Consider the following 50,122-nt stretch of genomic DNA (forward strand, 5'->3'; position numbering starts at 1 on the left):
TGTAATAGCTGTCTGAACGCAGCATGATCTTACCCGGCACGGCAATCACGCGCTGCCACTGGCGGCAGTCCAGCGTATCGCCCTCTTCCGTCACCACCAGCGTGGCAATCGCTTCGGGACTCACCAGGCTGCTCTGCGGTCCTTTCGACTGCCAGTATCCCGCCAGGTTCGCCGGGACAGGATGCTTGATCACGTCCTGATAGTTATCGACCTGAACGCACCCGGTCAGTGCCAGCAGCGCGCCAGCAATTGCTATTTTTTTCATCATCTTTCCTGCATTCGAAGAAAAAAATATTGTGGCATTAAAGCGCTGTGGCTGCCAGCGAAGATCGAGGGGGCTTAAACATAAGAAAGACAGGCTTACTGAAATCTGACAGAACCCCGTTTAAACGCGGTTCTGTATGACAGCATGTTGAAAATTAATACAGACTCGATATAAACGCGCTTACAGGTTCTGGTAACAGATCCTGTGGGTGATCGCCACCGAAGGTAGCCCACTTGCTTTTGCCATTGATAATTGTTGATGCAACACGACTATTGGATTCACTATTATATACAGTGATTTTCACTTCAATCTTGTCTGGAATGCCGGACCACTCAGTTGCACGATCTTCCCAGTGCAATATCTGTGGGACCACATAATAACCGCGGCTAATTGTATGGCGGCTTTTGAGACAGGCAAGATCATCACAGTCGGCAAAAACTGTCACATTATCTGAATGTCGCAAAAATGCAGCTTTTGCAGCGTCTGCCGTAGCTTTGCCAGACCCCGAATAAGTGTGTGTTTCATATACACCGTCAGTTGGCTGAGAGATCACAACTGGGGAATCTTTTAACAGGGGCTCCGTACGCTCCTGAATATTATTTGTGCTGTATTTAGCGGAACAACCTGCCAGTAAAATTGCAGAACAAAACAGAAACAAACTTTTCACTTTTCTATCCCTGTAAAATAAAGGAGTTACATTTTATCAGGCCAGTCCAGGTGAAACATATGTTTGCATCATGAAGACGTGACAAAACTGGTGAAATGCGTCGAAGGGGTACAGTTCTGGAAGGCGAAATTGAACATACGAGACGCCTATCCAGAACGAAATGTAATTAGCTTTGCCCCGCCCATGTCCCATAACATGTTTGGGAGCAACTATTAACTATAAATTTCATCAAGTTAGATTGCTTAAACCTGCATCCCCATCACTTCCTGGTACGCCGACACCAACTTGTTACGCACCTGGATCCCCATCTGCAGGGAAACCGAGGCTTTTTGCAAATCGGCCATCACATCGTTCAGCGCCACGCCCGGCTCGCCGAGGGTGAACTTCTCCGCCTGCGTGCGCGCAGCGGTCTGGGTATTGCTGATACGGTCAAGAGCGGCGTGCAGTTGCCCTGCAAAGCTGATGCTCGGCTGTTGGTCTGCCACATTCTGATTACGGGCCGTCATCGCCGTTGCCTGCAACTGACTGATTACCCCTTCAATGCCCTGTATAGCCATGACTCTCCCCTGGATGGTTTTTTACGCGGTCAAGACTAACAGCTTGTCAATAAGATAATGGCGGTAAATAGCGTTAAAAAACCAGGTTATTTGACGCATAGAAAATCCGGAATCGTCAAATAATGGCAGGGCCATCAATATGGAACTTTTGTCGTGTTTGCCGACCCGGGAGTCAGTTTTGTTTCTCTACACGAATAACGTAAACCACCAGGATTTAAGAGGTGCGCAATGAGTGCAACAGCATCGACAGCGCCACAAAATAAATCACTCGAGTGGATGAACCGCCTTCGCGCGAATCCTAAAATCCCGTTGATCGTGGCAGGCGCTGCCGCAATTGCGATCCTTGTAGCGATGGTTTTATGGGCGAAAAGCCCTGATTACCGCACGCTCTACAGCAACCTTTCCGATCAGGATGGCGGCGCCATCGTCACCCAGCTTACCCAGATGAACATCCCCTATCGCTTTGCCGATAACGGCGGTGCGCTTGAGGTACCGGCAGATAAGGTGCACGAGCTGCGTCTGCGTCTGGCACAGCAGGGGCTGCCAAAGGGCGGCGCGGTCGGTTTTGAACTGCTGGACCAGGAAAAGTTCGGTATCAGCCAGTTCAGCGAGCAGGTGAACTACCAGCGCGCGCTGGAAGGTGAGCTGGCCCGCACCATTGAAACGTTAGGCCCGGTGAAGAGTGCCCGCGTGCACCTGGCGATGCCTAAACCTTCTTTATTTGTTCGTGAACAGAAATCCCCTTCGGCTTCCGTTACCGTAAACCTCGAACCCGGCCGCGCGCTGGACGAAGGGCAAATCAGCGCGGTAACGCATCTCGTCTCCAGCGCCGTCGCAGGGCTGCCGCCGGGTAACGTCACGCTGGTGGACCAAAGCGGACACCTGCTGACCCAGTCCAATACAGCCGGTCGTGATCTGAACGACGCGCAGCTGAAATACGCCGCCGACGTTGAAAACCGTCTCCAGCGCCGCATCGAAGCGATCCTCGGCCCGGTGGTGGGGAACAGTAACGTGCACGCGCAGGTAACCGCGCAGATTGACTTCTCTAATAAAGAGCAAACCGAAGAGCAATACAGCCCGAACGGCGATGCGGCTCAGGCGGTGATGCGTTCGCGCCAGATCAATTCGAACGAGCAGGTCGGCGGCGCATACCCTGGCGGCGTGCCGGGCGCGCTCTCTAACCAGCCTGCTCCGGCTAACGCGGCACCGATTTCTACGCCACCGGCCAATCAGCAGAACGGTCAGCAAAATAATCAGCAGACCACTTCAACGACTAATAACGCCGGTCCGCGCACCAGCAGCCGTAACGAAACCACGAACTACGAAGTGGACCGGACCATTCGCCACACTAAGCTGAACGTGGGTGATATTCAGCGTCTCTCCGTTGCGGTAGTGGTGAACTACAAAACCCTGCCGGATGGCAAACCGTTGCCGTTGACTGCCGAGCAGATGAAGCAGATTGAAAACCTGACCCGCGAAGCGATGGGCTACTCCGAGAAGCGCGGCGATACCCTCAACGTGGTCAACTCACCGTTCAACTCGGTTGAAGAGACCGGCGGTGAACTGCCGTTCTGGCAACAGCAGGCATTTATCGACCAGCTGATGTCCGCCGGACGCTGGCTGCTGGTGCTGATTGTCGCGTGGCTGCTGTGGCGTAAGGGCGTTCGTCCGCAGCTCCAGCGTCGTGCTGAAGCCGAAAAAGCGGCTCGCGAACAGATGAGCGCACGTCAGGAAGTGGAAGAAGCGGTTGAAGTACGCCTCAGTAAAGATGAACAGATGCAGCAGCGCCGCGCGAACCAGCGCATGGGTGCCGAGGTGATGAGCCAGCGCATTCGCGAAATGTCAGATAACGATCCGCGCGTCGTGGCGCTGGTCATCCGCCAGTGGATGGGTAACGAACATGAGTAATACGCTTACGGGCACCGATAAAAGCGTCATCCTGCTGATGACCATTGGCGAAGACCGCGCGGCAGAGGTGTTCAAGCACCTCTCCCAGCGCGAAGTGCAAATTCTCAGCGCAGCCATGGCCAACGTGCGTCAGATCTCCAACAAGCAACTGACCGACGTGCTGTCGGAATTTGAGCAGGAAGCCGAACAGTTTGCAGCGCTTAACGTCAACGCCAACGACTACCTGCGTTCCGTGCTGGTTAAAGCGCTGGGCGAAGAGCGTGCCGCCAGCCTGCTGGAAGATATTCTGGAAACGCGCGATACCGCCAGCGGGATCGAAACGCTCAACTTTATGGAGCCGCAGAGTGCCGCCGACCTTATTCGCGACGAGCACCCGCAAATTATCGCCACCATCCTGGTTCACCTCAAACGTGGACAGGCGGCGGATATTCTGGCCCTGTTCGAAGAGCGCCTGCGTCACGACGTGATGCTGCGTATTGCGACCTTCGGCGGCGTCCAGCCGGCTGCGCTGGCGGAGCTGACCGAAGTGCTGAACAACCTGCTCGACGGCCAGAACCTCAAGCGCAGCAAAATGGGCGGCGTGAGAACGGCGGCGGAAATCATCAACCTGATGAAAACGCAGCAGGAAGAGGCGGTCATTACGGCGGTTCGCGAATTCGACGGCGAACTGGCGCAGAAAATTATCGACGAGATGTTCCTGTTCGAAAACCTGGTCGAAGTGGACGATCGCAGCATCCAGCGCCTGCTCCAGGAAGTGGACTCCGAGTCGCTGCTTATCGCCCTCAAAGGTGCCGAGCAGCCGCTGCGCGAGAAGTTCCTGCGCAATATGTCTCAGCGTGCGGCAGATATCCTGCGCGACGACCTTGCCAACCGCGGCCCGGTGCGTCTGTCTCAGGTGGAAAACGAACAGAAAGCCATCCTGCTTATTGTTCGTCGTCTGGCGGAAACCGGCGAGATGGTAATTGGCAGCGGAGACGACACCTATGTCTGATGAGCTGTCGTGGAAGCGCTGGACGCCGGACGATCTGGCCCCTCCCCTTGCCGAATTCACGCCCGCGGTGGTCTCGCCCGCAGAGCCCGATGCGGACGTCGAACAGCCCGAGCTGAGCGAAGAGGAGCAGCAGGCACAAATGCTGGCTCAGCTGCAAATGCAGGCGCACGAGCAGGGCTATAACGCTGGTCTGAATGAAGGCCGCCAGAAGGGGCACGATCTCGGATACCAGGAAGGCCTGGCGAAAGGGTTAGAGCACGGCATCGATCAGGCGCGCCAGCAGCAGGCGCCGATCCATGCCCGCATGCAGCAACTGGTCAGCGAATTTCAACACACGCTGGACGCGCTGGACAGCGTGATTGCCTCGCGTCTGATGCAGATGGCGCTGGAGGCGGCGCGTCAGGTTATCGGCCAGACGCCGGTGGTGGATAACACCGCGCTGATCAAACAAATTCAGGGGCTACTTCAGCAGGAGCCGCTGTTCAGCGGCAAACCGCAGCTGCGCGTCCACCCGGACGATCTGCAGCGCGTGGAAGAGAGCCTGGGCGCAACGCTTAGCCTGCATGGCTGGCGTCTGCGCGGCGACCCGTCCTTGCACCACGGCGGCTGCAAAGTCTCTGCCGACGAAGGCGACCTGGATGCCAGCGTCGCCACACGCTGGCAGGAACTGTGTCGCCTGGCGGCACCGGGAGTCGTCTGATGACCGCACGCCTCACCCGCTGGCTCACCACGCTCGACAACTTTGAGACGAAGATGGCGCAACTGCCATCTGTTCGTCGTTATGGGCGACTGACGCGCGCCACCGGTCTGGTGCTGGAGGCGACCGGCCTGCAGCTTCCGCTGGGCGCGACCTGCGTCATTGAGCGTCAGGATGGTCTGGAAACACGTGAAGTTGAAAGCGAAGTGGTCGGGTTTAACGGCCAGCGCCTGTTCCTGATGCCGCTTGAAGAGGTGGAAGGCATTCTACCCGGCGCGCGCGTCTACGCGAAAAACATCAGCGGCGACGGGCTGCAAAGCGGGAAACAGCTGCCGCTTGGCCCTGCCCTGCTCGGCCGCGTGCTGGACGGCAGCGGGAAACCGCTGGATGGTCTGCCCGCGCCGGACACCACCGAAACCGGCGCGCTGATTACCCAGCCGTTCAACCCCCTGCAGCGTACCCCTATCGAACATGTACTGGATACCGGCGTGCGTCCGATCAACGCCCTGCTCACCGTGGGGCGCGGGCAGCGTATGGGCCTGTTCGCCGGTTCTGGCGTGGGGAAATCCGTCCTGCTCGGCATGATGGCGCGCTATACCCAGGCGGACGTGATCGTTGTGGGCCTGATCGGCGAGCGTGGTCGCGAAGTAAAAGACTTTATCGAAAATATTCTGGGTGCGGAAGGCCGCGCCCGCTCGGTGGTTATCGCCGCCCCGGCGGACGTGTCGCCACTGCTGCGTATGCAGGGTGCCGCCTACGCCACCCGTATCGCCGAAGATTTTCGTGACCGCGGCAAGCACGTACTGCTGATCATGGATTCCCTGACCCGTTACGCGATGGCGCAGCGTGAAATCGCGCTGGCCATCGGCGAGCCGCCGGCCACCAAAGGCTATCCGCCTTCGGTATTCGCTAAACTCCCTGCGCTGGTAGAGCGTGCGGGGAACGGCATCAGCGGCGGTGGCTCCATCACCGCGTTCTATACGGTGCTGACCGAGGGCGATGACCAGCAGGATCCGATTGCCGACTCCGCGCGCGCGATCCTTGACGGCCATATCGTGCTGTCGCGTCGTTTGGCCGAGGCCGGACACTACCCGGCGATTGATATTGAAGCGTCCATCAGCCGTGCGATGACGGCATTGATTACCGAGAAGCACTACGCCCGCGTGCGTAACTTCAAACAACTGCTTTCCAGCTTCCAGCGCAACCGCGATCTGGTCAGCGTGGGGGCGTACGCCAAAGGCAGCGACCCGATGCTCGATAAGGCGATTAGCCTGTGGCCGCAGCTGGAGGCGTTTTTACAACAGGGCATTTTTGAGCGTGCCGACTGGGAAGATTCAATCCAGGCACTGGAGCTGATTTTCCCGCAGGTGTAACACAGGTGGAGGGCGAAGGTCATGGCGCAAAACAGCGCGTTATCAACGCTGAAAGATCTGGCTGAAAAAGAAGTTGATGATGCCGCATTGCAGCTTGGCGCAATGCGACGCGGGTGCCAGCAGGCTGAAGAGCAGTTGAAGATGTTAATCGACTATCAGCATGAATATCGCACCAACCTCAATACCGATATGACACAGGGCATTGGCAGCCAGCGCTGGATTAACTATCAGCAGTTTATCCAGACTCTGGAGAAGGCGATAGAACAGCACCGCCAGCAGCTAAACCAGTGGACCCAGAAAGTCGATACCGCGCTGAATTTCTGGCGCGAGAAAAAACAGCGGCTGCAGGCCTGGCAAACCTTACAGGACCGGCAGATTGCAGCCTCGACCCTGGCGGAAAACCGCCTGGATCAGAAGAAAATGGATGAGTTTGCCCAGCGCGCATCAATGAGGAAACCGGAATGATCACACTGCAACAACTGCTGATGAGCGACAGCGACCTGTCAGGCGGGATGCAATCAGGGAAAGGCACCGACGGTGCACAGGACTTTCTCTCCCTGCTGGCGGGCGCCCTGACGGACGCAACGGGCAAGGGCACCGATGCGCCGCTCACCCTGGCGGACCTGAAAGCCGCCGGCAGCAAGCTGTCGAAAGTCGCACAGGAAGCCAAAGGCGATACCGCCCTGCAGGCCAAAATTGCCGATCTGCTCTCGCGCCAAACCGCGTTGAATGGCGATGAAACGTCGCCCGTCACGTCGATTGATACCCTGGTTACCGGGCTGGTTCCGCTGTCTAAGGGTGATGCGCTGAAGACGCTCAATGCGGCCAACGGTAAAGATGACGGTAAAGCAGATCTGAGTGAAGAAGAGCTGGCAGGGTTAAGCGCGCTGATGGCGATGCTGCCGCACCAGCAAACTGCCGCCTCTCGTGCGGCAGGCAGCGATGGCGTTTCCGCCACCCAGGCGCTGAGTTCAGCAACGCTTTCACAAAACGGAGCGGGACAACCGTCCCTGAACGCGCCTGCGGGAAGCCATGATAAAGCGCAGCTTTCTGCATCCTATCAAAGCCAGGCGAAGAGCAACGGCCCGGATCTCGCCGCCAACGCGCCTGCCGCACCTGTCGTGGCCGCAGCCGCAGAGAAGCAGGAACTCGCCAGTTCTTCCTCCTCGTCATCGCCGACGGCTACCCTGGCGCCGATTATGTCCAGCCATGCGACAAGCCAGCCTGCCGCCACCGTTGCCACCGCCCCGGTGCTAAGCCAGCCTCTGGGTTCCCACGAATGGCAGCAGTCCCTGAGCCAGCACATCACCCTGTTCACGAAGCAGGGCCAGCAGACGGCGGAGCTGCGCCTGCACCCGGAAGATCTGGGCCAGGTACAAATCTCGCTCAAGCTGGACGATAACCAGGCTCAGCTGCAGATGGTCTCAGCGCACAGCCACGTGCGTGCGGCGCTGGAAGCCGCGCTGCCGGTCCTGCGCACCTCGCTGGCGGAGAACGGCATTCAGCTTTCTCAGAGCAGCGTCAGCAGCGAGAGCTTTGCCGGACAACAGCAGTCGTCATCCCAGCAGCATCATGCTTCACGCTCGGGCCAGCACGGCGGTTTTAATGAAGAGAGCGATGAACTCCTGCCAACCCCTGCCGCCCTGCAATCCGCGGCGCGCGGTAACAGTGCCGTAGACATCTTCGCCTAAACGCCAGAGGTAGCGTGATTATCCCCGTCTTTTCCACGCTTTGACGGCGGCAGGACACGGGATAATCACCTTATTAAGCTGTACCGAAACAGGAAGCTCGTATCAGATGACAGACTCCGCTATCACCAAAAAAAGTAAGCGTTCCATCTGGATCCCGCTGCTGGTGTTGATCACGCTCGCCGCCTGCGCTACCGCGGGCTATAGTTACTGGCGTATGCAGCAGGAACCATCAACCGCTGCGGCCAAAGCCGAACCTGCACCGCCGCCGGCGCCGGTCTTTTTCCCTCTGGACACCTTCACCGTTAACCTCGGTGATGCGGATCGCGTGCTGTATGTCGGTATTACGCTGCGCCTGAAGGACGAAGCGACCCGCGCGCGCCTGAACGATTATCTTCCGGAAGTGCGCAGCCGTCTTCTGCTGCTGTTCTCTCGTCAGGACGCTTCGGCGCTGGCTACCGACGTGGGCAAGCAAAAGCTGGTCGACGCCATCAAACAGACGCTGGCAACTCCGCTGGTAAACGGTCAACCTAAGCAGGAAGTCACTGACGTTCTGTACACAGCCTTCATTCTGCGGTAACGACATGGGCGACAGTATTCTTTCTCAGGCAGAAATCGACGCGCTGCTTAACGGCGACAGCGATAAGAGTGACGATCCGCAACCGGGTCTCACCGGCGACGATAATATTCGTCCTTACGATCCCAATACCCAGCGTCGCGTGGTGCGTGAACGTCTGCAGGCGCTGGAGATCATCAACGAACGTTTTGCACGTCAGTTCCGTATGGGGCTGTTTAACCTGCTGCGTCGTAGCCCGGATATCACGGTCGGTGCGATCCGCATCCAGCCGTATCATGAGTTTGCCCGCAACCTGCCGGTGCCAACCAACCTTAACCTGATTCATCTGAAGCCGCTGCGCGGCACCGGCCTGGTGGTGTTCTCGCCGAGCCTGGTGTTCATTGCGGTGGATAACCTGTTCGGCGGCGACGGGCGTTTCCCGACCAAAGTGGAAGGTCGTGAATTTACCCACACCGAACAGCGCGTCATTAACCGCATGCTGAAGCTGGCGCTGGAATCCTACAGCGACGCGTGGAAAGCGATTAACCCGCTGGAAGTGGAGTACGTCCGTTCTGAGATGCAGGTGAAATTTACCAATATCACCACCTCCCCGAACGATATCGTCGTCAACACCCCGTTCCACGTGGAGATCGGTAACCTGACCGGTGAGTTCAACATCTGCCTGCCGTTCAGCATGATTGAACCGCTGCGCGAGCTGCTGGTTAACCCGCCGCTGGAGAACTCACGTAACGAAGATCAGAACTGGCGTGAAAACCTGGTGCGCCAGGTGCAGCACTCGCAGCTGGAGCTGGTGGCGAACTTTGCCGACATCTCGATGCGGTTATCCCAGATCCTGAAATTACAACCCGGCGACGTTTTGCCGATAGACAAACCCGACCGCATTATTGCCCACGTGGATGGTGTCCCGGTACTTACAAGCCAGTACGGCACGATTAACGGTCAGTATGCGTTACGCGTTGAGCACTTGATCAACCCGATTTTGAATTCGCTGAATGAGGAACAGCCCAAATGAGTGACATGAACAATCCGTCCGATGAAAACAGCGGAGCACTGGACGATCTGTGGGCTGACGCGTTAAACGAGCAAAAAACGACTCCGACGAAAAGCGCGGCGGACGCGGTATTCCAGCAGTTAGGCGGCGGCGACGTCAGCGGCACGCTGCAGGACATCGACCTGATTATGGACATCCCGGTTAAGCTGACCGTTGAACTGGGACGCACCCGGATGACCATTAAAGAGCTGCTGCGTCTGACGCAGGGTTCTGTTGTGGCCCTTGACGGCCTGGCCGGTGAGCCGCTGGATATTCTGATCAACGGCTATCTGATTGCTCAGGGTGAGGTAGTGGTGGTTGCCGATAAATACGGCGTGCGCATCACCGACATCATCACCCCGTCTGAACGCATGCGTCGTCTGAGCCGTTAAGCATGAAAACCCAGGCAACAATATCACAACCGTCTGCCGTTCCCGGCTCCCCGCTGCTCCAGGTGAGCGGGGCGTTGTTCGGTATTATTGCCTTTATTCTTATCGCTGCCTGGCTGGCAAAGCGTTTCGGTGTGGCGGGTAAAATCGCCAGCACCCGCGGCCTGAAGGTCAGCGCCAGCACCACGCTGGGGCCACGTGAACGCGTGGTCATCGTCGATGTAGAAGATGCACGTCTGGTTCTGGGCGTGACCGCCTCCACTATCAACGTATTACATAAACTGCCGCCCGCCCCCGTCACGGTGGACGAGCGCGCACAAGCCCCTGCGGATTTTCAGTCCGTCATGAAGAGTTTGCTTAAGCGTTCCGGGAGATCCTGATGCGCCGTTTGTTATCCCTGACGCTTGCCGGCGTTGGCCTGTTTGCTCCTGCGGTTTATGCGCAGCTGCCCGGTCTGGTCTCCACTCCTCTCGCAGGAGGCGGACAAAGCTGGTCGCTCCCGGTTCAGACGCTGGTCTTCATCACCTCGCTGACCTTTATTCCGGCCATCCTGCTGATGATGACCAGCTTCACTCGCATCATCATTGTTTTTGGTCTGCTGCGAAACGCGCTGGGCACACCGTCCGCGCCGCCGAACCAGGTGCTTCTGGGCCTGGCGCTGTTTTTGACCTTTTTCATCATGTCGCCGGTCATTGATAAGATTTATACCGACGCCTACCAGCCGTTCAGCGAAGATAAAATCTCGATGCAGGAGGCGCTGGAAAAAGGTGCGCAGCCGCTGCGGGAATTTATGCTGCGCCAGACGCGCGAAGCGGATCTGGCACTTTTCGCCCGGCTCGCCAACACCGGCGAGCTGCAGGGACCAGAAGCGGTGCCAATGCGTATTCTGCTCCCCGCCTATGTTACCAGCGAGCTGAAAACCGCGTTTCAGATTGGCTTTACCATCTTTATTCCGTTCCTGATTATCGACCTGGTGATCGCCAGCGTCCTGATGGCGCTCGGGATGATGATGGTGCCGCCCGCCACCATTGCCCTGCCCTTTAAGATCATGCTCTTTGTGCTGGTCGATGGCTGGCAGCTGCTGGTCAGCTCGCTGGCGCAGAGTTTTTACAGTTAAGGAACGGCAATGACACCCGAATCGGTCATGATGATGGGCACGGAAGCGATGAAAATTGCCATTGCCGTTGCCGCACCGCTGCTGCTTGTTGCGCTGGTCACCGGCCTGATTATCAGTATTTTGCAGGCCGCTACGCAGATTAACGAAATGACGCTGTCGTTCATTCCGAAAATCATCGCCGTGTTCGTGGCGATTATCGTGGCCGGACCGTGGATGCTGAACCTGCTGCTGGACTATATGCGCAACCTGTTTACCAATCTGCCGTACATTATCGGCTGACCTGACGATGCTGCACTTCACCAGCGACCAGTGGGTTCAGTGGCTCGGCGTCTATTTCTGGCCGATGTTGCGCATCCTGGCGCTGATCTCCACCGCCCCCATTCTCAGCGAGAAATCGATCCCCAAGCGTGTCAAAGTGGGGCTGGGCATTATCATCACCATTATCGTCGCCCCTTCTCTGCCTCGCGTGGATATTCCGATCTTCTCGGCGACTGCGGTGTGGGTGGCATTGCAGCAGGTACTGATCGGCATTGCCGTGGGCTTTACCATGCAGCTCGCCTTCGCTGCCGTGCGTACGGCCGGGGAGCTGATTGGCCTGCAGATGGGGCTATCGTTCGCCACGTTTGTCGATCCCGGCAGCCATCTCAACATGCCGGTGCTGGCGCGCATCATCGATCTGCTCGCCATGCTGCTGTTTCTGTCGCTTAACGGTCATCTGTGGCTCATCTCCATGCTGGTGGACACCTTCCATACGCTGCCGATTGGTGAGAACCCGGTCAACAGCAATGCCTTCCTCGCGCTGACCCGCGCGGCGGGGCTGATCTTCCTGAACGGCCTGATGCTGGCTCTGCCGATCATCACGCTGCTGCTCACCGTCAACCTGGCATTAGGTTTACTGAACAGAATGGCGCCGCAGCTCTCCGTGTTTGTGATTGGTTTTCCGCTGACATTGACGGTCGGAATTTTATTAATGTCATTACTGATGCCCCTTATCGCCCCCTTCTGTGAACATTTATTCGGCGAGATATTCAATCTGTTAGCGGATATTGTCAGCGAGTTACCCCGTAAATAATAGCCCTCACGGTTGACATTGTCTTTCTGAGGATATTCCTAAAATAAAACGTGAAAAACATCTTCCAGGATATATCTGACGCGGTTTAAATGTTTCTAACCACCTCACAATACTTAATATTTACTTTACTTTAAGAAGATTCCTGGCAAATTATACGTAACTTTACGGGATAGTGAGTCCGCCTGAAAGTCTTTGTCATGCTCACAGGTTTATTATTTTTTTCCATCCCGTATGGCTGTTTTGAGCTCTCAGGCAGATGGTGAATTATCGTTACGCATTGAGTGAGGGTATGCCATGTCAACGATCATTATGGATTTATGCAGCTACACCCGGCTAGGGTTAACCGGGTACCTGGCAAGCAGAGGGGTAAGAAAGAGAGACATCAACGATGCACACACCGTTGAAGAACTCGCAGCCGCTTGTGACGAACTAAAACCAGGCGTGGTGTTTATTAATGAGGACTGTTTCATTCACGATCCAGCCAACAGTCAGCACATTAAGCAAATCATTAATCAGCATCCAAAAACCCTGTTTATTGTTTTTATGGCGATCGCGAATATCCATTTCGATGAGTATTTGTTGGTCCGTAAAAATTTATTGATCAGTTCTAAGTCGATTAAACCTGAGTCACTGGATGACATCCTGGGTGATTATTTGAATAAAGAAGTTAAAAATGTAGGAGCGGTTAACTTACCCACCCTTTCATTAAGCAGGACTGAATCAAGTATGCTGCGAATGTGGATGGCGGGACAAGGAACTATTCAGATCTCTGACCAGATGAATATTAAAGCGAAAACCGTTTCGTCACACAAAGGAAATATTAAAAGGAAAATTAAAACGCATAATAAGCAAGTGATCTATCACGTGGTACGTCTGACCGATAATGTGACGAACGGGATTTTCGTCAACATGCGTTAGTGGCTTAACCCCTCTGCCCCCTACCTTTGATCTCTGGCCTGGCCAGAGATTTTTGCTTCTCACTGCGTTGTCGGGCATGCGCAACGCCACCCGACGCCGTGCTACTCCGCTTTCTCGACGAAAATACCGTCCGGATGCCCCAGTTCGTTAAAAAACCAGATGCCGAGCGGGTAATCCTCCAGTGATACCAGGTACATTGTGCCTTCGCTAAACTCTTCAATTGCCAGTACCACACCCGGGCGGCGCGGCCCGCCGTCCGTTTTAACGGTTACCCGATCGTTGACCTTCATACATTCCTCCTCTGGTTTTGAGCCAGTGTAGAACAAAACGCAAAAACACACATCGCCGCGCGGCGTGAATGGCGTTTTTATGCACAGGCTATACTTAGCCTTGAACACGTTTGTAGGTTGAATGAGGAACCCCGTAATGAAGACCGATAAAGAGTACAGCGACACCATCAAACGCGAGGTCGAGGTGGATGTCGATGCCCTGCTGGCCGCCATCAATGAGATCAGTGAGTCAGAAGTCCGCCGGTCGGACGATAATTCAGACCACGTCATTGTCAACGGAAGGGACTATCACACCTATCGCGAACTGGCGGAGGCCTTCGAGCTCGATATTCATGACTTTAGCGTGTCTGAAGCAAATCGTTAGCACGAAAAAAATCCCGGTCATGGGGATGGCCGGGATCAAAACTTGCTTATGCAAGAAGCACTTGAAAATTCGTTACACCAGGAAATCTGATGTACAAGCAACACTATCCCCAACGATTTTGCATGACAAGCATATATTCTCATGGTGAATATAATATTTTTAACATAATCATTTTGGTTATGAGCAATAACACACGCCGAATGCGGGTTTGGCTGGATCGGTTCTCTGAAACGCGGTTTCACCCGTAGTGATTTTTTAAGAATATTCTTAGTCTGACACACCTTCGTTTTGGGAGTCATTATGCTTTCACTCCAGGGTTCCCTGCTGATTTTTTCCGATCTGGATGGTTCGTTGCTGGATATTCATACCTATGACTGGCAGCCAGCAATGCCGTGGCTGGACAAACTGCAGGATAACCAGGTGCCGGTTATTCTTTGCAGCAGCAAGAGCGCGGCGGAGATGCTGGATATCCAGCAGGATCTCGGTCTGGAAGGGTTACCGTTTATCGCTGAGAATGGCGCGGTTATTCAGCCGGACGTGCGCTGGGAGAGGGAACAACGCCATATCAGAGGCATGACGCACGAGCAGATTCGTCCGCGTATCGAGCACCTCCGCCTGCAGGAGGGATTCAAATTTACCACCTTTGACGACGTGGACGAACGCATCATCAGCGAATGGACGGGACTGACGCGCTACCGTGCGGCGCTTGCACGCAAGCATGAGGCTTCCGTCACGCTCATCTGGCGCGATACCGATGAAGCAATGGCCCGATTTGAAGAGGCACTGGCGCAAAGTGGCCTGAAATGCCTGCAGGGTGCCCGCTTCTGGCATATTCTCGATGCCCGCTGCGGCAAGGACGTGGCGGTTAACTGGCTGACTGAACAATACCGTGAGCGGGAGAATATCGAACCGACCACCCTGGGACTCGGCGACGGCCCGAACGATGCGCCGCTGCTGGACAGCGTGGACTTTGCGGTGGTGATCAAAGGGCTAAACCGCCAGGGCATCACATTACGTGACGATAACCCCGACCGGGTCTATCACACCCAACGGCCCGGACCGGTCGGCTGGCAGGAGGGTCTGGATCACTTTTTGTCCTGATCGTTCCAGACAACCCGGTTACGCCCGCCCTGCTTCGCTTTGTACAACCGGGCGTCCGCAACAGACTGCTGCTGTTCAAAATCGTAGTTTTCTTTTTCCTGCGCGCTGCTAACGCCGAGTGACGCGCTGATGCGCAGGGTCGTGCTCTTCTTCACCAGTATTTCCTTACTGTTGATTCGGCATCGAATACTGTCCGCAATCACTCTTGCCTCCTCAAGACCGATTCCCGGCAGGACGACGCAAAACTCTTCGCCCCCCACGCGACCGGCCACGTCGTTTTTACGCAACGCGCTGGCAATCAGCCCTGCCGTGTGGGAAAGCACCTTATCACCGGCCTGATGGCCGTACTGGTCATTGACGCTTTTAAAATGGTCGAGATCCAACTGAATGACCGAGAACGGCAGCGACTGCTGATGGCACTTCTCCGCCAGAATTTTCGCGCGTTCAAACAGCGCGCCGCGATTATTCAGGCGGGTTAGCGGGTCGTGCCAGGCCTGCCACTGGAGCGAATGCTGCAGCGTATACATATTGCTGACCATCCGGCGGATCACCAGCCATGAAATGAGCAGCATCGCGGTAAAGAGCGCCCACAGCAACGCCAGTACGATACTGATGCTGCCGAAGTCGCCTTGTACTCCTTCCTGCAGAGTATGGACCCGCAAAACCAGGCCATCAAAGTGATCGAGCCGCTGCCAGCTGATGAACCGGCTGCCGAGGCGGATGCCGCCGCCGGTATCGTTCTCGATCGCCTGCGCAATCTGCGCGATTTCGCGTTCATCGAAATGGTTCACCTGGTTATCTGTCTTTTCAGAGGTGGCAATCATATTAAGCCGGGAGTCGTACAGCTGATACTCGCCCTCCGTCCGGTCGTCCGTCGCCTCTGCCAGCAGGCGTTGCATCGTATTCAGCGAAAAGTCCATCGCCACCACGCCATACCAGTAGCGATTGAAATAGATAGGAACGCTGGCGGTGATTATCCGCTCGTCACCGGTCCAGGATGACGGCGTGGAGATAAACCAGCGCACCGCGCGGGCGCGATTGTTACGTTCTGACTGCTGGGTAAACCAGGACTGCGTGACCTGGTGATAATAGCGGGGAATAATATCACTCGCCTCTGTCAGCTCGTCCGTTGAAAGATAAAACCCGGCGCGTGAAACGTAGATAACCCGCGATTCGCTATGCCTGTTCGACGCCGCCAGCCTGAGCAGATAGCCCACCTCAAGCGCGGCCGAAATTTCATTGCTGATGTGCTCAGGATCCCGGTTCAGAAGCGAGGTTTTTTCGACAAACGCGTCCGAGACACCGTTAATGGGAAGGGTTCGTTTTTTATCAACGAAAAGCTGCCAGGTAGGGCGCATGCGGACTGCGTTAAAGTGCGACACCGCATCGTGCATAACATCAAACGCCAGCGGCGTCTGTAGCGCATCGCGCATGCTCTGGCGAAATAACAGCATCTTATCCACACTGTACTGCAGCTGCCTGTCCAGCGAGCTGGCCACGGTTTCCAGGTGGTTGCGCTGGCTGGAGATATACGCCTCTTCGAGGACAACCACTTCACGCCAGGTCAGGAGGGTGGAAAACACCAGAACAACGATAAAACAGAGGTTAACAATCAAACCCGGATTGCTACGCTTATGCAGCCATTGCAGAAAAGATCGTCTTACAACAAAGGTACCGCGCTGCACACACACTCCCTGATTACTGCCTTACACCCGGTATTTCAGGTAAAAACGCCCGGCAAAGCCGGGCGTTATGTGATTAAGCCTGATCGTGCTTGCGCTGGCCGTCACCCGGCTGAAGCTCATCTTCACGAAAGGCTTCCCGCTTAATGCTATAACCGTCATGCCACCGACATTCCACCATTCCGCTGGAATACCCGGTGACAATCATCCGCGGGCCGCCCTTCTTAGGCTTAACTTCATCACTGACCAAAAAGACCATACCTGCCTCCTGTATCAGGGTGAAACTGTTTCAATTTAGACGAGGAATGGTCTTTTTGCACCCTGAGACGGGTAACAATTAGTGCGCTGTGCCGCGCATTTTTTCGATCAGTTTCACCGCCGCCACCACGATAGCGCCAACGATAAAGCCCAGCACCAGATTAAGCAGCGTGGGCAGAATGGCTGCCACCACGCTCCCCTGCGCCGAGGCGAAATGTTCGATGGCATGATGAAGCGGAGCAATGCCGTGGACCACAATGCCGCCGCCCACGAGGAACATCGCCAGGGTACCCACCACGGACAAGCTCTTCATCAGCCACGGTGCCAGCGTCAGTAAGCCTTTGCCGATGCCTTTAGCCACCGCGCTGGATTTCTCCTCCAGCCAGTAGCCGATATCATCCAGCTTCACGATCAGCCCGACCAGGCCGTAAACGCCCACCGTGACCAGAATGGCGATCCCGGAGAGGATCAGCACCTGATTCAAAAGCGGCGCATCGGAGACAATGCCCAGCGTAATGGCGACAATTTCAGCCGACAGAATAAAGTCGGTGCGAATGGCGCCTTTGATTTTATCGCGCTCGACAACTTTCGGATCCTGCGCGGCCAGCGCTTCAAGGCGCTGCTGGCGCATCTCCGGCGTGTCCTTCTGCTTGCGCGAGCTCAAAGAGTGCAGCACCTTCTCAACGCCTTCGAAGCATAAAAATGCCCCGCCAATCATCAGCAGCGGCGTGATGGCCCAGGGAATAAATGCGCTGATCAGCAGCGCCAGCGGCACCAGGATCACCTTATTCAGGAACGAGCCTTTCGCCACGCCCCACACCACGGGCAGTTCACGGTTAGCCCTGACCCCACTCACCTGCTGCGCGTTAAGCGAGAGATCGTCCCCCAGCACGCCTGCGGTTTTCTTCGCCGCCAGTTTCCCCATCATGGAAATATCGTCCAGTAAGGTGGCAATATCATCCAGCAATGTTAATAAGCTACTTCCTGCCAAAATCGTGATCCTTCTTTTTTTGGTAATTAAGTGAATAGTATGGAGCAAAAGCGCAAACGCGGAAACAGGCACCTCGCGTCAACAAAAATTTCACATCACCGACACAACTAAAGGGCTCGCCAGCGCGATAGTTTTCGCGTTTACTATCAGCGACCTTTTTATTTCGTCGTGAGGGATTATGCGTTTCCGGCAATTGCTACCGCTTATTGGGGCACTTTTTTCGCTGTATATCATCTGGGGTTCAACCTACTTTGTCATTCGCATCGGCGTGGAAAGCTGGCCGCCGCTGCTGATGGCGGGCATTCGTTTCCTCTCGGCGGGCGTGTTGCTGCTGGCCTTCCTGCTGCTGCGCGGGCATAAGCTTCCTCCACTTCGCCCGATGCTGAATGCCGCCCTGATCGGCCTGCTGCTGCTGGCGGTGGGGAATGGCTTTGTGACCATTGCCGAGCACCAGAACGTACCGTCTGGGATCGCCGCCGTGGTCGTTGCTACCGTACCGCTGTTTACCCTCTGCTTCAGCCGTCTTTTCGGCATCCGCACCCGCAAGCTGGAGTGGCTGGGGATTGGCATCGGCCTTGCCGGCATTATTCTCCTCAACAGCGGCGGTAACCTGAGCGGGAATCCGTGGGGCGCTGTGATTATCCTTATCGGCTCGATGAGCTGGGCGTTTGGCTCCGTATACGGGTCACGCATCGAACTGCCGAGCGGCATGATGGCGGGGGCAATAGAGATGCTCGCTGCGGGAATAGTGCTGCTGCTGGCCTCCGCACTGACGGGAGAAAAGCTGGCTACCCTGCCGCCGCTGTCGGGCTTCCTGGCGGTAGGCTACCTGGCGTTGTTTGGCTCAATCATCGCCATTAACGCCTACATGTTCCTGATCCGCAACGTTTCTCCGGCGGTCGCCACCAGCTACGCCTACGTTAACCCGGTCGTGGCCGTGCTGCTCGGCACCGGGCTTGGCGGTGAAACGCTCTCTCCGGTTGAGTGGTTAGCTTTGGGGGTGATTGTTTTTGCCGTCGTACTGGTGACCTTAGGCAAATATTTGCTGCCGGCAAAACCTGTTGTTACGCCTTGCGAGGTGGAGAAACCGTAAACGGGTGAATTCCATGGGTGTCGATCTGCGCGGTTTCACCGCCGCCGCAGATCCACTCTTCCAGCCGTTCGCTCAGATCGGCATCGTTCAGCTTTAACCGCCCTCTCAGCGCGCACTCCCAGACGATCAACACTCGCCAGCCCTGCGCGACAAGCGTGGCGAGATCCCGCGCGTCGCGCTCAACGTTCTTGCCAATCTTCCCCAGCCAGAAATCGGTGCGCGTCGCCGGGACTTTAAACAGGTAGCAGTCGTGATGATGCCAGAAACAGCCGTGGGTGAAGATAATGCACTGATACGCGTCGATGACGAAATCCGGGCGGCCCGCAAGCGCGGGATCCTGCACGCGAAAGTCAAAGCCCGCCTGCGTCAGAAGCCCGGCCAGACGCTTTTCAATGGCGGTATCACGCGTGCCGATGGCACGCATGTTTTTGCTGCGCGTGGCCTTATCGTGAACGTCCGTCATTGACGGCCTCACTCTGGCGTAGCGCCACCGCCTGTTTGATGCGCGGAGCCAGCAGTTTTGCCACCGCCGCAAACGCGGGCACCACCACCGAGTTACCAAACTGACGATAGGCCTGGGTGTCCGAAACCGGAATGCGGAAGCGGTAGCCCTGCGGCGTTTCAAAGCCCATCAGACGGGCGCACTCGCGCGGCGTCAGGCGTCGCGGACGGTGACGCTGATTGTGCGGATCGTCGAAATTCTTCTCGCCCAGCGCTTTATCCCAGCCTCTGTCGATCAGGATCTCTGCCCCGTCCTTATAGTAGCGAGCGGACAACGTACGGGCCACGCTGTGCGGATCGTTTGGGTTCACCATGCCAAACCCGAAGCCGTTGCCTTTCGCCTGATGCTTTTTGGCATAGCGATAGAGGTATTTCCACAGGATTGGGGTAAGAATAAATTTCGCGTCGACCACCGGCTCCAGCAGGTCGGCAATCGTGGGACGGCGCTCGGGGTATAAGGAGGGAATATCCCGCAGGGTGAAATCCCCCTTCAGATTGAGATCGCGGCGGAAACCGACCAGCACAATACGCTCGCGATGCTGAGGCAGGAAATGTTTCCCGTCGATAATTTTCGGGTCATCCGCACCCATAGCCTCTGAATCGGCTACGTCATAGCCCAGCTCGTCCAGCGTTTGCATGATAATGCGGAAGGTTTTTCCACCGTCGTGGCTCTTTAAATTTTTGACGTTTTCCAGCACAAAAATCGCCGGACGGCGGGCGTCAATGATACGGGCGACGTCAAAAAACAGCGTTCCCTGCGTATCGCAGGCGAAACCGTGGGCGCGTCCAAGGGCATTCTTTTTGGAGACGCCGGCCAGCGAGAAAGGCTGGCACGGGAAGCCGGCCAGCAGCACGTCATGCGCCGGAATCGTCTGGCGAATGTGCTCCGCGGCTTGTTCATCCGTGACGCCGCTTTTATGGCTCAGGGTAACGTCGCGGATATCGGCGTTGAAATGATGTTCATGCGGATCGCAGTACCAGTTCGCTTTATAGGTGCGTACCGCATGTTTGTTCCACTCGCTGGTAAAAACGCACTGACCGCCGATGGCTTCAAAACCGTGGCGGATCCCCCCGATGCCGGCAAACAGATCGATAAAGCGGAAGGCATAGTCCGGGTGAGCGGCAGACGGACGCGGAAGCAGGTTTTGCAGATAGCGAAACTCGCCTTCGCTCAGGCGACGCCCTGCCCGCTCGCTGGTCAGCAGTCGCTTAAGGATGGCCGGGCTCCAGTGGCTCTCGCCGTGCGCCGCCAGCTGGTTTGCCAGCGTCTTAGCATCATAAATGTCCAGCAGCTGGCGCAGCAATGCCTGCACCGTTGCCGTTGACTTCTCAGCCTGCTCAGGCGCGGGCTCTGTCACTGATCGATTTTCCTGCATTCTTTTAACCGGGCTATAAAGACTGGAAACAGATTACCACAGTTCACTTGTGCAAACTGCGACGGAAGCGGTGTTGAATCTGGCTATCCAGCCCGATGCAGTCGCCCTGTAATTCGGCACTGAGTTTCGCCATAAACTGAATCAGGAAATCGGCGTTGTGCTGCGCGAGCTCGCGCCCGACGTCCGTTTGCATTGTATCAGGCAAGCGCAGCAGCTTAGTCTGAAAATGGTCGAGAGCGAACGCCCTGTCGTCAAGCGGGCGTGCATCGGCAAACGGATCGTCCGCGTCAAACAGCGGCACCCCCAGCGCGCCTGAGACGGCAAACACGCGCGCCAGGCCGATCGCCCCCAGAGCTTCCAGGCGGTCTGCATCCTGCACTATTTTGGCTTCCATACTCTGCGGCGTAATTCCGGCGCTAAAGCTGTGCGCCTCAATAGCATGTTCTACGGCGGCATAGCTTTCTGACGGGAAATCGGGGAAATCGCGGTACAGAATGTCGCGCGTTCTGCGCGCCGCCAGGCGGGATGACTGCCCGCGTTCAGGATGGTTTTTCGGCAGGCTGACGATGTCATGAAAGTAGCAGGCGGTGAGGATCGTTAGCGGGTCGACCTGATGATGAACCATCATTTTCTGCGCCGTCATCCAGACGCGGCGGAAATGTGACACATCGTGCGCAGTGTCGTCGGTCGTGTGATGTTCTTTTAGCCAGGATTCAAAGCGCTGCTGCCACTGTGTGATATCCATCATATTTTCCTGTGATGAAAATGGAGGGGAATTATAACATAGCCAAATTAAATAAATTTAAAAATAGAAATTCGAAATACTTAATAATAATTACCCACAATGCATTCAAACAATTAATTCACATGAAAAATAAAGAGAGCAATAGAAATATTTTGCAATATTTTTACTGATTTAATTACATTTATTTTTGAACCAAAATAACAATCCGTAGAATAGTATCAATCGCGTAATTACGGAGGGTGATTACATATATTCATATTAATTATCTTTAAAGGGAATATATAATGAAAAGAAAAGTTCTGGCAATTCTGGTACCCGCGTTCTTAATGGCTGGCGCAGCACATGCGGCTGAAATGTACAACAAAAATGGCAACAAAGTTGACCTGTACGGCAAAGTAGACGCGCGTCATACCTTCTCTGACAACCCAGGCGACGACGGCGATGAAACCTATGTCCAGATTGGTTTCAAAGGCGAAACGCAGATCACTAACGAGCTGACCGGTTATGGTCAGTGGGAATATAAAACCTACGCTAACGATACCGAAGGCGCCGGTGATAAATCCTTTAACCGTCTGGCATACGCTGGCCTGAAATATGGCGAATACGGTTCATTCGACTACGGCCGTAATTACGGCGTCGTATATGACGTAGAAGCCTGGACCGATATGCTGCCTGTATTTGGCGGTGACTCTTACACCTGGACCGATAACTTTATGAACGGTCGTGCTAACGGTCTGGCAACCTACCGCAATGCCGATTTCTTCGGTCTGGTTGAAGGTCTGAACTTCGCGCTGCAGTATCAGGGTGCGAACGAGGGCCAGTATGCTCAGGAAGACCAGGAAGGCACTAAAAACGGTCATGATGACGTACGCTTCCAGAACGGCGACGGCTATGGCATGTCTACTTCCTATGACTTCTCCGGCGACCTGTCCGGCCTGAGCCTGGGTGCGGCATACTCTTCTTCTGACCGTACCAATGCACAAGAAGCTGCGGGCGTAAATAACGCGCGCTTTGCCAGCGGTAAAACCGCAGAAGCATGGACTCTTGGCGCGAAATATGATGCCAATAACATCTATCTGGCAATGATGTACGCTGAAACCCGCAACATGACTCCATATGGTGATTATGGAATCGCGGATCAGACCCAGAACTTTGAAGCAGTAGCACAGTACCAGTTCGACTTCGGCCTGCGTCCATCCCTGGCATGGGTTTACTCCAAGGGTAAAGACATGACTTACCCAGGCAACGCCAGCAATCCTCAGGGTCAGTCTGGTGACATGGACCTGGTTAACTACATCGACCTGGGTATGACCTACAGCTTTAACAAGAACTTCTCTACCTATGTTGACTACAAAATCAACATGCTGGACAACGATGAACGCTTCTATGAAGCAAACGGTATCTCTACCGATGACATCGTTGGCGTGGGTATGACCTACCAGTTCTAATCGCCATAAATACTAAAGCCCGCATTTGCGGGCTTTTTTCATTTCAAGGCTGAGTTTACGGCGCTTCCTGCAACGCCACGCGAATAAACCCGTTATTCTGCGCCAGCAGCTCATGGGCTTTCCACGCATCCAGGCCCGTCAGCACCATCAATACCGCCGTTTTACAGTTATGGTTACAGCTCTGCAGCGCGACTTTTGCCTGCGCCCGGGTGCATCCCCCCGCCTCCATCACGATGGCGATCTGCCGTTCGGCCCATTTAGTACTGCTTGCCTCAAGATCCACGCGCAGGTTGCTGTAAACGCGTCCGGTGCGAACGGCCAGCCCGGTGGTAATCATTGAGAGGATCATCTTCTGCGCAATCCCCGCTTTGGTATTGATATAGCCAGCAACCACATCAGCCCCCAGTTCCGGGGCAATCACCAGGCTTGCCAACTGTGCCGCTTCACTTTGCGCATCGCTGGTAATGACGGCCACCGGCGCCCCCAGCGACCAGGCATGCCGCATCGCTCCCCAGACCCACGGCGTTTTTCCGCTGACGGTCACCGCCAGCATCATATCGTGTTCAGCAAATTTGATGGCCTGCAGATCAGCGACCCCGCGCTCGTAACTCCCTTCCCCCTCTCCTGCCGTCACGGCAATCACCGGCGTTTTACCCGGCGCATAGTCATCCGCAGCCTGTTGGGCGACGCAGCCTGACGGGCCTGCGCCGACAATCACCAGACGGCCGCCGCGGTTAAGCGTCGCGGCGGCGTTATCCACCACGCGGGCGATCGTTGTTAAACAGGGGGTGATGGCATCAGAAATGCGGGCATCTTCCTGGTGAATAACCTTCAGCATGTCCAGCGTGGACAATCTATCAATGTTCATCGTGCTGGCGTGCCGTCTTTCCTTGACCGAACCGGTATGCGTAATGCTCATAAACAGCCTCCTTATTATGAGTACCCACACACTATAAAGTGTTTTATATGGATGACCTGCGAGTGGGGTCACGAAAAGAAGAGCACATCGACGCTTTTACATGGCTTTAAGAAAAGCCCATCATCAGCGATAATCACCCCCTTTCTTAATCATCGCGGAGTGTTGATGAGCGATTTGCAGCCTTTCCCTCTGACGCGCAAGCGCCCCATGAAACTGAATACGCTGGTCACGTTGATGGTATGCGCGATTATCGCCTCTGTGCTGCTGGTGGTCTTTGCGCTCTACTCCGTGCAAATAACCCGCGCGACCCGCGATGATGTAAAAGATACCGCTCTGGGCATCGCCCGCACGCTGGCCGACAGCCCGGAGATCCAGCGCGGTCTGATGCAGTCCCCGCAGGCAGACATCATTCAGCCCATCGCCAAAGCCGTCACCCAGCGTAACGATCTGCTGCTCACCGTGGTGACCGACATGCGGGGCATTCGTTATTCGCACCCGAACGAAGCGCTCATCGGTCTGCATTTTATTGGCAACGATCTGGAGCCCGCGCTGGAAGGCAAAGAGAATGTCTCGGTTAACCGCGGTGCCCTCGCCGAAGCGCTTCGGGTTTTCACGCCCGTCTATGACAGCCAGCACGATCAGATCGGGGTCGTCGTCGTCGGTATCTCCCTGAAAAAAGTGGAAGACCAGATAGCCCGCGGGCGGCTTAACGCCGTCTGGACCATTTTATTCAGTATTTTTATGAGTTCGATGGCGATTTGGGGGCTGGTGCGGGTACTGAAACGCATCCTTTTCGGGCTTGAACCTTACGAAATTTCCGCCCTGTTCGAGCAGCGCCAGGCGATGCTGCAGTCGCTTCGCGAAGGGGTGCTGGCCGTAGATATTCACGGCCGCGTGACGATGATTAACCACACCGCCAGAGAAATTTTGCTTCTGCCCTCCGGCAAACAGACGGAAAACGCCAGCGCGCCCCTGCTGGCCAGCCTGCGGGAAATTTCAAAGACGGGCATAGCGCGCCAGGATCAGGAGATCAGCTGTAACGGTCGGCTGCTGCTGTGCAACATGGTGCCCGTCAAAAGCCAGGAGCGTGTCATCGGCGCGATAGCCACCTTCCGCGATAAAACGGAAATCAGCCAGCTGATGCAGCGTATTGATGGCATGGTCAGCTACGTCGACGCCCTGCGCAGCCACACGCACGAGTTTATGAACAAACTGCACGTCATCCTCGGCCTGCTGCACATGAAGCGCTACGACAAGCTGGAGGAGTACATTATCCAGACGGCGCACAATTACCAGACGGACATTGGCACGATACAGAGCAAGGTAAAATCCCCGGTCATCGCCGGGTTCCTGCTGGGCAAAATCAACCGGGCGAAAGAGGTGGGCGTCAACCTGACGCTGGCCGACGAGTGTCAGATACCGGATACCGCCAGTGAAGAGCAGGTTGCGGTGCTGATCACCGCGCTGGGTAACTTAATCGAAAACGCGCTCGACGCGATGGAAGGACAGCAGGAAGGCGAGATTGGCCTGCTGCTGCATTATCAGAATGGCTGGCTCAGCTGTGAAGTCAGCGATGACGGCCCCGGCATTGATCCCACTCAGCTGGAGGCTATTTTTACTAAGGGGTTCTCAACAAAAGGTGAAAACCGCGGCGTTGGGCTGTTCCTTGCTCGCCAGCAGATCCAGAACCTGGGCGGCGATATCACCGTCGAGTCGGAGCCTGGCGTATTTACCCAATTTTTTGTTCATATCCCCTGGGATAGCGAGAGGAATATCGCGTGATAAATGTATTAATTGTCGATGATGACGCCATGGTGGCCGACCTCAACCGTCTGTACGTCAACCGTGTTGAAGGCTTCAGCTGCTGCGGCGTCGCCTCCACGTTCAGCCAGGCCAGGGCCATTATCAATAACCCCAGCCAGCCTGTCGATCTGGTGCTGCTGGACGTCTATATGCAGCAGGATAACGGGCTTGATCTGCTGCCCGATATTCGCGCGTCAGGTCGCCCGATTGATGTGATTATGATCTCCTCGGCCGCCGATGCCGCCACGATCCAGACCTCCATCCATTATGGCGTGGTGGATTATCTGATAAAGCCGTTCCAGTTCCCGCGCTTTGAAGAGGCGCTGAACGGCTGGAAGGCAAAGCACAGCCTGATGGGCTCGCACCAATATTACGAGCAGGCGGACGTCGACCGGCTGATCCACGGCGGCGCGCCGGAACTGGCGGACAGTAAAAAATTGCCGAAAGGGTTAACGCCGCAAACGCTGCGCACGATTTGCCAGTGGATTGACGCTCACCCGGAGACGGAGTTTTCTACCGATGACCTGGCAAACGCAGTCAATATCTCCCGCGTCTCCTGCCGCAAATACCTGATTTGGCTCGCGCAAATCAATATTCTGTTCACCAGCATTCACTACGGCGCTACCGGGCGTCCGGTGTATCGCTACCGCCTGCAGCCGGAGCAAATCGGATTGCTCAAACAGTACTGTCAGTAACGCGATAGCCGTTATCCAGAAGGGTAAAACGGAAGTGGTGCGCTGAAGAGAACACCACTTCTTTTGTTTTGGTCACAAAGATAGCTTCAATATCGGGGCGCGCGCGCAGGGCTGCACAGCCCTTTTCTACCCCCATGCCGTACATCAGGGTGGTCCAGATATCGCCGTCGATGGAGTCTTTTGAAATGATGGTGACGCTCTCCAGCTCGTTGTCCAGCGGATACCCGGTACGCGGGTCGAGAATATGGTGATAGCGCCTGCCGTTCTGCTCGAAGTAGCGCTCGTAGGTGCCCGAGGTCACCACGGAGAGGTTCTCCACCGTCATCGCGCCGATCAGCGCATCACCGGCGAACGGTTTTTTCAGCCCCACGCTCCAGCCGCCCTCTGGCGAACCTAACGTCTGGATGTTTCCGCCGAGGTTGATCAGCCCCAGCTCAGCGCCCTCTTTACGCAGGTAATCCCGCACCCTGTCGGCGATATAGCCTTTGGCGATGGCCCCCAGATCGATCTCCATCCCCGCTTTGGTCAGAAACACGCTGCTCTGCGCCTCATCAAGGATGACATCCTCGGGCCGGGTTATCGCCAACAGGGACGCAATGTCATCAGCAGGCGGAACGCTGTCTCCGCGAAAGCCAATCTTCCAGCGCTTCACCAGCGGGCCGATCGCCAGGTTAAAGGCGCTGTCTTTAAGCAGGCTTGCCGCTTTCGCACAGCGGATCAGTTCAAACACCGGACGACTGACGGCAACCGGATGCAGTCCCGCCGCATGGTTGATGTCCATTACCTGGGAATGCGCCCGGTTAACGGTGAGGAGATCTTCGTACTGTTTGATCAGGCGAAACACGCGGGACGCGAGGGCTTCATCGTGGGAGAAGAGCTTCAGGAGAATGGGCGAGCCCATCAGAACGGCGGAGTAGCTGTAAACACGATGGCTATCAGGCATAGCATGAGTCCTCAGATGTAGCCCCGGCAGGCACCGCGCCGCCGGGGAAACAGGAGCCTTACGTTCTTTTGGAGCGCATCGCCGCCTGATGTCCGGCAAGGGTACCAAAAATAATGATATCTGCCACCGCGTTACCGCCGATACGGTTGCCGCCGTGGATCCCGCCGACCACTTCACCCGCCGCGAATGCCCCCGGCAGCACGTTGTGGTTGCTGTCCAGCACGCAGGTTTCGGTGTTGATGGTCACGCCGCCCATGGTGTGGTGCACGCCCGGCGCAATCTGAATGGCGTAGAACGGCCCTTCGTTGATGGGCGCACGCAGCGCGGTGGTGCGACCAAAATCATCGTCGTGCTGTTTTTCAACAAAGCCGTTGTAGCGCTCCAGCGTTGCCAGGAACTGGTGATAATCCATACCCAGCGCTTCCGCCAGGGCTTTCGGCGAGCTGGCGCTGGTCACGAAGCCTTTTGCGATGTACTCATCTGCGGCTTTGTTTTTAGCACGAACATGCTCGTCAAAGACGATGTACGCGTATTTTTCCGGTAGCGCGATGATTGACGCCGAGACTTTATCGCGGGTCGACATTTCGTTGTAGAAGCGGTTGCCCTGCTGATTGACCAGAATCGCCCCGCCTCCGCGGATGGATTCGGAAATCAGGTACGAGGTTTTCTGCTCGACGGTTGGGTGGATCTGAATTTCGCCCATATCCACGGTGCCCGCCCCGATGCGCTCCAGCAGCGCGATACCGCCGCCGGTCGCCCCTTTGTGGTTAGTCGTGACGAATCCTGCCAGATCCGGGCGGTATTTCACCACCATCTGGCTGTTGGCGCTGAAGCCGCCGGTTGCCACGATCACGCTTTTGGCTGCCACAGTAACGGTTTCGTTCTCTTCGGTAGTCAGACGCACGCCGGTCACTTCACCGTTTTCGAAGATAATGTCGCTGACGGAGGTATCCAGCATCACCTCGATGTTGCGCTTGTTGACGTTACGCACCAGGCCGCTGATCAGATACCCCCCCACCGCAGAACCGTCTTTCGGACGGTGCGTACGGTCAATGCTCATCCCGCCGGTGGTGGTGATGTCGTTCAGCATAATGCCGCGCGTTGCCAGCCACTCAATTGCTTCCGGCGCATTCTCGACAAAGCGACGCAGCAGTTCCGGGTTGTTCTTGTTGCCGCCGCCTTTCAGGCTTTCCTGATAGAACAGCTCTTTGCTGTCCTGAATGCCCTTCACGCGCTGGAAGCGGGTTTCTGCGGCGTTCATACCGGCAGAGGCTTTAATCGTATTCCCGCCAATGGTTGGCATTTTCTCGACGATCAGCACGCTCGCACCTTCGTCGTGGGCCTGAATCGCCGCCGCCAGACCGGCGCCGCCGCTGCCGACCACCACTACGTCCACGCTTTTGGTCTCGTTCGGATCAGCGCCCTCTTCCGCCGCCAGCGCCTTGCTGGATTTCAGCATCGCTTTCGAGACGGCTTTCTTCACCGCTTCACTCTGGCTGGTTGCGCCGGTGATGGCATCCACGTGCGGGGTATTGGCATCCAGAATACGGGAGCGGATCTCTTCGAAGCTGGTGACAAACTCGACGTTTTCGCTCGGGCCGGAGGCCAGCTCAATGTCGGCAATGCGGTCGGTTTCGAGGCTGACGTTAATCACCAGTTCGTTCACGTCGTCCTGCACTTTCTCAATGAAGGTGCCGGGTTTGAATTTGGATTCGCCCATGCTCATGTCGCGGATCATCGCTTCCACCAGCGAGAAGCGCCACAGCGGCTCAGGGATGCTCAGTTCTTCGCGTTTGGTGCTGTCCATAAACAGCTCCAGGTTTTCACCGGCCTCAATGCGGTCTGTCCAGTCCGGGTAGGCAATAGTGGCGCGGCCAACGGCAATCAGGTCGTAACCGTGTTCCAGCGCTTCATTCACGTCTGAAGCATTTACCACGCCGCCCACGCCCATCACCGGAACCTGTGCCAGCGTTTCAGAACGCATCGCGCAGTATTTTTCGATAAGCGGCGTCGGATCCTGGGTGTCGACAATGGACGGACGCAGGGTGGCGCCCACGGAGAAGTGCAGATAGTCCACGCCGCGCGCCGCCAGTTTCTCCAGCAGGTACATGGTGTCGTCAAAACGAATGCCGGGGACTTCCATCTCTTCAGGTGAGAATCGATAGCCAATGATGAAGGCATCATCGGCGTACTGGCGCACCATTTTGTGGGTAATGTCCAGCACCGCCAGCGGGAACTTCGCGCGGTTATCGCGGCTGCCGCCCCACTCATCGTCGCGCTGGTTTGAATTTGGGGAGTAGAACTGCTGAATAAGATAGGTGTTTGCCCCGTGGATTTCTACGCCGTCGAAACCGGCCTGAATCGCGCGGCGCACGGCTTCGCCAAACTTGCCGATCATGCCTTCCACTTCTTCCGTGGTCAGGGCGACCGGCGTCGCGGCACCGTCACGCGGCGCGGCAATGGCGCTTGGGCCAACAGGCGTGCGGCCACCGATCAGTTTCGGGTCAACCATGCGGCCGCCGTGGTAGATCTGCAGCAGGGCTTTAGAGCCTTTAGATTTAATGGCCTCAGCGATTTTCGCCAGCCCGGCAATTTTCTCGTCGTTATCAATCCCGATTGCGCCCGGGAAGGCGAGACCGAGATCGTCGACAAAGCAGCACTCCACGATGATGGTACCAATGCTGCCGGAACGGGCCCGATAGTACTCCACCAGCTCGCTGGTAACGGTGCCGTCATAGTAGCCGGTACAGGTGGTCATCGGGGCCATTAACAAACGGTTTTTCAGTTCGGTGCCATTCGGTAATGTGAAGGGGCTAAGAATGCGTTCGTTAGTGCTCATAATAGAAACTCCAAACTTTTAAAAATTGAGAATTCGTTATCGGATTGATTTTTTATTTCGTCGTTTTTTGCCGATGTCATGATATTAATATAATGATTTTTTTAGTTTCTAAAGCTATTACGTTAGTTAAAAAACTATTTAATCCCTGCGATAACACGAATAATACATTGGTGTTAGCGATTGTCATTCAGGCATTCACAATATTTTAAAATTCGTTAAATAAAGAATGGTAAAACCATTTCACCAAAAATCAAAAACATCGAAATAAATCAACCAGATAACTTGAACTTAAAATTTAGACTGTTACAAAAATGATAAAATAAACCCGAAAAAAAGATAATAACCACATACGCCAGAGTGGTTATTAATAAAAGCATAAAAATAACACTGCAATTCTGTTTTTTTGATCTCGATCAATAGTTATGGCATTCAAAAGCGCAATATAAAAACATCATCATTTTTTAATTTAACGCAGACAAAAAAGCGTTAAATCGCTATTACTGAAAATACAAAAACGCACCTTTAATAACTAAAAAAAGAAAAGAAACTTAAGAAAGCAATTTTGACTTTTCAGTGCGACCGAATTTTTGACAACTTAAGACGTGAAACTATGAATACAAAAACTGCTGTAACGCCCCCGGTGGCGAACCAGGCATCAAATGGAAAAGCAAAACGACTGCTGATGATGGCATTGCCCGTCATCGTCGCCGTACTGCTGCTGTTTGTTCCCGTTCCTGAAGGCTTGCCGCCTTACGCATGGCATTACTTCGCCATCTTTGTCGGCGTGATCGTCGGGTTGATCTTCGAACCGCTGCCGGGCGCGGTGATTGGCCTGACAGGCGTCGTCGCCATTGCCCTGTGCAGCCAGTGGGTGTTGTTCAGCCCCGATCAGCTGGCTGACCCGAAATTCAAGCTGGCGGGCGCCTCCTTTAAGTGGGCGGTGAGCGGGTTTGGTAACTCCACCGTCTGGCTGATTTTCGGCGCCTTTATGTTCGCCGCAGGCTACGATAAAACCCGCTTCGGCCGCCGCCTGGCGCTGATTCTGGTGAAATATCTGGGTCGTCGCAGCCTGACGCTCGGCTACGCCATTACGTTTGCGGACCTGCTGCTGGCGCCGTTCACCCCGTCCAACACTGCGCGAAGCGGCGGGACCATCTACCCGATCATCGCTAACCTGCCGCCGCTGTACGGCTCAAAACCCAACGACCCAAGCGCGCGCAAAATCGGTTCGTATCTGATGTGGGTGGCAATCACCGCGGCCTGTATCACCAGTTCAATGTTCCTCTCCGCCCTTGCACCGAACCTGCTGGCACTGGCGCTGGTGAAAAGCACGGTCGGGATTGATATCTCCTGGGGCACCTGGTTCCTCGCCTTCCTGCCGTTGGGTATCCTGCTGATCCTGACCATGCCGCTGCTGGCCTACTGGTTCTACCCGCCAGAAGTGAAAGTGAACAATGAAGTGCCGCTGTGGGCGACCCGTGAGCTGGAAAAACTGGGCAAGCTGTCCCGCAATGAAATCCTGCTGCTGGTGTTCGTGTGCTGTGCGCTGCTGATGTGGATCTTCGCTGCCGCGTGGATCGAGCCTGCGATGGCAGCCCTGCTTATCGTCGGCCTGATGCTGTGGACCGGCGTGCTGGAGTGGAACGATATCACCGGTAACAAAGCCGCATGGAACACCTTCGTCTGGTTCGCCACCCTGGTGGCGCTGGCGGATGGCCTCTCTTCCACCGGCTTTATCAGCTGGCTGGGTAAAGAAGGCGGTCTGTTAATGAGCGGTATCTCGCCGGGCGTGGCGACAATCGTCCTGCTGCTGGCGTTCTACCTGCTGCACTATCTGTTTGCCAGCACCACCGCGCACACTACCGCGCTGCTGCCCGCGATGCTGACCATCGCCTCCACCATTCCGGGCATGAATATGGAAGTGTTCGTTCTGCTGATGGTGACCTCGCTGGGCGTGATGGGGATCATCACCCCGTACGGTACTGGCCCAAGCCCGATTTACTACGGTAGCGGCTACCTGCCAACCAAAGACTACTGGCGCCTCGGCACCATCTTCGGCGCCATCTTCCTGGCGGCCCTGCTGCTGATTGGCTATCCGTGGATGTCCATGATGTTCTGATTCCTGACCGCCGGACTTCTCCTCCGGCGGTTTTATTTTTATGGAGCAAGCTATGTCAAACAAACCGTTTTTTTATCAAAACCCCTTCCCTCTCGCGCACGATGACACCGAATACTATCTGCTGACCAAAGAGCACGTTTCCGTTGCCGAATTCGACGGTCAGGAAGTCCTGAAAGTCGAGCCGGAAGCCCTGACCCTGCTGGCGCAGCAGGCCTTCCACGATGCTGCGTTTATGCTGCGCCCTTCCCACCAGAAGCAGGTCGCCGCCATTCTTAACGACCCGGAAGCCAGCCAGAACGATAAGTACGTTGCCCTGCAGTTCCTGCGCAACTCCGAAATCGCGGCCAAAGGCGTGCTGCCAACCTGTCAGGATACCGGCACGGCAATCATTATGGGTAAGAAAGGCCAGCGCGTCTGGACCGGCGGCGGTGACGAAGCGGCGCTGAGCCAGGGCGTATATAACACCTATATTGAAGACAACCTGCGCTACTCGCAGAATGCGGCGCTGGATATGTATAAAGAGGTGAATACCGGCACCAACCTGCCCGCGCAGATTGACCTCTACAGCGTCGACGGCGACGAGTATAAATTCCTGTGCATGGCGAAAGGCGGCGGCTCTGCCAACAAAACCTACCTCTATCAGGAAACCAAAGCGCTGATCGCTCCGGCGAAGCTGAAAAATTACCTGGTTGAGAAGATGCGCACCCTGGGCACTGCGGCCTGCCCGCCATACCACATTGCGTTTGTGATTGGCGGTACCTCAGCGGAAAGCACACTGAAAACCGTCAAGCTCGCTTCCACCCGCTACTACGACGCGCTGCCAACCGAAGGCAACGAGTACGGCCAGGCGTTCCGCGACGTCCGGCTCGAACAGGAACTGCTCCAGGAAGCCCAGAACCTCGGCCTCGGCGCGCAGTTTGGCGGTAAATACTTCGCCCACGATATCCGCGTGATCCGCCTGCCGCGCCACGGCGCCTCCTGTCCGATCGGCATGGGCGTCTCCTGCTCAGCAGACCGCAACATCAAAGCGAAGATCAACCGGGACGGGATCTGGATTGAGAAGCTGGAACACAACCCGGGCCAGTATATTCCTGAATCACTGCGCCAGCAGGGTGAAGGCGATGTGGTAAGCATCAACCTGAACATGCCGATGAACGAGATCCTGGCGCAGCTTTCCGCGCACCCGGTCTCTACCCGTCTCTCCCTGAACGGTACCATCATCGTGGCGCGCGATATCGCCCACGCGAAGCTGAAAGAGCTGCTCGACAACGGTGAAGAACTGCCGCAGTACGTCAAAGATCATCCGATTTACTACGCGGGCCCGGCCAAAACGCCGGAAGGTTACGCGTCTGGCTCACTCGGCCCGACCACGGCGGGACGTATGGACTCGTATGTCGACCTGCTGCAATCCCACGGTGCGAGCATGATCATGCTGGCAAAAGGCAACCGCAGCCAGCAGGTCACCGACGCCTGCCATAAGCACGGCGGCTTCTACCTCGGCAGCATTGGCGGCCCGGCGGCGGTGCTGGCGCAAAACAGCATTAAGAGCCTGGAGTGCGTGGCGTATCCGGAGCTGGGTATGGAAGCCATCTGGAAAATCGAAGTGGAGAATTTCCCGGCGTTTATCCTGGTGGATGACAAGGGCAATGATTTCTTCCAGCAGATCCAGAACAAACAGTGCCAGGGCTGTTCACAGCGCTGAGATTTTCCATAACGCCAGCAGCAGCGACAGCGAATCGTTGATTAACTCGCGCTGACGCTGCCCTGTATGGAGAATAGTTTTTCTATTCTCCATACACGCCATACAAACGCTTTTTCTTCATTTTAGCCAGCCCGCTACATTTATGGTGGCTGACGCGTTTTGGCGTGATGCGATATCTGTCAGCTAAAGCACCTTTCACGCATCAGAAATCGACGCGCAGACCCACATTCCCCACTAACGGCGACTCCGCATGCTCGCTCTTTGCGTAGCCCGCCTCCATCCAGACCCGTGTTGACGGGGTCAGCATCACGCTGACGCCACCGGAAAGCTTACCGCCGGTTCCGGTGAAATCGTTGGTAAAATCAACCGTCTCGTTGATTCGCGTACCGCCGTTTTTCACCAGCGCCTGGCTCAGGGCTGCCGTTGCGTAAGGCGCGACTTTCACATCCCCCGCGTCCAGACGGGTACTAAACCGCATACCAGCTTCCGCCTGAAGGGAACGTCCGTCCCCCGTTTCAGCGGTCATGCCATTGTTCAGACTGACGCTCTCGGACGGCGTTAACCAGCCGTTCAGGCCCGCAAACGGTGTCAGCCGCGTGGTATCATTTACGGCAATATGACGACCGGCTTCCACGCCCAGACCGTAGCCCCAGCTGTTCCAGTCTGCCCGAGCGGTTCCACCGTCACTCATCCTGGCGCTCAGTTTATTGCTAAAACGGGTAATTTGCGCCGAACCGCGGGTATACCAGCCGTTATCTGACGTCAGGGAGGCGTACAGACCGCCGCCGTAGCCGGTCACCCGGCTTTGGCCGCCGCGCGCATGTTTCACCTGACCGGTTGACTGGCTCAGATACCCCCCGGTGCTCAGACTGCCTGCGTCGAGCTCAGTGACCTTATCGCCGCCCAGCATCAGGCCATTCTGTTCAAGCCGATAGGCGGAGTCCCACGCGCCGTCCACATCGCTGCGGCTGTGCAGCGCCGTGCCCCACATACCGGATTGCGGCGCCAGAGTTGTGTCGTCAAGGCGCGAACGCAGGACGTTCAGTTCTTCCTCATGCATAAACTGCGGCGCGGAGGCCATAGCGAGCATCGCGTCGGTGGAGGCAGAGGTTGAGCCCGCCTGAACCAGCTCCCAGTTATTGCCGTTACGCACCAGCTGCTGCTGCCAGGCTCCTACGTCAAGGCGACCACCATTCAGGGCAAATTCAGCATCACCGCCGCCGGTGCGCACCAGCGCGAGCGCCTCGCGGTTCGCCGCTTCACGCCCCGTCGCCGCCAGGTGCAGGGTGTACTTCCCGTTCGCGGTGCCGGAAATATCCAGCAGATCGCTTTTACCGTTCAGCAGGTCGGCGTTCATCATGACGTTACCGTTGCCGGACAACGTGCCGAGCGTCAGCGTGCGGTACTCCTCGCCCTCAGCCGGTGCGAATTTTACTGTTCCTCCCGCCATGGTGAGTGCTTTGATATCGGAGCTGGCGGTCATTTCAAAGAGCGAGGTATCGTCCAGCACCAAGCGATTAACGTTGACCATTTTGCCCGAAAGCGTACTGCCCTCAGTAAGGCTCACGTCCACATTTCCGGTTCCCTGCGCCAGGATATCACCCGCTGCGTAGCTGCCCTCCAGCAAAAGGGCAACCGCTCCAGACCCTCTGTTCTCTAACAGCACACCTGTAGCCGAACCTGCGCGGCTCCCCGCACTCAGGTTGATGTCTTTCTTAAAACCGCCTGTGATATCGAATGTGGCGCCTTCTGTGGACCATATGCTGCTATTGATAAGAGCCAGGGAGGAATTTTGTATTCCAGAAAACTTCACTCCCTCCGCTTTACCCACTATTACACTGCCATTAAAAGTCGCTTTCCCACCACCAATGAAATGTCCATTTCCCCTATAACCACCGGTATTGTCAAAATGGCCATTGGTGACAATAAGCTCACCTTCGGCAGTAGAAAACTCATAAGCATGTACATTTATTGCCCTGATCATTCCGGCGCTTTGTGTTGCTATAAGACCATTGACTACGCTATTTTTAATATCAACCTCACCCCCTGAGGTATACAAAGCGCCGTTAACAATACTATTATTAATGATTCCAGACGTGTTTTCATTAAAAAAAACTTGCCCATTAGCGATGGAATTATCATCCATCTTCAGTGAACCATCCCATACATTAATATACTTCGTCGTTGCACCAACGACCGTCAGCTCAGCACCTTTCAGGACGGCATAGGCTTCATCGGCAGGAGAGCGACCATCAATTATTGTGTCTTTAGTAATGTCAGTAATTGCGTAGACGCTACTGCTTGAACCAAGCGTGGCGATGAGAATGGCGTTTCTTAAAAAAGAATATTTGAATAACGATTTCATTTAATGCCTTATAATAAGTTGAATAATGAGATTTTTTCTTCTCAAAACTTATATCGGTAGAAAGGCAATTCACATAAATTTAAGGTCGCCCCCGGCGACCTTTTATATTCAGAAATAAAACGTAAACTGCGCGACACCGCCTATAGTCCGGGTTCGCCCGGCCATGGCCGTTAGATCAAACTGCATTGACTCCCCGGCGGAGAGCCCTACCCCACCCGTTACAATACGGTGGTCGTTACCTCGCATATCCACGCGATACCCCGCCCGTAGCTGCATCCAGTCGGTGGCTCGAATTTCACCACCAAACGCCGCATACTGGTTTTTATCCGCGTACTGGAAATCACTCACCGGGGTCAGATCGATATCGGTGCTCAGGGTCACGCGTTCAGTCTTCCACGCTGCCCCTGCCGTAACCTGAGGACGAATGACAAACGCTGGCTGGTAGCCGTTTATTTCCCGCGTTTTTACTTTATTTTCGAACAGGTTTTGTGCGGAGAGCGCCACCATCCACTCTGGCGTTAACGCGGCAAAAAAACCGGCATCAATATTGGCGCTCATGGTCTGGTGCTGCCAGTTTCCGTCACGTAGATCGGAAGTGTCATAATTATTGATAGCGACGTTATAATTCCAGGTTTCAATGCGCTGGATCTTCGGCGTGATCCCCACCCCGATCTGGGTGTCGCCAATCGAAAATGGATGAGCGACGGAAACACCGTATTCCGTCACCAGTGCCGCCATGCCTTCCGCGCGGGACGTCAGTTTATCAAGATCGTCTTTGCCCGGAATGATGGTGCCATTCGCTACACCTTCCAGATATTCCAGATCAGACTGGCTGACCAACGCGCGCGCATGGCTTTTTGCCCAGCTGTTGACGGAAAGCGCAATCGGAAGGGAATCATCCGGCACCGCCAGCACCATACCCAAACCCAGGTTCGCGTTTGCCTTTTCGCCCGCAAGCCCGGAAACGAGGTCCGCCAGCTTGCCCGCCGCCTCCGCCTCGTTACCGCTGCCAAGAGCGTTTTCCAGATTATCCCAGGCCGTGGTGACATCATCGAACCCGTCAATCAGGTTTGCAGAATCACTGGCCTGTGCGCCAATCGACGGCGCAATCAGGCTTGCACGGTCTTCAGCACGAGAGGTGGCGAGCAGGGCCGGGTTGGTTAAAGGGGCCGCACCAAAGTGCGCTGACGCCACGCCAACCCCCCCCATCGCGGTGCTACGGGCATCGAACCCATTTGTCGATGCGAAGGCATAAGGCGTCAACGTAATAGCCCCTGCAGTAAAGAGGTACTGTGTGAGTAATTTATATTTCATAATTTTCGGATAGAATATTGTTGCCAGTGAGAAAGGCTGGAGTAATAACCTGTTTGCTATGGTAGCAATAAGTTCATTATTTCAATTTTGAAATAATGCATCACTAATGCGAGCTCATTGCCGGAATGAAATATTGCCTTCGCACGCTGTCCTGCCAGAATAGGTTTTGCGTTGCATGGAATATTTATCCCCCCTGTTATGGAGAAGAGTCATGCGTTATCTCGCTATTGTGTTCACCTCATTTTTCATGTGCGGCTCTTCACTGGCTGCCTCTGTCACCGCCACCAGCATTCCCGATCTTGCCGATGCCATCAACCAGCGCTTTGAGGTGATGAAAGATGTGGCGGGATACAAACTGGCGAACGGCCTGCCGGTGGAAGATCTGCCCCGGGAAGAAAAAGTGCTCAGGCAAACCCAGCATTTTGCCGACGCGGCAAAATTAGATCCGCTCAGCGTTGAAGGTTTCATTCATGCCCAAATGATGGTCAGCAAGGCTATTCAGTATCGTTACCTGGATCGCTGGCGCATCAAACCTGAGAATAACTGGCAGCCAAAATCCTTGCAGACGGTAAGAGAGCAAATCCTTAAACTTGATAACCGCATTCTCGACCTTATTAGTCAGCAATTGCTGGTGGGTGGCGGCTTTAGCCATCCGCAGACCGAAGCGCTGCGCCAGGAGCTTGACGGCAAGCAGATTTCCGAATGGGAAAAAACAGTGTTAATTGATTATCTTGTGCGAATTAAGCGCCAGTAATAAGGCTACCCTGTAGCCTTATTACTGATACTGTTACCAGCGGATAGCCGTTTATTTCGTTAATTCAGCTTCCGCTGCAAGCAGGTCGGCTCGGGCCTCTTCAAGCTTAGCGCGTTTTTTGGCAATCTTATCCGCACGCCCGGACGCGTTTGCTTCCTGAAGCTCCTGTTCCCGCTCGCTCACCTTTTGCTGTTTTTTAAGAATATCAGCCTCACGCTCTTTTTTAAGCGAGGCATCCGTACAGGTTGCGACAACTTCTGCATAGGCTTTTTTTAAGCCATCAAGGCGATAACTGTTTTCGTGCGTTTCCGCCTGGCGAATTTGCTGTTCGATGTTATACCGTTTTGCCGCACACCCCGTTAATGCGTCATCAGCCAGTGCTGAAAAAGGAATGCTCATCGTCACAATAACGGCCAGAAATGTTCGCTTATTCATTTTTTAATTCTCCACGTATTTAACTTAACTGCTTCAACGTTATTTCGGCGGAGCTAGCATTTTCTGAAATTTTTATTCTGTCACACGGAGGAATTACTGATAAATGACAAAATAGTGTATGTTAATAGTGAAACCTGTTATTAAAAGAAGAGACCTGCACCCATGAAAAAATCGACGCTGCTGACGTTACCGCTCATTGTGATAACCGCCCTGCTGGCAGGCTGCAATACTGACGCGCAAACATCCGCTCCAACGGATCGCACCCCATTAAAAACACAAACCGTGCCTTTGCCGTATCACGTGACGCTCTCAGGCTCGGGTGACGATCGTATGCAGTGTGAAAACTGCGGAAATAGCGGCAAAAAGTTATTCATCAACGGTGGCGAGAAACTCAGCCAATACAACATGATGGTCGACAGCCCGTACTTTGTTTTCCTGTGCAGCAATTCCGCCGACGACTGCCGTAAAGGCAAGTGGATCGCGGTGAATAAGAATCTTGCCGAACCGCAGGTCAGGGCGATTTCTCTTGCCGGCAAGGCGGATGTCAGCGATCTCCGTCCGGCTAACGATGCCAGCAAGACATGGCTGAACGTCACCTATGCGAACGGCGACCAGCATGTCTTTGAATTCGATAACAATAAATAGCCCAGGACAGCAGATTTATCACCCGATCTTCTCTATGGGAGTTTTGTCACTGAAACAAAACGGCATAAGTGCTTGAATAGCGGTCGCGAGAGGGGCCTTATACCTGCGGCAAAAATTCCCTCTGCTCCGTTTTGTTGTTGCCTTCATGCCGGGTTCTTTGGCATGTTAACAGCACATCACCTTCCCATTTTTGTTCAAGTGACGAGTTTGCGAGCAAAGCGATGATTAAGTGGCCCTGGAAAACGAATGAGGCTGGCCGGGATATGGCGCTGCCGTGGGATGACGCGCTGGCGATCCCTGTTCTGGCGAATCTTAAGCCGGATGAGCAATCGAAACTGGTTCAGATGGCGGATCGCTTTTTGCAGCAAAAACGCCTGGTGCCGCTGCAAGGGTTCGAGCTGGATCCGCTGAAAAACGCCCGTATCGCCCTGCTTTTCTGCCTGCCGGTGCTGGCGCTCGGTATTGAATGGCTGGACGGTTTCCACGAAGTGCTGATCTACCCCGCGCCGTTCATTGTCGATGACGAGTGGGAGGACGATATCGGTCTGGTGCACAACCAGCGGGTGGTGCAGTCCGGGCAAAGCTGGCAGCAGGGGCCGATTATCCTCAACTGGCTCGACATTCAGGATTCGTTCGACGCCTCAGGCTTTAATCTGATTATTCATGAGGTGGCGCATAAGCTTGATACCCGCAACGGCGATCGCGCCAGCGGCGTGCCGCTGATCCCGCTTCGTGAAGTGGCAGGATGGGAGCACGACCTGCATGCCGCAATGGATAACATCCAGGATGAGATAGATCTGGTGGGCGAAAGCGCCGCCAGCATTGATGCCTATGCGGCAACCGACCCTGCCGAGTGCTTTGCGGTGCTGTCAGAGTACTTCTTCAGCGCACCCGAGCTTTTCGCCCCCCGCTTCCCGGCGCTGTGGCAGCGCTTCTGCCAGTTTTATCAGCAGGATCCGCTCCAGCGCCTGCGGCAAAATGAGGGCACAGGTGGCCCTGCATCCCGCCACGTGCATTAATGCTTTTCAGCAGGGGTACGCTCAATAAACCGTACCCCGACGCTTAGCGCTAAAAATAGTACTGCCATTCCCCAGGCGGCCATCGTTAAATACTGCTCGCCAAAAAAACGCGTTACAGCGGGCACCAGCAGTGCGCTGACGCCGTAGCCCAGCGTGTGGCTGGTCGCGATAGCACCCGCGCCTTTCCCCGTCGTCAGGCGATCGTTCAGCAGCAGCTGATAGCCCGGCGTTGCCATTGACGCGCCGAGTGACGTGATAGCAATCCCCACGTAGAACAGCGCCAGTTCGGCGACACACATCAATCCAAGCCCTGTCACCATCAGTACCGCCGCGATGCAAAGCAACGTCAGCGGGCTGAAATGCTGCGGGCGGACGACAAGAAACTGCGCCGCGAGCGTCGCCAGCGCGGCCAGGCTCAGCAGCAGCGCCACATGGTGGCTGATATCCCGGGCGTTGCCCTCCAGCAGAGGGCTAAGGTGCGGTGCCAGGCCAAGCTGCATCAGGCTCACCAGCGCCGCCAGCAGCAGCGCCAGCAGCAGAAACGGCAGCATCGAGACCTGTAAACGGGTGGACTGATGCGCCACCGGCGGCAGCGGCGGATCGGCCACCTCACGCAGTACCAGCAGCAGAGCAATAAGAGGCGCAATCGCCATCAGCCAGAGCGGTGCCACCGGATTCACGCTGAGCATCAGTGCCGCCAGCGGCGGGCCCAGCAGACGACCACAGCTGAGGCCGGAGCTGATGGTGGCCAGTGCCGCCATGCGTTTCTCCAGCCCCGCACGCTGAATAGCCCACGTCTGCGCGGCAGGCACCATGCCCGATACCGTCAGGCCATACAGCAGTCGCGAGAGGATCAGCCCCGCCAGTCCCCAGGCGCCCGCCAGCATCCCGGCGGCCATCGCCCAGACCACCAGCGCCATGACGCCAAAGCTGGCGAGATACCCGCTGAGCGAGGCCACCATCACGACCTTACACCCTCTTCGCTCACTCTGACGTCCCCACCACGGGGAGGCGGGTAAAAAGAGCATGGATCCGAACATCAGCAGCCCGGCCCAGACCGAGAGCGACAGCCCGGTCAGGGTCACCAGCTGCGGAAGCATCACCAGCAGGCCATTTTGCCCGACGCCCAATAAACCCGCGCAGAGCGCCAGGGGCCAGTTAGCTTTCGGGGTGATGTTTTCCGTCAACGTTTCAGAATAAGCGCGCATGAGAATGTGAACATAGTGTCAATAAATGTGTGGAAATTATGAAGTTAATGAAAACAAATATTGCAAAAATAGTTGCCACTGTAAACAGAATGAATATCATAACGAGAATTATTATCAGTCATGGAATGAGGTACATCTATGCGTGCTCTGCCCCGCTCTGCCGGTACAGACGTTGCAGCCCAGTGTTTTTTAAACGCCCTGGTGCGCGAAACGAAGGACTGGCGCTATCTCCCCGCTTCCGCAGCGGATGAGCTGGCGCACATTCATATCCCGCTTTCTCCCTCCCAGGCCCTTCAGGTTCCGGTACGCTATTTCTCCCCAACCCAGCATCATCAATACTGTTTCCCGGCAACGCTTATCCAGAGCGATAGCGACAGCGGTGACGCCGTCACTTTCAATCAACTGGTTGATTTAATTCTTGAAAAACCCTCGGTAAAAGGCTCACTGGATGCCGATACGCTGGCGCGTTTTAAACAGCGCGCGCTGGAAAGCCACGCGCACACCTGGCAGGCGATCGATCTGCGCCACAGCTGGGCAAAACTGCGCGACAAGCCGCTGACGTTTGCCGACGCGGAACAGGCGCTGCTGGTGGGCCACGCGTTTCACCCTGCGCCAAAATCCCACGAGCCGTTCAACGAAACCGAAGCGCGTCGCTATCTGCCCGATTTCGCCTCCCGCTTCCCGCTACGCTGGTTTGCCGTTGAGAGCACACTCGTTGCCGGTGACAGCCTGAACGTCTCCCTGCGCGAGCGTCTGCTGCGCTTCGCCGCCCAGAGCGCGCCGGAGCTGCTCGGCCACTTCACCGACACCCGCTGGCTGCTGCCGATGCATCCGTGGCAGGCCGACTATCTGCTGGAGCAGGACTGGTGTCAGCGTCTGGCGGCAAACGGTTCATTACAGGACCTGGGCGAAGCGGGCGCGCAGTGGCTGCCCACCAGCTCGTCACGCTCGCTGTACAGCGAAACCAACAGCGACATGATTAAGTTCTCCCTCAGCGTGCGCCTGACCAACTCCGTGCGCACGCTGTCGGTGAAAGAGGTTAAGCGCGGCATGCGTCTGGCGCGGCTGGCGAAAACGGAACGCTGGCAGGATTTACAGGCACGCTACCCGACCATGCGCGTGATGCAGGAAGACGGCTGGGCGGGACTGCGTGATGAAAGTGGTGTCGTTCAGGAAGAGAGCCTGATGGCCCTGCGCGTTAACCTGCTTTTCGATACCCCTGAAACGCAAACCAACGTGCTGGTGAGCCTGACCCAGGCCGCGCCGGACGGCGGCGACAGCCTGCTGGCCGCAGCGGTGCGCCGTCTGAGCCAGCGTCTGGATTTACCGCTCGCCCAGGCCGCCCGCTGCTGGCTGGACGCCTACTGCGACCGCGTGTTGCTTCCGCTGTTCAGCGCCGAGGCGGACTACGGACTGGTGCTGCTGGCGCACCAGCAAAATATCCTCGTAGAGATGCAGCAGGATTTCCCCGTCGGGCTGATCTACCGCGACTGCCAGGGCAGCGCCTGGACCGAAGGGGCCGACGCGTGGCTGAAAGAGGCGGGCGAAACCGACGTGGAAAACCGCTTCGGTGAGAGCCAGCTGTTGCGCTACTTCCCTTATTACCTGCTGCTGAACTCCACCCTTGCTGTCACCGCCGCCCTCGCCGCCGCCGGTTTCGACAGCGAAGAGAGCCTGATGTCCCGCGTGCGTGACGCGCTGGCCGAACTGCGCACGACGGCGAAGCAGACCCGCTGCCTCGACTACGTGCTCGACAGCCCGACCTGGAACTGCAAAGGCAACTTCTTCTGCTACCTGCACGATCGTAACGAAAACACCATCGTCGATCCGGCGGTGATCTATTTCGATTTTAGCAACCCGTTTTACAAGGAGAAGGCGTGATGGCGAACGCGAATATCGTCCATTCCGGCTACGGCTTTCGCTGCACGGCCACGGAACAAAACCTGCCGCTGACGCTGGGTCTTGACGGCAGTGCGGTCCTTGAGCGTCTGACCGGGATCCCGGACGGCTGGCTGGTGGACGCCCTCGATCAGCTGTTTATTGCCGCGCCCGCGCTGTCCGGCATTACCCTGCCGTGGGCGGCCTGGCAGGATGAACCCCAGGCGCAGGCGCTGTTTCGCCAGGCCCACGGGGATTATCTGGCGCGTGAAACCTTCTGGCAGCTGCCGCTGTGGCTGAAAGGCGAACGCCCGCAGGCCAGCGGCGGGATGCAGTTTGATGAAAGCCGTCAGCTGTATTTCCCGCTGCGCCCTCGCCGCCCGCAGGGCGAGGTGTATCGCCGTTACGATCCGCAGATTAAGCGCACGCTGAGTTTCCGCGTGGCCGACGTGGCGCTGGACGGCGAGCGTTTCACTCAATGGATGAATAACCCGCGCGTGAACGCCTTCTGGGAGATGGCGGGCCCGCAGGCCGAGCAGGAAAACTACCTGCGCCGTCAGCTTGACTCGACCTACTGCTACCCGGTTATCGGCTGCTTCGACGACCAGCCGTTCGGCTATTTTGAACTCTACTGGGCGCCAGAAGACCGCATTGGCCGTCACTACCGCTGGCAGCCGTTTGACCGCGGGCTGCACATGCTGGTGGGTGAAGAAAACTGGCGCGGCGCGCAGTACATCCGCAGCTGGCTGCGCGGCCTGAGCCACTATCTCTATCTCGATGAACCGCGCACCGCGCGCATCGTAGCCGAGCCGCGCTTCGACAACCAGCGCCTGTTCCGCCATCTGTCGTCTGCCGGTTTTGACACGATGAAAGAGTTCGACTTCCCGCATAAGCGCTCGCGCCTCATCATGAGCCAGCGTCACCGCTTCTTCAGCGAGGTGGAACTGTGAACGCGCTCTGGCAGAAAGTGAACCGCGAGATGGTGGCGAAGATCCTCGCCGAGCTGGAATACGAACGCACCCTGCGCGCTGAGCAGGTGTCGGCGGACGGCTGGCGCATCGCCATGGGCAACGAGTCATGGCAGTTTCGCGCCACGCGCGGGATCTGGGGCTGGCTGCATATCGACCCGGACAGCCTGACCACCGCCAGCGGCGCCGCCGTGGAGGCTGAACGCGCGCTGCTGCAGCTGGCGACGGTGCTGGAGATGAGCGACGCGCAAACGGCAGAGCACATGGAAGATCTCTACGCCACGCTGCGCGGGGACATGCAGCTGCTGCAGGCGCGTGAAGCGCTGGACGCAGACGCGCTGATCCACCTCGACCCGGACGAATTACAGTGTCTGATGAGCGGTCACCCGAAGTTTATTTTCAACAAAGGACGCCGCGGCTGGGGTCTGGACGCGCTGCGCCAGTACGCACCGGAATACCGCGGGCGCTTCCGCCTGCACTGGGTCGCCGTCCAGCGTGAACATCTGGTCTGGAGCAGCGATGCCGATTGCGACATCCACACTCTGCTGTCCAGCACCATGGACGATGCCGAGCGCGCCCGGTTCGACGCCCACTGGCAGGCGCTGGGTCTCGACGACAGCTGGCTGCCCGTGCCACTGCACCCGTGGCAGTGGCAGCAGAAGATCGCCATTCATTTCCTGGCGCAGCTGGCGCGCGGTGAGATGGTTGAACTGGGCGAGTTTGGCGATGAGTATCTGGCGCAGCAGTCCCTGCGCACGCTCACCAACGCCAGCCGTCGCGCGCCGTATGACATCAAGCTACCGCTGACTATCTACAATACCTCCTGCTATCGCGGTATTCCGGGCAAGTACATCGCCGCCGGTCCTCTGGCCTCGCGCTGGCTGCAGCAGCAGTTCGCCGCCGACGCCACGCTTGCCCGCTCCGGCGCGCAGGTGTTGGGCGAACCCGCTGCCGGGTATCTGTCGCATCCGGGTTACGCGGCGCTGCCGAAAGCGCCCTACCGCTATCAGGAGATGCTGGGGGTGATCTGGCGCGAGAACCCATCCTGTTATTTAGAAGACGGTGAACAGGCGGTGCTGATGGCAGCGCTGATGGAAACCGATAACGCAGGTCGCCCGCTGATTGACGCGTGGATCAAACGCTCGGGGCTAAGCGCCGAAGCGTGGCTGGAAAAGCTGTTCGAGGCCACGGTGATCCCGTTCTACCACCTGCTCTGCCGCTACGGCGTGGCGCTTATCGCCCACGGCCAGAACGTGACGCTGGTGATGAAGGACTCTGTCCCGCAGCGCATCCTGCTGAAGGATTTCCAGGGCGATATGCGCCTGGTGGATGAGGATTTCCCGCAGGCACAGAGCCTGCCGGAGCAGGTAAAAGCGGTGACGGCGCGCCTGAGCGCGGATTACATCATCCACGACCTGCAAACCGGCAACTTTGTGACGGTGCTGCGCTTTATTTCGCGCCTGACCCTGCAAAGCGGCGTGAGCGAAAACCGCTTCTATCAGATCCTCGCCGGGGTGCTGCACCGCTATATGGCCGCGCACCCTGAGCTTGCAGATCGCTATGCGAAATTCGATCTGTTTAAGCCGCAGATTATTCGCGTGATCCTCAACCCGGTCAAACTGACCTTCTCCGAACACGACGGCGGTAGCCGCATGCTGCCGAACTACGTTACCGATCTTGATAACCCCCTTTTTCTGGCCTCCCGGGAGTCCGCGCAATGAAAACCTATGATTTCATCGGCATTGGTATTGGCCCGTTTAACCTCAGCATCGCCGCTCTGGCCGAGGGGCTGGACGGCTTTAGCTCACTGTTTCTTGAGCGTAAACCGCACTTCTCGTGGCACCCGGGGATGATGGTGCCGGACTGCCACATGCAGACCAGCTTCCTGAAGGATCTGGTCAGCGCCGTGGAGCCGACCAACCGCCACAGCTTTCTGAACTACCTGGTGCAGCGCAAAAAATTCTACCGTTTTCTGACCACCGAGCAGCGCACGGTTTCCCGCGAAGAGTTTGCGGACTACCTGTGCTGGGCGGCGGACAACCTCACCAACCTGGCCTTCAGCCAGCAGGTTCAGCAGGTGAGCTTTGACGAAAAAAGCGGCCTGTTTGAGATGGTGACCCAGCGCGATCGCTTCCAGGCGCGCCACGTCTGTGTGGGGATTGGCAAGCAGATCAACCTGCCTGACTGCGTCACCCTACAGGACGATACCTGCTTCCATGCCAGCGAGATGATGCTTCGCACGCCGGATCTCGCCGGCAAGCGCGTCACCGTTGTCGGCGGCGGCCAGAGCGGTGCCGACCTGTTTTTAAATATCTTCCGTGGTGAATGGGGCCAGCCGCTGAGCCTGAACTGGGTGTCGCGCCGCAATAACTACAACGCGCTGGATGAAGCCGCCTTTGCTAACGAGTATTTCACGCCGGAGTACGTGGACAGCTTCTCCACGCTCGGCGAAGAGGCCCGTCGTCAGATGCTGCACGAGCAGAAGATGACGTCCGACGGCATCACCACCGAGTCCCTGCTGGCGATTTACCGCGCCATGTACCACCGCTTTGAAGTACTGCGTGAAAAACCCTGGGCGCACCTGATGCCGTCCCGCTCGGTGACGGCCCTGACGCGTCAGGAAACCGGACATCGCCTGAGCATTCAGCATCACCTCGACGGCGGCCACGAGCAGCTGGAGAGCGACGTGGTGATTTTCGCCACCGGCTACCGCGCCGTGCAGCCCGCATTCCTCGCGCCGCTGTCTCACCGCCTGCATCTGGATGCGGACGAAGCGTTCTGCATTAACAACGATTTCACCCTCGAATGGGACGGCCCGCAGAGCAACCGCCTGTTTGCCGTGAATGCCGGGATGCACCGTCTCGGCATTGCCGAACCCCAGCTCAGTCTGATGGCCTGGCGCGCGGCGCGAATTCTGAATCGCGCGCACGATGACGAGCCATTTGAACTGGCCACCACCCCTGGCGTTATCCACTGGCGGAGCACCACCAGCCCGGAGAGCAGCCAGGTTTTTAAATCGTTAGCAAAAACCACTGAGTACTGACACACACAATCAGGATCAACATAACAATGAAACGTTCTCATCTTTGGGTTTTAAATCCTTGTTTGCTTGCAATGCTTTCTACCTCTGCGTGGGCGGAAGAACAAAAGGAAGAAAATATCGTGGTCTCCGCCAGCCGTGCGCACCGCAGCGTGGCCGAGATGGCGCAGACCACCTGGGTCATTGAACGGTCTGAGATCGAGCAGCAGGTCCAGGGCGGAAAAGAGATCAAAGAAGTGCTGGCGCAGCTGATTCCGGGCATGGATGTCAGCAGCCAGGGACGTACCAACTACGGCATGAACCTGCGTGGCCGCTCCATGATGGTGATGGTGGACGGCGTTCGTCTGAACTCGTCCCGCAGCGACAGCCGCCAGCTGGACTCTATCGATCCGTTCAACATTGACCGCATCGAAGTCATCTCCGGCGCCACGTCACTCTACGGCGGCGGCAGCACCGGCGGCCTGGTGAACATCGTCACCAAAAAGGGCCAGCCGGAAACCGAAGTTGAGTTCCAGACCGGGGCAAAAAGCGGGTTTAACAGCCATAACGATCACGATGAGAACGTCTCGGCTGCGGTCAGCGGCGGCAACGATAACGCCTCTGGCCGTCTGTCGGTCTCCTATCAGCGCTACGGCGGCTGGTATGACGGTAACGGCGATGAGGTGATCATTGATAACACCCAGACCGGCTTACAGTATTCCGACCGTATTGATGTGATGGGAACAGGCACCCTCAACATCGACGAACATCAGCAGCTGCAGCTCACTACGCAGTACTACAAGAGCGAATCCGACGGCAAGCATGGGCTGTATCTCGGGAAGAACTTCTCGGCGGTAACGGGGGATGCGACCGCGTACAACAAGGATAATCTCGATTCTGACCGCGTGCCGGGCACCGAGCGCCATCTGATTAACCTGCAGTACTCCAATACCGATTTCTGGGGCCAGGACCTGGTCGCGCAGATTTACTACCGTGACGAGAGCCTGACCTACTATCCGTTCCCGACCCTGACCAAAGGCGTGGTAAGCAGCATCGGCGCGTCCCAGCAGAAAACCGATTTCTACGGCGGCAAGCTGACGCTGAACAGCAAGCCGGTTGACGATTTGACGCTGACCTGGGGTGTCGATGCCGACCACGAAACGTTCGATGCTAACCAGCAGTTCTTCGACCTGAGCAAGGCAGCGGCAAGCGGCGGTATGGAGCTGGACAACGCCTACAACGTGGGTCGTTACCCGGGCTACAGCATCACCAACCTCGCCCCGTTCCTGCAGGCGAGCTACGACATTGACGCCATCACCCTGAGCGGCGGCGTGCGTTATCAGTACACCGAAAACAAGGTGGATGATTTTGTCGGTTACGCCCAGCAGCAGGCCATCGCCACCGGGAAAGCCACTTCCGCCGACGCGGTGCCGGGCGGGAAAACCGATTACAACAACTTCCTGTTTAACGCCGGGATCCTCGGTCGTCTGACCGAACAACAGCAGCTGTGGTTTAACTTCTCCCAGGGCTTTGAAATCCCTGACCTGGCGAAGTACTACGGCTCCGGCACCTACCAGCTCAGCAACGGCCACTATCGCCTGCTGAACAGCGTGAACGTCAACGACTCAACGCTGGACGGCATTAAAGTCAATGCTTACGAGCTGGGCTGGCGCTACACCGGTGACAACCTGCGCACGCAGGTCGCGGCGTATTACTCGCTCTCGGATAAAACCATCACCATCAACAAGACGGATATGACCATCAACCTGGAAGACGACAAGCGTCGTATCTACGGGATTGAAGGTCAGGTGGACTATTTCTTCACCGACAGCGACTGGAGCACCGGCGCGAACTTTAACGCCATTAAGTCTGAAACCCGTGAAAACGGGAAGTGGGAGAAGCTGACCGTCGACAGCGCCAGCCCGTCAAAAGCCAGCGCATGGGTCAACTGGGCGCCGGGCGACTGGACCCTGCGCGTACAGAGCACGCAGACCTTTGACGTGTCCGACTCTGACGGCAAGAAGATCGATGGCTATAACACGGTCGACTTCCTGGGTAGCTACGTCCTGCCGGTGGGGAAAGTCAGCTTCAGCGTGGAGAACCTGCTGGACAAAGACTACACCACCGCCTGGGGCCAGCGCGCGCCGGGGCTGTATAGCCCAACCTACGGTGCACCGGGTCTGTACACCTACAAAGGCCGCGGACGTACGTTTGGTCTGAACTACTCCGTACTGTTCTGATGCTGCGCGCCGCCTGCGGGCGGCGCATTTCGTTGTGTAATTTCAACGCAAATTTGCTATAAAATCAGCGATTTGCTGAAATTGTCGGCAAACGAACAAAAAGCGCGTTTTCACCCTTTGACAAGGCGTACCGAGGTCGTTACTATGCGCCTCGTTCAC

General features: G+C 56.3%; 46 protein-coding genes and 1 pseudogene (1 of these 47 only partly in view). 30 read left to right on the forward strand and 17 right to left on the reverse strand.

The features are described 5' to 3' along the window. The 3 genes from yedD to fliE all read right to left on the reverse strand — a co-directional run. Positions 1-265 carry the 5' portion of a lipoprotein YedD gene (yedD, locus tag D5066_RS10975; RefSeq protein ID WP_080329523.1) on the reverse strand. The gene continues 149 nt to the left of window position 1, outside the view, so the window shows 265 of its 414 coding nt (coding positions 1-265); the start codon lies at positions 263-265; the stop codon falls past the left edge of the window. Between the two features lie 154 nt (positions 266-419). Further along, the gene (locus D5066_RS10980; protein ID WP_119915946.1) at positions 420-932 is read right to left on the reverse strand and encodes a DUF4823 domain-containing protein; all 513 of its coding nucleotides are present in this window, start codon (positions 930-932) and stop codon (positions 420-422) included. A gap of 242 nt (positions 933-1,174) precedes the next feature. Next, positions 1,175-1,489 carry a flagellar hook-basal body complex protein FliE gene (gene fliE / locus D5066_RS10985; protein ID WP_080329524.1) on the reverse strand — a complete coding sequence of 105 codons (315 nt, stop codon included), beginning with the start codon at positions 1,487-1,489 and terminating at the stop codon, positions 1,175-1,177. Between the two features lie 228 nt (positions 1,490-1,717). On the opposite strand from fliE, the gene fliF reads away from it, so the two are divergent. The 14 genes and pseudogenes from fliF to rcsA all read left to right on the forward strand — a co-directional run bounded on the left by fliF (position 1,718) and on the right by rcsA (position 13,249). Further along, a complete protein-coding gene (gene fliF / locus D5066_RS10990) occupies positions 1,718-3,397 on the forward strand; it encodes a flagellar basal-body MS-ring/collar protein FliF (RefSeq protein WP_119915947.1) in 1,680 nt (559 codons plus the stop codon). Beyond that, positions 3,390-4,388, forward strand: a complete 999-nt coding sequence (gene fliG, locus D5066_RS10995; protein ID WP_080329526.1) for a flagellar motor switch protein FliG — start codon at positions 3,390-3,392, stop codon at positions 4,386-4,388. The genes fliF and fliG overlap by 8 nt, the downstream gene beginning before the upstream one ends. Beyond that, a complete protein-coding gene (gene fliH, locus D5066_RS11000) occupies positions 4,381-5,088 on the forward strand; it encodes a flagellar assembly protein FliH (protein WP_080329527.1) in 708 nt (235 codons plus the stop codon). Before fliG ends, fliH begins: the two co-directional genes overlap by 8 nt. Beyond that, complete coding sequence (gene fliI / locus D5066_RS11005) at positions 5,088-6,458, forward strand: flagellar protein export ATPase FliI (protein WP_080329528.1); 1,371 nt, start codon at positions 5,088-5,090, stop codon at positions 6,456-6,458. The genes fliH and fliI overlap by 1 nt, the downstream gene beginning before the upstream one ends. Positions 6,459-6,479: 21 nt before the next feature. Continuing rightward, the gene (gene fliJ / locus D5066_RS11010; protein ID WP_006811155.1) at positions 6,480-6,923 is read left to right on the forward strand and encodes a flagellar export protein FliJ; all 444 of its coding nucleotides are present in this window, start codon (positions 6,480-6,482) and stop codon (positions 6,921-6,923) included. Further along, positions 6,920-8,149, forward strand: coding sequence for a flagellar hook length control protein FliK (gene fliK, locus D5066_RS11015; RefSeq protein WP_119915948.1), 1,230 nt, complete (start codon positions 6,920-6,922; stop codon positions 8,147-8,149). Before fliJ ends, fliK begins: the two co-directional genes overlap by 4 nt. Before the next feature lie 106 nt (positions 8,150-8,255). After that, positions 8,256-8,726, forward strand: coding sequence for a flagellar basal body-associated protein FliL (gene fliL, locus D5066_RS11020; RefSeq protein ID WP_021241388.1), 471 nt, complete (start codon positions 8,256-8,258; stop codon positions 8,724-8,726). A 4-nt stretch (positions 8,727-8,730) separates the two neighbouring features. Next, positions 8,731-9,735: a flagellar motor switch protein FliM gene (fliM, locus tag D5066_RS11025; RefSeq protein WP_028013703.1), complete on the forward strand. Its 1,005-nt coding sequence runs from the start codon at positions 8,731-8,733 to the stop codon at positions 9,733-9,735. Next, entirely contained in the window at positions 9,732-10,145 is a 414-nt protein-coding gene (fliN, locus tag D5066_RS11030; RefSeq protein WP_003859592.1) for a flagellar motor switch protein FliN, read from the forward strand. Before fliM ends, fliN begins: the two co-directional genes overlap by 4 nt. Positions 10,146-10,147: 2 nt before the next feature. Continuing rightward, entirely contained in the window at positions 10,148-10,522 is a 375-nt protein-coding gene (gene fliO, locus D5066_RS11035; RefSeq protein ID WP_119915949.1) for a flagellar biosynthetic protein FliO, read from the forward strand. Next, positions 10,522-11,259: a flagellar type III secretion system pore protein FliP gene (gene fliP, locus D5066_RS11040; RefSeq protein ID WP_080329531.1), complete on the forward strand. Its 738-nt coding sequence runs from the start codon at positions 10,522-10,524 to the stop codon at positions 11,257-11,259. Before fliO ends, fliP begins: the two co-directional genes overlap by 1 nt. A 9-nt stretch (positions 11,260-11,268) precedes the next feature. Continuing rightward, positions 11,269-11,538, forward strand: coding sequence for a flagellar biosynthesis protein FliQ (gene fliQ / locus D5066_RS11045; protein ID WP_008500315.1), 270 nt, complete (start codon positions 11,269-11,271; stop codon positions 11,536-11,538). A 7-nt stretch (positions 11,539-11,545) separates the two neighbouring features. Continuing rightward, positions 11,546-12,347, forward strand: a pseudogene (fliR, locus tag D5066_RS11050) (flagellar biosynthetic protein FliR). A gap of 278 nt (positions 12,348-12,625) precedes the next feature. After that, positions 12,626-13,249 (forward strand): transcriptional regulator RcsA, encoded by a 624-nt coding sequence (gene rcsA / locus D5066_RS11055; protein ID WP_013097740.1) that lies wholly within the window; start codon positions 12,626-12,628, stop codon positions 13,247-13,249. A gap of 101 nt (positions 13,250-13,350) precedes the next feature. Here rcsA and dsrB read toward each other — a convergent pair whose 3' ends face one another. Beyond that, entirely contained in the window at positions 13,351-13,539 is a 189-nt protein-coding gene (gene dsrB, locus D5066_RS22970) for a protein DsrB (protein ID WP_013097741.1), read from the reverse strand. Positions 13,540-13,675: 136 nt separating this feature from the next. On the opposite strand from dsrB, the gene yodD reads away from it, so the two are divergent. Continuing rightward, the gene (gene yodD / locus D5066_RS11065; protein WP_080329534.1) at positions 13,676-13,903 is read left to right on the forward strand and encodes a YodD family peroxide/acid resistance protein; all 228 of its coding nucleotides are present in this window, start codon (positions 13,676-13,678) and stop codon (positions 13,901-13,903) included. 300 nt (positions 13,904-14,203) lie between these two features. Then, positions 14,204-15,004 carry a mannosyl-3-phosphoglycerate phosphatase-related protein gene (locus tag D5066_RS11070; RefSeq protein WP_119915951.1) on the forward strand — a complete coding sequence of 267 codons (801 nt, stop codon included), beginning with the start codon at positions 14,204-14,206 and terminating at the stop codon, positions 15,002-15,004. Here the strand turns inward: D5066_RS11070 and dgcQ are convergent. The 3 genes from dgcQ to D5066_RS11085 form a co-directional block, all read right to left on the reverse strand. Next, complete coding sequence (gene dgcQ / locus D5066_RS11075) at positions 14,989-16,689, reverse strand: cellulose biosynthesis regulator diguanylate cyclase DgcQ (RefSeq protein ID WP_119915952.1); 1,701 nt, start codon at positions 16,687-16,689, stop codon at positions 14,989-14,991. The genes D5066_RS11070 and dgcQ overlap by 16 nt on opposite strands. A 73-nt stretch (positions 16,690-16,762) precedes the next feature. Then, positions 16,763-16,945, reverse strand: coding sequence for a YodC family protein (locus D5066_RS11080; RefSeq protein WP_061097751.1), 183 nt, complete (start codon positions 16,943-16,945; stop codon positions 16,763-16,765). A 78-nt stretch (positions 16,946-17,023) separates the two neighbouring features. Next, positions 17,024-17,938, reverse strand: coding sequence for a DUF808 domain-containing protein (locus D5066_RS11085; RefSeq protein WP_176212964.1), 915 nt, complete (start codon positions 17,936-17,938; stop codon positions 17,024-17,026). A gap of 175 nt (positions 17,939-18,113) precedes the next feature. Between D5066_RS11085 and yedA the strand changes: the two genes are divergently transcribed. Next, on the forward strand, positions 18,114-19,028 hold the full coding sequence (gene yedA, locus D5066_RS11090) for a drug/metabolite exporter YedA (protein ID WP_119915953.1): 915 nt from the start codon (positions 18,114-18,116) through the stop codon (positions 19,026-19,028). Here the strand turns inward: yedA and D5066_RS11095 are convergent. The 3 genes from D5066_RS11095 to D5066_RS11105 all read right to left on the reverse strand — a co-directional run bounded on the left by D5066_RS11095 (position 19,000) and on the right by D5066_RS11105 (position 21,650). Beyond that, positions 19,000-19,491, reverse strand: coding sequence for a very short patch repair endonuclease (locus D5066_RS11095; protein ID WP_119915954.1), 492 nt, complete (start codon positions 19,489-19,491; stop codon positions 19,000-19,002). The two genes, yedA and D5066_RS11095, sit on opposite strands and share 29 nt — an antisense overlap. Then, the gene (locus tag D5066_RS11100) at positions 19,472-20,887 is read right to left on the reverse strand and encodes a DNA cytosine methyltransferase (protein WP_119915955.1); all 1,416 of its coding nucleotides are present in this window, start codon (positions 20,885-20,887) and stop codon (positions 19,472-19,474) included. Before D5066_RS11100 ends, D5066_RS11095 begins: the two co-directional genes overlap by 20 nt. A gap of 61 nt (positions 20,888-20,948) precedes the next feature. Continuing rightward, the gene (locus tag D5066_RS11105; protein ID WP_119915956.1) at positions 20,949-21,650 is read right to left on the reverse strand and encodes a phosphohydrolase; all 702 of its coding nucleotides are present in this window, start codon (positions 21,648-21,650) and stop codon (positions 20,949-20,951) included. A gap of 284 nt (positions 21,651-21,934) precedes the next feature. Here D5066_RS11105 and ompC point away from each other — a divergent pair, with 284 nt between their 5' ends. Further along, on the forward strand, positions 21,935-23,098 hold the full coding sequence (gene ompC / locus D5066_RS11110) for a porin OmpC (RefSeq protein WP_119915957.1): 1,164 nt from the start codon (positions 21,935-21,937) through the stop codon (positions 23,096-23,098). Positions 23,099-23,153: 55 nt separating this feature from the next. Here the strand turns inward: ompC and D5066_RS11115 are convergent, their stop codons facing one another. Beyond that, on the reverse strand, positions 23,154-24,017 hold the full coding sequence (locus D5066_RS11115; protein WP_119915958.1) for an N-acetylmuramic acid 6-phosphate etherase: 864 nt from the start codon (positions 24,015-24,017) through the stop codon (positions 23,154-23,156). A 165-nt stretch (positions 24,018-24,182) separates the two neighbouring features. Here D5066_RS11115 and D5066_RS11120 point away from each other — a divergent pair, with 165 nt between their 5' ends. After that, on the forward strand, positions 24,183-25,799 hold the full coding sequence (locus D5066_RS11120; RefSeq protein WP_080329544.1) for a sensor histidine kinase: 1,617 nt from the start codon (positions 24,183-24,185) through the stop codon (positions 25,797-25,799). Then, positions 25,796-26,515, forward strand: coding sequence for a two-component system response regulator DcuR (gene dcuR, locus D5066_RS11125; RefSeq protein WP_119915959.1), 720 nt, complete (start codon positions 25,796-25,798; stop codon positions 26,513-26,515). The genes D5066_RS11120 and dcuR overlap by 4 nt, the downstream gene beginning before the upstream one ends. Here dcuR and D5066_RS11130 read toward each other — a convergent pair. Together D5066_RS11130 and D5066_RS11135 are read right to left on the reverse strand one after the other, a co-directional pair. Continuing rightward, complete coding sequence (locus tag D5066_RS11130; protein ID WP_119915960.1) at positions 26,496-27,458, reverse strand: FAD:protein FMN transferase; 963 nt, start codon at positions 27,456-27,458, stop codon at positions 26,496-26,498. The genes dcuR and D5066_RS11130 overlap by 20 nt on opposite strands. Before the next feature lie 58 nt (positions 27,459-27,516). Continuing rightward, positions 27,517-30,297 (reverse strand): flavocytochrome c, encoded by a 2,781-nt coding sequence (locus tag D5066_RS11135; protein WP_119915961.1) that lies wholly within the window; start codon positions 30,295-30,297, stop codon positions 27,517-27,519. Positions 30,298-30,907: 610 nt separating this feature from the next. Here D5066_RS11135 and D5066_RS11140 point away from each other — a divergent pair. Further along, the gene (locus tag D5066_RS11140; RefSeq protein ID WP_014884418.1) at positions 30,908-32,416 is read left to right on the forward strand and encodes an anion permease; all 1,509 of its coding nucleotides are present in this window, start codon (positions 30,908-30,910) and stop codon (positions 32,414-32,416) included. 52 nt (positions 32,417-32,468) lie between these two features. Beyond that, positions 32,469-34,118, forward strand: coding sequence for a class I fumarate hydratase FumA (gene fumA, locus D5066_RS11145; RefSeq protein ID WP_119915962.1), 1,650 nt, complete (start codon positions 32,469-32,471; stop codon positions 34,116-34,118). Between the two features lie 202 nt (positions 34,119-34,320). Here fumA and D5066_RS11150 read toward each other — a convergent pair whose 3' ends face one another. Together D5066_RS11150 and D5066_RS11155 are read right to left on the reverse strand one after the other, a co-directional pair. Next, the gene (locus D5066_RS11150; protein WP_165853343.1) at positions 34,321-35,745 is read right to left on the reverse strand and encodes an autotransporter outer membrane beta-barrel domain-containing protein; all 1,425 of its coding nucleotides are present in this window, start codon (positions 35,743-35,745) and stop codon (positions 34,321-34,323) included. 846 nt (positions 35,746-36,591) lie between these two features. Next, positions 36,592-37,797 (reverse strand): conjugal transfer protein TraF, encoded by a 1,206-nt coding sequence (locus D5066_RS11155; RefSeq protein ID WP_119915964.1) that lies wholly within the window; start codon positions 37,795-37,797, stop codon positions 36,592-36,594. A gap of 175 nt (positions 37,798-37,972) precedes the next feature. Here D5066_RS11155 and D5066_RS11160 point away from each other — a divergent pair, with 175 nt between their 5' ends. Further along, positions 37,973-38,551 (forward strand): chorismate mutase, encoded by a 579-nt coding sequence (locus tag D5066_RS11160; RefSeq protein ID WP_244288141.1) that lies wholly within the window; start codon positions 37,973-37,975, stop codon positions 38,549-38,551. 51 nt (positions 38,552-38,602) lie between these two features. On the opposite strand, the gene D5066_RS11165 is transcribed toward D5066_RS11160, so the two are convergent. Continuing rightward, positions 38,603-38,950 (reverse strand): DUF1090 domain-containing protein, encoded by a 348-nt coding sequence (locus D5066_RS11165; protein ID WP_244288142.1) that lies wholly within the window; start codon positions 38,948-38,950, stop codon positions 38,603-38,605. Positions 38,951-39,148: 198 nt separating this feature from the next. Here D5066_RS11165 and D5066_RS11170 point away from each other — a divergent pair, with 198 nt between their 5' ends. Together D5066_RS11170 and mtfA are read left to right on the forward strand one after the other, a co-directional pair. Beyond that, positions 39,149-39,631, forward strand: coding sequence for a hypothetical protein (locus tag D5066_RS11170; RefSeq protein ID WP_119915967.1), 483 nt, complete (start codon positions 39,149-39,151; stop codon positions 39,629-39,631). A gap of 221 nt (positions 39,632-39,852) precedes the next feature. Continuing rightward, positions 39,853-40,650 (forward strand): DgsA anti-repressor MtfA, encoded by a 798-nt coding sequence (mtfA, locus tag D5066_RS11175; RefSeq protein ID WP_119915968.1) that lies wholly within the window; start codon positions 39,853-39,855, stop codon positions 40,648-40,650. Here mtfA and D5066_RS11180 read toward each other — a convergent pair. Further along, the gene (locus tag D5066_RS11180; RefSeq protein WP_119915969.1) at positions 40,647-41,858 is read right to left on the reverse strand and encodes an MFS transporter; all 1,212 of its coding nucleotides are present in this window, start codon (positions 41,856-41,858) and stop codon (positions 40,647-40,649) included. The genes mtfA and D5066_RS11180 overlap by 4 nt on opposite strands. A gap of 138 nt (positions 41,859-41,996) precedes the next feature. On the opposite strand from D5066_RS11180, the gene D5066_RS11185 reads away from it, so the two are divergent. Genes D5066_RS11185 through D5066_RS11205 form a run of 5 tightly spaced genes read left to right on the forward strand, consistent with a single transcriptional unit; the run spans position 41,997 to position 49,963 of the window. After that, complete coding sequence (locus D5066_RS11185; RefSeq protein ID WP_119915970.1) at positions 41,997-43,739, forward strand: IucA/IucC family protein; 1,743 nt, start codon at positions 41,997-41,999, stop codon at positions 43,737-43,739. Further along, entirely contained in the window at positions 43,739-44,686 is a 948-nt protein-coding gene (locus D5066_RS11190) for a GNAT family N-acetyltransferase (protein ID WP_119915971.1), read from the forward strand. The genes D5066_RS11185 and D5066_RS11190 overlap by 1 nt, the downstream gene beginning before the upstream one ends. Further along, positions 44,683-46,425: an IucA/IucC family protein gene (gene iucC, locus D5066_RS11195; RefSeq protein WP_119915972.1), complete on the forward strand. Its 1,743-nt coding sequence runs from the start codon at positions 44,683-44,685 to the stop codon at positions 46,423-46,425. Before D5066_RS11190 ends, iucC begins: the two co-directional genes overlap by 4 nt. Next, a complete protein-coding gene (locus D5066_RS11200; RefSeq protein ID WP_119915973.1) occupies positions 46,422-47,747 on the forward strand; it encodes a lysine N(6)-hydroxylase/L-ornithine N(5)-oxygenase family protein in 1,326 nt (441 codons plus the stop codon). The genes iucC and D5066_RS11200 overlap by 4 nt, the downstream gene beginning before the upstream one ends. Before the next feature lie 26 nt (positions 47,748-47,773). Next, complete coding sequence (locus D5066_RS11205) at positions 47,774-49,963, forward strand: TonB-dependent siderophore receptor (RefSeq protein WP_119915974.1); 2,190 nt, start codon at positions 47,774-47,776, stop codon at positions 49,961-49,963. Positions 49,964-50,122: the final 159 nt, after the last annotated feature.

It is taken from the genome of Enterobacter chuandaensis (assembly GCF_003594915.1).
Classification (GTDB): domain Bacteria; phylum Pseudomonadota; class Gammaproteobacteria; order Enterobacterales; family Enterobacteriaceae; genus Enterobacter; species Enterobacter chuandaensis.

Excerpts from the sequence above, each read along its gene's own strand:
- ompC (WP_119915957.1), top strand. The coding sequence starts at position 21,935 with ATGAAAAGAAAAGTTCTGGCAATTCTGGTACCCGCGTTCTTAATGGCT.
- yodD (WP_080329534.1), top strand. The coding sequence starts at position 13,676 with ATGAAGACCGATAAAGAGTACAGCGACACCATCAAACGCGAGGTCGAG.
- fliI (WP_080329528.1), top strand. The coding sequence starts at position 5,088 with ATGACCGCACGCCTCACCCGCTGGCTCACCACGCTCGACAACTTTGAG.
- rcsA (WP_013097740.1), top strand. The coding sequence starts at position 12,626 with ATGTCAACGATCATTATGGATTTATGCAGCTACACCCGGCTAGGGTTA.
- fumA (WP_119915962.1), top strand. The coding sequence starts at position 32,469 with ATGTCAAACAAACCGTTTTTTTATCAAAACCCCTTCCCTCTCGCGCAC.
- D5066_RS11155 (WP_119915964.1), bottom strand. The coding sequence starts at position 37,797 with ATGAAATATAAATTACTCACACAGTACCTCTTTACTGCAGGGGCTATT.
- D5066_RS11160 (WP_244288141.1), top strand. The coding sequence starts at position 37,973 with ATGGAATATTTATCCCCCCTGTTATGGAGAAGAGTCATGCGTTATCTC.
- fliQ (WP_008500315.1), top strand. The coding sequence starts at position 11,269 with ATGACACCCGAATCGGTCATGATGATGGGCACGGAAGCGATGAAAATT.
- mtfA (WP_119915968.1), top strand. The coding sequence starts at position 39,853 with ATGATTAAGTGGCCCTGGAAAACGAATGAGGCTGGCCGGGATATGGCG.
- D5066_RS11185 (WP_119915970.1), top strand. The coding sequence starts at position 41,997 with ATGCGTGCTCTGCCCCGCTCTGCCGGTACAGACGTTGCAGCCCAGTGT.
- D5066_RS11200 (WP_119915973.1), top strand. The coding sequence starts at position 46,422 with ATGAAAACCTATGATTTCATCGGCATTGGTATTGGCCCGTTTAACCTC.
- D5066_RS11170 (WP_119915967.1), top strand. The coding sequence starts at position 39,149 with ATGAAAAAATCGACGCTGCTGACGTTACCGCTCATTGTGATAACCGCC.
- fliO (WP_119915949.1), top strand. The coding sequence starts at position 10,148 with ATGAAAACCCAGGCAACAATATCACAACCGTCTGCCGTTCCCGGCTCC.
- fliH (WP_080329527.1), top strand. The coding sequence starts at position 4,381 with ATGTCTGATGAGCTGTCGTGGAAGCGCTGGACGCCGGACGATCTGGCC.
- D5066_RS11080 (WP_061097751.1), bottom strand. The coding sequence starts at position 16,945 with ATGGTCTTTTTGGTCAGTGATGAAGTTAAGCCTAAGAAGGGCGGCCCG.
- fliP (WP_080329531.1), top strand. The coding sequence starts at position 10,522 with ATGCGCCGTTTGTTATCCCTGACGCTTGCCGGCGTTGGCCTGTTTGCT.
- fliF (WP_119915947.1), top strand. The coding sequence starts at position 1,718 with ATGAGTGCAACAGCATCGACAGCGCCACAAAATAAATCACTCGAGTGG.
- fliJ (WP_006811155.1), top strand. The coding sequence starts at position 6,480 with ATGGCGCAAAACAGCGCGTTATCAACGCTGAAAGATCTGGCTGAAAAA.
- fliL (WP_021241388.1), top strand. The coding sequence starts at position 8,256 with ATGACAGACTCCGCTATCACCAAAAAAAGTAAGCGTTCCATCTGGATC.
- D5066_RS11070 (WP_119915951.1), top strand. The coding sequence starts at position 14,204 with ATGCTTTCACTCCAGGGTTCCCTGCTGATTTTTTCCGATCTGGATGGT.
- D5066_RS11205 (WP_119915974.1), top strand. The coding sequence starts at position 47,774 with ATGAAACGTTCTCATCTTTGGGTTTTAAATCCTTGTTTGCTTGCAATG.
- D5066_RS11180 (WP_119915969.1), bottom strand. The coding sequence starts at position 41,858 with ATGCGCGCTTATTCTGAAACGTTGACGGAAAACATCACCCCGAAAGCT.
- D5066_RS11120 (WP_080329544.1), top strand. The coding sequence starts at position 24,183 with ATGAGCGATTTGCAGCCTTTCCCTCTGACGCGCAAGCGCCCCATGAAA.
- yedA (WP_119915953.1), top strand. The coding sequence starts at position 18,114 with ATGCGTTTCCGGCAATTGCTACCGCTTATTGGGGCACTTTTTTCGCTG.
- D5066_RS11105 (WP_119915956.1), bottom strand. The coding sequence starts at position 21,650 with ATGGATATCACACAGTGGCAGCAGCGCTTTGAATCCTGGCTAAAAGAA.
- D5066_RS11190 (WP_119915971.1), top strand. The coding sequence starts at position 43,739 with ATGGCGAACGCGAATATCGTCCATTCCGGCTACGGCTTTCGCTGCACG.
- D5066_RS11130 (WP_119915960.1), bottom strand. The coding sequence starts at position 27,458 with ATGCCTGATAGCCATCGTGTTTACAGCTACTCCGCCGTTCTGATGGGC.
- fliM (WP_028013703.1), top strand. The coding sequence starts at position 8,731 with ATGGGCGACAGTATTCTTTCTCAGGCAGAAATCGACGCGCTGCTTAAC.
- D5066_RS11115 (WP_119915958.1), bottom strand. The coding sequence starts at position 24,017 with ATGAGCATTACGCATACCGGTTCGGTCAAGGAAAGACGGCACGCCAGC.
- D5066_RS11095 (WP_119915954.1), bottom strand. The coding sequence starts at position 19,491 with ATGACGGACGTTCACGATAAGGCCACGCGCAGCAAAAACATGCGTGCC.
- fliG (WP_080329526.1), top strand. The coding sequence starts at position 3,390 with ATGAGTAATACGCTTACGGGCACCGATAAAAGCGTCATCCTGCTGATG.
- D5066_RS11135 (WP_119915961.1), bottom strand. The coding sequence starts at position 30,297 with ATGAGCACTAACGAACGCATTCTTAGCCCCTTCACATTACCGAATGGC.
- D5066_RS11140 (WP_014884418.1), top strand. The coding sequence starts at position 30,908 with ATGAATACAAAAACTGCTGTAACGCCCCCGGTGGCGAACCAGGCATCA.
- D5066_RS11165 (WP_244288142.1), bottom strand. The coding sequence starts at position 38,950 with ATGAGCATTCCTTTTTCAGCACTGGCTGATGACGCATTAACGGGGTGT.
- fliE (WP_080329524.1), bottom strand. The coding sequence starts at position 1,489 with ATGGCTATACAGGGCATTGAAGGGGTAATCAGTCAGTTGCAGGCAACG.
- dsrB (WP_013097741.1), bottom strand. The coding sequence starts at position 13,539 with ATGAAGGTCAACGATCGGGTAACCGTTAAAACGGACGGCGGGCCGCGC.
- fliK (WP_119915948.1), top strand. The coding sequence starts at position 6,920 with ATGATCACACTGCAACAACTGCTGATGAGCGACAGCGACCTGTCAGGC.
- fliN (WP_003859592.1), top strand. The coding sequence starts at position 9,732 with ATGAGTGACATGAACAATCCGTCCGATGAAAACAGCGGAGCACTGGAC.